Genomic DNA, 54,717 nt, shown 5'->3' with positions numbered 1-54,717 from the left:
GAATCGAACAACAAAGACCGGCTGCGCACGCCTTCGGCGAATGCGCGGCGATCACACGAATACAAAAGGGGTCGCTGCATGCAGCTGGCACTGGAGAACATCAGCAAGAAGGTGGGGGCGCAGACCTGGCTGCACGACATGGACCTGTCGCTGCACAGCGGCGCGGTCACGGTGCTGCTGGGCGCCACGCAGGCCGGCAAGACCAGCCTGATGCGCATCATGGCCGGGCTCGATACGCCCACGGCCGGGCGCGTGCGGGTGGACGGCATCGACGTGACCGGCATGCCCGTGCGCGATCGCAACGTGGCCATGGTCTATCAGCAGTTCATCAACTACCCCTCGATGACCGTGGCGGCCAACATCGCCTCGCCGCTGAAGCTGCGCAAGGAGAAGGGCATCGACGCCCGGGTGCGCGAGCTGGCCGAGCGCCTGCACATCGACATGTTCCTCGAGCGCCTGCCGGCCGAGCTCTCCGGCGGCCAGCAGCAGCGCGTGGCGCTGGCGCGGGCTCTGGCCAAGGGCGCGCCGCTCATGCTGCTGGACGAGCCCCTGGTCAACCTCGACTACAAGCTGCGCGAGGAGCTGCGCGAAGAGCTCTCGCAGCTCTTCGCCGCCGGCCAGTCCACCGTGGTCTATGCCACCACCGAGCCGGCCGAGGCGCTGCTGCTGGGCGGCTACACCGCCGTGCTGGATGAGGGCCGGCTGCTGCAGTACGGCCCCACGGCCGAGGTCTTCCACCGCCCCTGCTCGCTGGACGTGGCCCGCGCCTTCAGCGACCCGCCCATGAACCTGCTGCCCGCGCAGGCCGCGCCCGGCGGCGTGCAGCTGCAGGGCGGCCCGCTGCTGGCCGTGCACCTGCCCGCCGGGTCGGCCGCAGGCGCGCTCACCGTCGGCCTGCGCGCCAGCGCCCTGCGCGTGCAGGCCCGCCCGGGCGACCTGGCCGTGCATGGCACGGTGGAGCTGGCCGAGATCTCCGGCTCCGACACCTTCGTGCACGCCTCGACCCCCGTGGGCAGCCTGGTGGCCCAGCTCACCGGCGTGCACCACTTCGAACTCGGCGCGCCGCTGGCGCTGCACCTGGACCCGCAGCAGGTCTATGTCTTCGGCGAAGGCGGGCAGCTCGCCCGCGCCCCCGAGCGCCGCACAGGGAACTGACCGACATGGCACGCATCCACCTGGACCTGGCGCATTCGTACCGCCCCCACCCGCAGCAGGACAGCGACTACGCCCTGCTGCCGCTCAGCATGGAGTTCGAGGACGGCGGCGCCTATGCGCTGCTGGGCCCCTCGGGCTGCGGCAAGACCACCATGCTCAACATCATGTCGGGCCTGCTCGTGCCCTCGCACGGCCGGGTGCTGTTCGACGGGCGCGACGTCACCCGCGCCGGCCCCCAGGAGCGCAACATCGCCCAGGTGTTCCAGTTCCCGGTCATCTACGACACCATGACCGTGGCCCAGAACCTGGCCTTCCCGCTCAAGAACCGCAAGGTGCCCGAGGCGCGCATCCGCCAGCGCGTGGGCCAGATCGCCGAGATGCTGGAGATGAGCCACCAGCTGGACATGCGCGCGGCCGGCCTCTCGGCCGACCAGAAGCAGAAGATCTCGCTGGGCCGGGGCCTGGTGCGCGAGGACGTGGCCGCCGTGCTCTTCGACGAGCCGCTCACCGTGATCGACCCGCACCTGAAGTGGCAGCTGCGGCGCAAGTTGAAGCAGATCCACCACGAGCTCAAGCTCACGCTGATCTACGTCACCCACGACCAGGTGGAGGCGCTCACCTTCGCCGACCAGGTGGTGGTGATGACGCGCGGGCGCGCCGTGCAGATGGGCACGGCGGCCGAACTCTTCGAGCGGCCCGCGCACGTCTTCGTGGGCCACTTCATCGGCTCGCCCGGCATGAACTTCCTGCCCGCGCAGGCCGCGGGCGGCCAGCTCCAGGTGGCCGGCACCGCCCTGCAGGGCGCACCCGCCGGCCTGCCCGAAGGCCCGCTACAGGTCGGCATCCGCCCCGAGTACCTGGCGCTCGCCGACGCCCACCAGCGCGGCGCGCTCGCCGCCACCGTGGCCCAGGTGCAGGACATCGGCACCTACCAGATGCTCACCGCGCAGGTGGGCGAGCACACCCTCAAGGCCCGCTTCGCCCCCGAGGCGGCCCTGCCCGCGCCGGGCCAGACCGCCTGGCTGCAGGTGCTGGGCCCGCACACCTGCTACTACCGCAACGAGGAGCTGTTGGCATGAGCGCCGCGCCGGGCCGCCCCAAGCAAGCTCGCACCGCAGTGCGCAGCACGGAGGTTATTGAATGAGCACCACCACCAAGCCCGTGAACCAGAAGGCCTGGTTCCTGATCCTGCCCGTCATCGTCTGCGTGGCCTTCTCGGCCATCCTGCCGCTCATGACGGTGGTCAACTACTCGGTGCAGGACATCATCTCGCCCGAGCGGCGCGTGTTCGTCGGCACCGAATGGTTCGCCGCCGTGATGCGCGACGAGGAGCTGCACGGCGCGCTGCTGCGCCAGATCGGCTTCTCCCTCTCCGTGCTGCTGGTGGAGATCCCGCTGGGCATCTGCCTGGCCCTCGCCATGCCCGCGCAGGGCTGGAAGTCCTCGGCCGTGCTGGTCACCGTGGCCCTCTCGCTGCTCATCCCCTGGAACGTGGTGGGCACCATCTGGCAGATCTACGGCCGCGCCGACATCGGCCTCATGGGCCGGGCTCTGCAGGAGCTGGGCATCGACTACAGCTACACCGGCAGCGAGACCCAGGCCTGGCTCACCGTGCTGCTGATGGACGTGTGGCACTGGACGCCGCTGGTGGCGCTGCTGGCCTTCGCCGGACTGCGCTCCATTCCCGACGCCTACTACCAAGCCGCGCGCATCGACGGCGCCAGCAAGTTCGCCGTCTTCCGCTACATCCAGCTGCCCAAGATGCGCGGCGTGCTCATGATCGCCGTGCTGCTGCGCTTCATGGACAGCTTCATGATCTACACCGAGCCCTTCGTGCTCACCGGCGGCGGGCCGGGCAACGCCACCACCTTCCTCTCGCAGTACCTCACCACTAAGGCCGTGGGCCAGTTCGACCTGGGGCCGGCCGCCGCCTTCTCGCTCATCTACTTCTTCATCATCCTGCTGCTGTGCTTCGTGCTCTACAACTGGATGCAGCGCGTGGGCACCCAGCAGCCCGAGGTGGAGCATTGATGCGCCCGCACATCACGCCCTTTGGAGCCCGCAGCGCGCACGGCGCCTTCGCCTTCAGCTACGAAAGGAATAGCAGCCATGCCTGAGCGCCGCTTCCGCAAACGCACGATCTTCCTGCTGGCCTATCTGGTCTTCGCCCTGCTGCCCATCTACTGGATGGTCAACATGAGCTTCAAGACCAACGCCGAGATCCTGTCGGCCTTCACCTTCTGGCCCCAGCACTTCACCTGGGACAACTACCGGACCATCTTCACCGACGAGTCCTGGTATTCGGGCTACATCAACAGCCTGATCTACGTGGCCATGAACACGGTGATCTCGCTGGCCGTGGCGCTGCCGGCCGCCTACGCCTTCAGCCGCTACCAGTTCATGGGCGACAAGCACGTCTTCTTCTGGCTGCTGACCAACCGCATGACGCCGCCGGCCGTCTTCCTGCTGCCCTTCTTCCAGCTCTACACCACCGTGGGCCTGATGGACACGCACATCGCCGTGGCGCTGGCGCATCTGCTCTTCAACGTGCCGCTGGCCGTGTGGATCCTGGAGGGCTTCATGAGCGGCATCCCGCGCGAGATCGACGAGACCGCCTACATCGACGGCTACAGCTTCCCGCGTTTCTTCCTCACCATCTTCCTGCCCCTCATCAAGGCCGGCGTGGGTGTGGCCGCGTTCTTCTGCTTCATGTTCAGCTGGGTGGAGCTGCTGCTGGCGCGCACCCTCACCAGCGTGAACGCCAAGCCCATCGTGGCGACCATGACGCGCACGGTGAGCGCCTCGGGCATGGACTGGGCGACGCTGGCCGCCGCCGGCGTGCTCACCATCGTGCCCGGCGCCATCGTCATCTGGTTCGTGCGGCACTACATCGCAAAAGGCTTTGCGATGGGGAGAGTTTGAAATGCACCCCCTGAGTCGCTGCGCGCCTTCACCCCTCTCTCGCTTCGCGGGAGGGGGACGACGCCCTCGCTGCGGGGCGGCCCTTGCTCGGCGTCCCTGGTGTAGGGCCGCGCGCCTATCGTGCCGTCGCGACGGTGCGGTTCATCGCTCACTGCTAGGAGTCGCTCATGTTTGACTGGATGGCCTGGACCACGCCTGTGGCCGTGTTTTTTATCTGCATCGTGCTCATGCTCGCCGGCATGGCCGTGTGGGAGGCCAAGTCCCCCACCACCTTGCGCCGGGGCTTCCTGCCCATCGCCACCACGCGCGGCGACCGGCTCTTCATCGGCCTGCTCTCGGCGGCCTACATCAACCTGATCTTCGTGGGCCTGGGCGCGAAGTTCGCCGAGTGGTTCAAGCTGGAGCAGGAGCCTTCCGTCTGGATCAGCTTCGTCATCTCCATGGCCGTGCTCGCGCTCGTCATGCGCCGGGGCTGATTTTGTTTCGCAGGCCGGTGGCCCCCCGTTCCCCGGGGCCGCCGGCCGATTCGCAATGGCAGCAGGGGACGACATCCATACATCCAACGAGGAGACAACCATGAAGATGCGTTTGACCGCCCTGGCGTTCGCCGCCACGGCCTTGATGATCGGGCAGGGCGCCTGGGCCGGCGAGGCCGAGGCCAAGAAGTGGATCGACAGCGAGTTCCAGCCTTCGACCCTCAGCAAGGACCAGCAGATGGCCGAGATGAAGTGGTTCATCGAAGCCGCCAAGAAGCTGCAGGCCAAGGGCGTGAAGGACATCTCGGTCGTCTCCGAAACCCTCACCACCCACGAATACGAGTCCAAGACGCTGGCCAAGGCGTTCGAGGAGATCACCGGCATCAAGGTCAAGCACGACCTGATCCAGGAAGGCGACGTGGTCGAGAAGCTGCAGACCTCGATGCAGTCCGGCAAGTCGATCTACGACGGCTGGATCAGCGACTCCGACTTGATCGGCACCCACTACCGCTACGGCAAGATCATGTCGCTGACCGACTACATGGCCAAGGCGGGCAAGGAGTGGACCAACCCCGGCATCGACATCAAGGACTTCATCGGCACCAGCTTCACCACCGCGCCCGACGGGCAGATGTACCAGCTGCCCGACCAGCAGTTCGCCAACCTCTACTGGTTCCGCGCCGACCTGTTCGACCGCAAGGACCTCAAGGACAAGTTCAAGGCCAAGTACGGCTACGAGCTGGGCGTGCCGCAGAACTGGAGCGCCTACGAGGACATCGCCGAATTCTTCAGCAACGACGTCAAGCAGATCGACGGCAAGCCCATCTACGGCCACATGGACTACGGCAAGAAGGACCCGTCCCTGGGCTGGCGCTTCACCGATGCCTGGCTCTCCATGGCCGGCGCGGCCGACAAGGGCATTCCCAACGGCATGCCCGTCGATGAATGGGGCATCCGCGTGGCCGACGACAAGTGCACGCCCGTGGGCGCCAGCGTGTCGCGCGGCGGCGCCACCAACTCGCCGGCGGCCGTCTATGCGCTCACCAAGTACATCGACTGGATGAAGAAGTACGCGCCCAAGGAAGCCATGGGCATGACCTTTGGCGAATCCGGCCCGGTGCCCGCGCAAGGCCAGATCGCCCAGCAGATCTTCTGGTACACCGCCTTCACCGCCGACATGGTCAAGCCCGGCCTGCCCGTGGTCAACGCCGACGGCACGCCCAAGTGGCGCATGGCGCCCGGCCCCAACGGCCCGTACTGGAAGGAAGGCATGCAGAACGGCTACCAGGACGTGGGCAGCTGGACCTTCTTCAAGGACCATGACGCCAACCGCACGGCCGCCGCCTGGCTCTACGCCCAGTTCGTGACCGCCAAGACCACGTCGCTGAAGAAGACCCTGGTGGGCCTGACGCCGATCCGCGAATCCGACATCCGCTCCAAGGCCATGACCGACGCGGCTCCGAAGCTCGGCGGCCTGGTGGAGTTCTACCGCAGCCCGGCGCGCGTCGCGTGGACGCCCACCGGCAACAACGTGCCCGACTACCCCAAGCTGGCCCAGCTCTGGTGGAAGAACGTGGCCCAGGCCGTGACGGGCGAGAAGACGCCGCAGGGCGCCATGGACACGCTGGCCGACGAGATGGACCAGGTGATGGCCCGCCTGCAGCGTGCCGGCATGGCCCACTGCGCGCCCAAGCTCAACCCCAAGAGCGATCCCGCCAAGTGGCTGAGCGACAAGCAGGCTCCCTGGGCCAAGCTGGCCAATGAAAAGCCCAAGGGCCAGACCATCGCCTACGACAAGCTGCTGCAGGCCTGGAAGGACGGCAAGACCCGCTGACCGGGGCAAGGGCGGGGAGCGGGGGCGCTTGCCGCCTCCTTCTCCGCCGCTGGCCGGCTGCAGGCCCACCGCTGTCTCCCCACCTTTGCCGGCATGGCAAAGAAATTAAGGGTTTACCCTTAAATCCTCCGCGACCAATGGACAATCCCACCCCATGAACCACGTTCCCGCCACCCCGCTGCCGACTGTCCGCGCCGATCTGCTGGCCCGCCTCGCCGAGCCGGTCGCCTACGACCTGGCGGTGATCGGCGGCGGGGCGACCGGGCTGGGTGTGGCGCTGGACGCGGCCACCCGTGGCTACCGCGTGGTGCTGGTGGAGTCGCACGACTTCGCCAAGGGCACCTCGTCGCGCGCTACCAAGCTGGTCCACGGAGGGGTGCGCTATCTCGCCCAGGGCAATATCTCCCTGGTGCGCGAAGCCCTGCACGAACGCACCACGCTGCTGCACAACGCCCCGCATCTGGCGCAGCCGCTGGCCTTCGTGATGCCTTCCTACAAGTTCTGGGAGACGCCTTTCTACGGCGTCGGCCTGAAGATGTACGACGCCCTGGCCGGCAAGGCCGGCCTGGGTGCCACCGAATTCCTGGGCCGCGCGCAAGCGCTGCGCTGCCTGCCCACCGCCCGGCCCGAAGGGCTCAAGGGCGGCGTCAAATACTGGGATGGCCAGTTCGACGATGCGCGCCTGGCGCTCGCTCTGGCACGCACGGCCGCCGCCCACGGCGCGCTGCTGGTCAACTACTGCCCGGCCCGCGAACTGATCCACGAAGCCGGCAAGGTGGCCGGCCTGGTCTGCGAAGACGCCGAAACCGGCCGCCGCTTCGAGATCCGCGCCGCCTGCGTGGTCAACGCCACCGGCGTGTGGGTGGACGGCCTGCGCCAGCAGGACGGCGAAGCCACCGGAAACCCGGTGCGGCCCATGGTGGCGCCCAGCCAGGGCGTGCACATCGTGGTGGACCGCGACTTTTTGCCCTCCGACCACGCGCTGATGGTGCCCAAGACGGCCGACGGCCGCGTGCTTTTCGCCGTGCCCTGGCTGGGCAAGCTCATCCTGGGCACCACCGACAGCCCGCGCCATGACCTCGCACGCGAGCCCGTCGCCCTGCACGAAGAGGTCGCCTTCATCCTGGGCGAGTCGGCGCGCTACCTGCGCCGCGCTCCCCAGGCCGCCGACGTGCGCAGCATCTGGGTGGGCCTGCGCCCCCTGGTCAAGCCCCAGGACGACGACGGCAACACCAAGGCCATTAGCCGCGAGCACACGGTGGCCGTGGGCCGCAGCGGCCTGGTCACCGTCACCGGCGGCAAATGGACCACCTACCGCGCCATGGCCGAAGACGTGTTGCAGAAATGCGTCGAAGAGCATCTGCTCGCCCCGCGCTCCGCATCGCGCACCAGCGACCTGCCCGTGGTGGGCGCGCCGGACGGGGCGGTGCCGCAGCGCCTCTGCGACGCGCAGGGCCTGCACTCCTACGGCACCGAGGCGGCGCTGGTGGCCGCCCTGCCCGGGGCAGACGTGGAGCTGGCGCCCGGCCTCACCGAGGCCATGGTCCGCTTCGCGGCGCGCCACGAATACGCCCGCACCGTCGAGGATGTGCTGGCGCGCCGTTCGCGCCTGCTCTTCCTGGACGCCCGGCTGGCCGCCTCGCTGGCGCCCGCCGTGGCCGCCCTGCTGCAGGACGAGCTGGGCACCGACCCCCAGCTCGACGCCTTCTTGGCGCTCGCGCAACAGTACGCCCACGTGCCTGCTTGACGGGGCCTTGACTCCCCCTCCAGGTTTTGCCACAATGGAGGGCTTCGCGTTAAAAGACGCGGAGTTTCTGCCCAGACGGAAGCGCTGCAAATGGTTTGCGGTGTGGACGACGGGCCCAAGACTGACTGGCTGATTTCAGCCCTTGAGAAGTTCTCTGGGGCTGGCGATCCTCTGGTGCAAGTTGGGAATATTGAAATGATCCAGACAGAAACCCGGTTAGACGTCGCCGATAACACCGGCGCGAAGTCCGTCCTGTGCATCAAGGTGCTGGGGGGCTCCAAGCGTCGCTACGCCAGCGTGGGCGACATCATCAAGGTCAGCGTGAAAGAAGCCGCTCCCCGTGGCCGCGTCAAAAAAGGCGAGGTTTACAGCGCAGTGGTGGTTCGCACGGCGAAGGGCATTCGCCGCGGCGATGGCTCGCTCGTCAAATTCGACGGCAACGCAGCTGTGTTGCTGAATGCAAAGCTGGAGCCCATCGGCACCCGCATCTTTGGCCCCGTGACGCGTGAACTGCGTACCGAGCGGTTCATGAAGATCGTGTCCCTGGCTCCCGAAGTTCTCTGAGGACTCGCCATGAACAAGATTCGCAAGGGCGATGAAGTGATCGTGCTCACCGGGCGCGACAAGGGCAAGCGCGGCACTGTGACGCTGCGCCACGATGATTCCCATGTGGTCATCGAAGGCATCAACACGGTCAAGAAGCACGTCAAGCCGAACCCCATGAAGGGTTCCACCGGCGGCATCGTGGAAAAGTCCATGCCTATCCACCAATCGAATGTGGCCATCTTCAACGCGGCAACCGGCAAGGCCGATCGCGTTGGCATCAAGGTGCAAGCGGATGGTTCGCGCGTTCGCGTGTTCAAGTCCAGCGGCGCTGAAATCAAGGCGGCGTAAGGAGTCAACATGGCACGACTGCAACAACACTACCGCGAAAAGATCGTTCCCGAACTCACCAAGCAGTTCGGCTACACGTCGTCGATGGAAGTTCCTCGCCTGACGAAGATCACCCTGAACATGGGTGTGAGCGAAGCTGTTTCCGACAAGAAGGTCATGGACAACGCCGTGGCTGACCTGACCAAGATCGCCGGCCAAAAGCCCGTGGTCACCAAGGCCAAGAAGGCTATCGCTGGTTTCAAGATCCGCGAAGGCCAGGCCATCGGCTGCATGGTCACCCTGCGTGGCGTTCAGATGTATGAGTTCCTGGACCGTTTCGTGACCGTGGCTCTGCCCCGCGTCCGTGACTTCCGTGGTATCTCCGGCCGCGCTTTCGACGGCCGTGGCAACTACAACATCGGCGTCAAAGAACAGATCATCTTCCCTGAAATCGAGTACGACAAGGTCGATGCCTTGCGCGGTCTCAATATCAGCATCACCACGACGGCCAAGACCGACGAAGAAGCCAAGGCGCTTCTCGCTGGCTTCCGTTTCCCCTTCAAGAACTGAGGCAGCGTATGGCTAAAGTAGCTTTGATCCAGCGCGAACTGAAGCGCGAAAAACTGGCCGCCAAGTACGCCGCCAAGTATGCCGAGCTGAAGGCTATCGCCGGCGACGCCAAGCGTAGCGACGAAGAGCGTGACGCAGCCCGCCTGGGCCTGCAGAAGCTTCCCCGCAACGCGAATCCCACGCGCCAGCGCAACCGTTGCGAAATCACCGGTCGTCCCCGCGGTACGTTCCGCCAGTTCGGTCTGGCTCGCGCGAAGATCCGTGAACTGGCATTTGCCGGCGACATCCCTGGTGTCACCAAGGCCAGCTGGTAAGCAGGCAGGAGAGATACAACATGAGCATGAGTGATCCCATCGCTGACTTGCTGACCCGCATCCGTAACGCGCAGATGGTGTCCAAAGCCACCGTGCTGGTGCCTTCTTCCAAAGTGAAGATCGCCATCGCGCAAGTGCTGAAGGACGAGGGTTATATCGACGGCTTCCAGGTCAAGACCGAAGCCGGCAAGTCCGAACTTGAAATCGCACTGAAGTACTACGCCGGCCGTCCGGTGATCGAGCGCATCGAGCGCGTGAGCCGTCCTGGCCTGCGCGTGTACAAGGGCCGCGACTCCATCCCCCAGGTCATGAACGGCCTGGGCGTTGCCATCGTCACCACCCCCAAGGGCGTGATGACGGATCGCAAGGCACGTGCCACCGGCGTCGGCGGCGAAGTGCTTTGCTACGTCGCTTAACCGTGGCATCGAGGAGAAACTGAAATGTCCCGCGTAGGAAAAATGCCGGTGACCATCCCCGCTGGCGTGGATGTGTCCATCAATGGCGACCAGATCAGTGTGAAGGGTTCGGGCGGCACGCTGTCGCTGACCCAGAACGCCCTGGTCAAGGTGTCCAACAACGAAGGCAAGCTCGGCTTCGAGCCTGCCAATGATTCCCGCGAAGCCAACGCCATGAGCGGCACCATCCGTCAGTTGGTGAACAACATGGTGCTGGGCGTGAGCAAGGGCTTCGAAAAGAAGCTGAGCCTGATCGGTGTGGGTTACAAGGCGGCGGCTTCGGGCGCCAAGCTGAACCTCAACGTCGGCTACTCGCACCCCGTGAACTTCGAAATGCCTGCTGGCATCACCGTCGCCACCCCGACCCCGACCGAAATCGTGATCAAGGGTGCCGACCGCCAGCGCGTCGGCCAATTGGCTGCTGAGATCCGTGCCGTTCGTCCTCCCGAGCCCTACAAGGGCAAGGGCATCCGCTATGCGGACGAAAAAGTCACGATCAAAGAGACCAAGAAGAAATAAGGAGCTGCAACATGTTGACCAAGAAAGAGCAGCGTCTTCGTCGTGCCCGCCAGACCCGTATCCGCATTGCACAGCAAGGCGTGGCGCGTCTGACGGTGAACCGTACGAACCTCCACATCTACGCCAGCGTGATTTCCGGCGACGGCACCAAGGTGCTGGCCAGCGCTTCCACGGCCGAGGCCGATGTGCGCAAGGAACTCGGCGGCTCCGGCAAGGGTGGCAATGCCGCCGCAGCCCAGGCCATCGGCAAGCGCATCGCTGAAAAGGCGAAGGCCGCCGGCATCGAGAAGGTTGCATTCGATCGTGCAGGCTTTGCCTATCACGGCCGCGTCAAGGCTCTGGCCGACGCCGCTCGTGAAGCCGGCCTGCAGTTCTAAGCGGAGCGAAATACAAAATGGCTAAATTTCAACCCAAAGTGCAGAGCGAAGGTCAGGACGACGGTCTGCGCGAAAAAATGATCGCGGTCAACCGCGTGACCAAAGTCGTGAAGGGCGGCCGTATCCTCGGCTTCGCTGCACTGACCGTGGTCGGCGACGGTGATGGCCGCGTGGGCATGGGCAAGGGCAAGTCCAAGGAAGTGCCTGCTGCCGTGCAGAAGGCCATGGAAGAAGCCCGCCGCAACATGGTGAAGGTGTCGCTCAAGAACGGCACCATCCACCACAACGTGACGGGTCACCACGGCGCTGCCGTCGTGATGATGGCTCCGGCTCCCAAGGGTACCGGCATCATCGCTGGCGGCCCGATGCGTGCCGTGTTCGAAGTTCTGGGCGTGACGGACATCGTGGCCAAGAGCCACGGCTCGTCGAACCCCTACAACATGGTCCGCGCCACGTTCGACGCGCTGGTGAACTCCACGACCCCTTCGGAAGTGGCAGCCAAGCGCGGCAAGTCGGTCGAAGACATCTTCGCCTGAACGGAGCTTTGCAAATGACTACGCAACAAACCGTCAAGATTCAACTGGTGCGCAGCCCTATCGGCACCAAGGAATCGCACCGTGCCACCGTGCGCGGCCTGGGCCTTCGCAAGCTGAACAGCATCAGCGAGCTGAAGGACAGCCCCGAAGTGCGCGGCATGATTAACAAGATCAGCTATCTGGTCAAGGTCCTCTGAGAGGTTGATGATGGAACTCAATAGCATCAAGCCCGCAGATGGAGCGAAACATGCCAAGCGCCGCGTCGGCCGTGGTATCGGCTCCGGTCTGGGCAAGACCGCTGGCCGCGGTCACAAGGGTCAGAAGTCGCGTTCGGGTGGCTACCACAAGGTGGGCTTCGAAGGCGGTCAAATGCCTCTGCAGCGCCGTCTGCCCAAGCGTGGCTTCAAGTCGCATCTGCTGAAGTTCAACGCAGAAGTGACCCTGACCGCCCTGGACAAGCTGGAACTCGCCGAAGTGGATCTGCTGGCTCTGAAGACCGCCGGTCTGGTGGGCCAACGCGCCAAGGTCGTGAAGGTGATCAACAGCGGTTCGCTGTCCAAGGCTGTGAAGCTGACGGGCATCGGCGCGACCGCTGCTGCGAAGGCGGCTATCGAAGCTGCCGGCGGCAGCCTGGCCTGATCGGTTCTGAAGGAAAGCATCAGTGGCTACGAACGCAGCTCAAATTGCGAAAACCGGCAAGTTCGGTGATTTGCGTCGCCGTCTGGTTTTTCTGCTGCTCGCGCTGATCGTTTACCGCATCGGGGCTCATATCCCGGTGCCGGGCATCGATCCGGCGCAGCTGCAGCAGCTGTTCAGTGGCCACCAAGGCGGCATCCTGAACCTGTTCAACATGTTCTCGGGTGGGGCGCTCTCGCGCTTCACGGTGTTTGCACTGGGGATCATGCCGTACATCTCGGCATCGATCATCATGCAGCTGATGACCTACGTCATCCCGAGCTTCGAGCAGCTGAAGAAGGAAGGCGAAGCCGGTCGCCGCAAGATCACGCAGTACACGCGCTACGGCACGCTGGGCCTGGCGATCTTCCAGTCGCTGGGCATCGCCGTGGCGCTGGAAAGCTCCGCCGGCCTGGTGCTGAGCCCGGGCTTCGGCTTCCGTATGACGGCGGTCGTGAGCCTCACGGCAGGGACGATGTTCCTGATGTGGCTGGGCGAGCAGATCACCGAGCGTGGCCTGGGCAACGGGATCTCGATCCTGATCTTCGCCGGCATCGCCGCGGGGCTGCCCAGCTCGATCGGTGGATTGCTGGAGCTGGTGAGCACGGGTGCCATGAGCATCCTGGCAGCCATCTTCATCGTGATCGTGGTCGGCCTGGTGACGTACTTCGTCGTCTTCGTGGAGCGTGGTCAGCGCAAGATCCTGGTCAACTATGCGCGGCGTCAGGTCGGCAACAAGGTGTACGGCGGTCAGTCGTCGCATCTGCCCCTGAAGCTGAACATGGCTGGCGTGATCCCGCCGATCTTCGCGTCGTCGATCATCCTGCTGCCGGCAACGGTGGTGAACTGGTTCAGCGCGGGTGAGTCCATGCGCTGGCTGCGCGACATCTCTAGCGCACTGACCCCTGGTCAGCCGGTCTATGTGATGTTCTACGCTGCGGCCATCGTGTTCTTCTGCTTCTTCTACACGGCGCTCGTGTTCAACAGCCGCGAGACTGCCGACAACCTGAAGAAGAGTGGTGCGTTCATTCCCGGGATCCGTCCTGGCGAGCAGACCGCCCGCTACATCGACAAGATTCTGGTTCGCCTCACGCTGGCGGGCGCCGTGTACATCACGTTCGTCTGTCTGCTGCCGGAGTTCCTGATCCTGAAATACAACGTTCCGTTCTATTTCGGTGGCACGTCGCTTCTGATCATTGTGGTGGTGACCATGGACTTCATGGCCCAGGTCCAGAACTACATGATGTCGCAGCAGTACGAATCGCTCCTCAAAAAGGCGAACTTCAAAGCGACGCCCGGAACTTGAGTCTGGGCAGTTTCGGGTAACTGCGCTATAGTCGCGGGTTCGCCTGGGCAAGTTACGGTTTATGAATGCCTTCGATCTTCGCGGGCACGAAATTTTGTGTTCCGCGCTGTGGCCGGAACGTGGGCAAGTTTTAGGAGAATGAAATGAGAGTTTCGGCTTCGGTCAAGAAAATCTGCCGCAACTGCAAGATCATCCGCCGCAAGGGTGTGGTGCGCGTGATCTGCACGGATCTGCGTCACAAGCAGCGCCAAGGTTGACTGGAAAGTATTAGAGGACGCACATGGCACGTATCGCTGGCATCAACATCCCGCCGCATCAGCATGCTGAAATCGGCTTGACCGCCATTTATGGCATCGGTCGCACCCGTGCTCGCAAGATCTGCGAAGCATGCGACATCGCTTACTCCAAGAAGATCAAGGATCTGACGGACGGCGACCTGGAAAAAATTCGCGATCAGATCGCTCAGTTCACCATCGAAGGCGACCTGCGCCGCGAAACGACGATGAACATCAAGCGCCTGATGGACATCGGCTGCTATCGCGGTTTCCGTCATCGCCGTGGCCTGCCGATGCGCGGCCAGCGCACGCGCACCAACGCCCGCACCCGCAAGGGTCCGCGCAAGGGCGCAGCGGCACTCAAGAAGTAAAGATTGAGAGATCAAAATGGCTAAGTCCCCTGCCAATAACGCTGCACAGCGTGTTCGCAAAAAGGTTCGCAAGAACGTGTCGGACGGCATCGCCCATGTGCATGCCTCCTTCAACAACACCATCATCACGATCACCGATCGCCAGGGCAACGCACTGTCCTGGGCTTCCTCCGGTGGCCAAGGCTTCAAGGGCTCGCGCAAGTCGACGCCTTTCGCAGCCCAGGTGGCTTCCGAAGTGGCCGGTCGCGCTGCGATCGAACAAGGTATCAAGAACCTCGACGTCGAGATCAAGGGCCCCGGTCCTGGCCGCGAATCGTCGGTGCGCGCTCTGGGCGCGCTGGGTATCCGCATCACGTCCATCTCCGACGTGACCCCGGTTCCCCACAACGGCTGCCGCCCTCAGAAGCGCCGTCGTATCTAAGTTTTTTCTGAAGCCCACCGCCACCGTCTGCCTTGCGCAACGGTGGCTCCCGCAATGCTGTTGCGGAAGATGACACAAGGAAGCTCAAGTGGCACGTTACCTCGGCCCCAAGGCCAAACTCTCCCGCCGTGAAGGCACCGACCTGTTCCTGAAGAGCGCACGCCGCTCCATCGCGGACAAGGCCAAGTTCGACTCCAAGCCCGGCCAGCACGGCCGCACCTCCGGCCAGCGCACGTCCGACTACGGTCTGCAACTGCGCGAAAAGCAGAAGGTCAAGCGCATGTACGGCGTGCTGGAAAAGCAATTCCGCCGCTACTTCGAAGCCGCTGACCGCCGCAAGGGCAACACCGGCGCCAACCTGCTGTTCCTGCTGGAATCCCGCCTGGACAACGTCGTGTACCGCATGGGCTTCGGTTCCACGCGCGCCGAAGCACGCCAGCTGGTGTCGCACAAGGCCATCACGGTGAACGGCCAGTCCGTCAACATCGCGTCCTACCTGGTCAAGACCGGCGACGTCGTTGCCGTGCGCGAAAAGTCCAAGAAGCAGGCCCGCGTGGTCGAAGCCCTGCAACTGGCCCAGCAAGTCGGCATGCCGGCTTGGGTGGAAGTCAATGCCGACAAGGCCGAAGGCGTCTTCAAGAAGGTGCCTGACCGTGATGAATTCGGTGCCGACATCAACGAATCGCTGATCGTCGAACTGTATTCGCGTTAATTCGCACTGATCCACGTTTCGAGAAAACCGTTCCTGCACCGCGAGGCATCGCGGTGCAGGCGCTTCACAGCCTTACCGGTGTAACGAGCTGGGGGTATTGAGAGGAAGTCTGCATGCAAACCAATTTGCTGAAACCCAAGGCAATCAATGTCGAACAACTTGGTCACAACCGTGCCAAGGTCGCATTGGAGCCGTTCGAGCGGGGTTACGGCCACACGCTGGGCAATGCCATTCGCCGTGTGCTGCTCTCGTCCATGGTGGGTTACGCAGCAACGGAAGTCACGATCGCGGGCGTGCTGCACGAGTACTCGTCGATCGATGGCGTTCAAGAAGACGTGGTCAACATTCTTCTGAACCTCAAGGGCGTGGTGTTCAAGCTCCACAACCGCGATGAGGTCACGCTGAGCCTGCGCAAGGACGGTGAAGGCATCGTCACCGCACGCGACATCCAGACGCCGCACGACGTGGAAATCGTCAACCCGGATCACGTGATCGCCCATCTGTCTGCCGGCGGCAAGCTGGACATGCAGATCAAGGTCGAAAAGGGCCGTGGCTACGTTCCCGGCAACCTGCGCCGCTTTGCCGACGAATCGACGAAGTCGATCGGCCGCATCGTGCTGGACGCTTCGTTCTCCCCGGTCAAGCGCGTGAGCTACACCGTCGAGAGCGCCCGCGTCGAGCAGCGTACCGACCTGGACAAGCTGGTCGTCGAGATCGAGACCAACGGCGCCATCACGGCTGAAGACGCAGTGCGCGCCTCGGCCAAGATCCTGGTGGAACAGCTGGCCGTTTTCGCCCAGCTGGAAGGCGGCGAACTGGCTGCATTCGATGCACCGGCCGGCCCGCGCGGCAATGCGACGTTCGACCCGATCCTGCTGCGTCCTGTGGACGAGCTGGAACTGACGGTGCGTTCGGCCAACTGCCTGAAGGCCGAAAACATCTACTACATTGGCGACTTGATCCAACGTACCGAGAACGAACTGCTCAAGACCCCGAACCTGGGTCGCAAGTCGCTCAACGAGATCAAGGAAGTCCTGGCTTCGCGCGGCCTCACGCTGGGCATGAAGCTGGAAAACTGGCCTCCGGCTGGTTTGGACAAGCGTTAAGCTATAATTTTTGGCTCTTTCGAAAAAGAGCAGTGCAGCGGGCAGTACCTGATACGGCTGCCCGTTTTTAATTAAAGACAAGGAAACAGCACCATGCGCCACGGACACGGCCTTCGCAAACTCAACCGCACCTCTTCGCACCGCCTCGCGATGCTGCAGAACATGATGAACTCGCTCATCGAGCACGAGGCCATCAAGACCACGGTCCCCAAGGCCAAGGAACTGCGTCGCGTGATCGAGCCCATGATCACCCTGGCCAAGGAAGACACCGTGGCCAATCGCCGCCTGGCTTTCAACCGCCTGCGTGACCGCGACAGCGTCACCAAGCTGTTCAACGACCTGGGCCCCCGTTTCAAGACCCGTCCGGGCGGTTACACCCGCATCCTGAAGATGGGCTTCCGCGTGGGCGACAACGCGCCTATGGCTTTCGTCGAGCTGGTGGAGCGTGCTGAAGAAAAGAATGCAGATTCTTCCGCAGACGCTGCAAAGTAAGCTATAATTCAATCTTGCCGCGCGATGGAGCAGTCTGGTAGCTCGTTGGGCTCATAACCCAAAGGTCGGAGGTTCAAATCCTTCTCGCGCAACCAATCTCAGCAGTCAGATGCTGGAACAAAACGCCCACTATCTAGTGGGCGTTTTCGTTTCTGCGATGGATTGCCCGGTGCATTGCTTGGATGGCGCAATGTCGGCATCGCCGACGCTGCAGGGTTATGCCGTGCGATGGCGTGTGTTCGCGGCCTGGGTGCAGGCACATGCATCACCGCCGCGCCATTGATGCACGCCGGCCGGCTGGGCTTCTCGCCATCGCCAGGTCTTTCATCCGTTTCAATTCCTCTGTTCTTCCTGTCCCATGGCGTTCCTTCCCGGCTCCACCCTCGGTATCGATTTCGGCACGTCCAATTCCGCTGCGTCCTTGCTGCAGCAGACGGGCGGCACCTCGCGATTGCTGGCGCTCGATGCCAATGACGCGCCGATCATGCCGACGGCGCTGTTCTTCAATACCGAAGACCACAAGACCCATTACGGCCGCGATGCCGTCCACCAGTATCTGGAGGGCGTGGAAGGCCGGCTGATGCGCTCGCTCAAGAGCCTGCTCGGCAGCGCGCTGCTGCAGGACAAGACCTCCGTTCACGAGTCGCTGGTGAGCTACCAGGACATCATTGCGATGTTCCTGCGGCATATCGCCACGCGGGTGCGCACCGCGCTGGACGGCGCGATGCCCGAGCGCGTGGTGCTGGGCCGGCCCGTGCATTTCGTCGATGACGACCCGGCGCGCGACCGCATGGCCGAAGACGCCCTGCGGCAGGCCGCGATCGACGCGGGCTTTGCCAACATCAGCTTCCAGCTGGAGCCGATCGCCGCGGCCCTGGACTACGAGCAGCGCATGACCGAGGAGGCGCTGGTGCTGGTGGTGGACATCGGCGGCGGTACGTCGGACTTCACCGTGGTGCGGCTCGGTCCGGGCCGCACCGGCGCGGCCGCCCGCTCGTCGGACGTGCTCGCCACGACCGGCGTGCACATCGGCGGCACGGACTTCGACCGGAAGCTCAACCTGGAGCAGGTGATGAGCCTGCTGGGCTTCCGCCATGTCGGCCCCAAGGGCCGCGAGGTGCCCAGCCGCGTGTTCTTCGACCTGTCCACCTGGCACCTGATCCAGTGGCAATACGCGCAGAAGTCGATGCGCGAGGCGCAGCAGCTGCGCGGCGACTATGCCGACGTGCGCCTGCACGACCGGCTCATGACCGTGCTGAACGAGCGCTGGGGCCACCGGCTGGCGAACACCGTCGAGGCGGCGAAGATCGAGGCATCGCGCCACCACGCGCCCGCGACCATCGCGCTGGACTGGCTGGAGGGCGGGCTCTCCGCCCAGATCACGCCGGACGATCTGGCGCGGCATCTGGACGCCTCGCTGCGGCAGATCGCGGCCTGCGCGGGCGATTGCCTGGCCGCCGCCGGCCTGCAGCAGCAGGATATCGGCGCGATCTACCTGACGGGTGGCTCCTCGGCCCTGAAGCCGTTGCGCGACGTGCTCACGGCCGTGTTCCCGGGCGTTCCGCAGGTCGAGGGAGACCTGTTCGGCGGCGTGGCATCCGGGCTCGCCTACTCGCGCAGTTGAATCGCCTGGCAATATGCTATCGTTTTAATAGCTGATTGCCCAGGCAGAAAGCGCGCATGGGGCCTCCAGGCCTCTGAATTCCTCCCATCCCGAAGGCGCGTGGCCTGTGCCGCTGCGCGCCTGGCGGTTCAGCGGCTGTGGCTTGCGTCGCCGCCTTCATCGGCCGCGCCATCCGCGTCTTCGTCCTCGTCCATCTCGCGCTTCAGTTCCAGCGCCAGCGGGTAGAGCGCGTTGCGCGCATTGCCCGTGATGTCAGCGGCGATGCGGACGGCGGTCTTCAGCGGCAGCTCGGGCAGCAGCAGCTGCAGCACGCGGCGGCCCTGGGCGTCGTCATCGGCGGCGGCGGGGGGCAGCGGGTGCAGCAGCACGACGAATTCGCCGCGCGCCCGCTGCGGATTGCCGTCCAGCCAGGCGGAGAGCGCCTGCGCCGGATGGGTGCTGATCTCCTCGAACTGCTTGGTCAGCTCGCGGGCCAGGGTGACGGGGCGCTCGCCCAGCACGGCCAGCGCGCGCGCCAGCTCTTCGATGCGGTGCGGCGCCTCCAGCAGCACCACGCAGCGGGGCTCGTCGCCCAGGCGCTGCACGGCGGCAGTGCGCTCGGCGCCCCGGGTGGGCAGGAAGCCGGCGAAGAGAAACCCTCCGGCATCGGGGCCGTGGGCGACCGCGCCGGCCACGCTCAGCGCCGTGGTCACGCTGCTGGCGCCGGGCAGGGGCAGGCAGCGCAGCCCGGCAGCGGCCACGGCGCTGGCCAGCCGGGCGCCGGGGTCGCTCACGCCCGGCGTGCCGGCGTCGCTCACATAGGCCACGCGCAGGCCCTGGCGCAGGCGGTCCACCACGTTGCCGGCGGCCTCGGCCTCGTTGTGCTGGTGGACGGCCAGCAGCTGGGCGCCGCTCTTGTCGATGCCGTAGGCGCGCAGCAGGGACTGCGTGTGGCGCGTGTCTTCGCAGGCGATGACGTCGGCCAGCTGCAGCACGTGCAGGGCGCGCAGCGTGATGTCGGCCAGATTGCCGATGGGCGTGGCGACGACATAGAGCGTGCCCTGCGGATAATGCTGCGTGGCCGCCGCATCGCGCGCGGCGCTCAGGGCTGAAGCGAAAGAGGCGCTCAATGGGATTCCTTGGCAAGAACTGGGGAGGCGGCGGGGGCAAGGCCGGCACGGAGGCCGCGCCTGCCGGGCGCACGACGCGCGAGCGGGGCAATGCCGCCGAAGACCGCGCACTGGCGCATCTGCAGGCCGCCCGGCTGACGCTGGTGGAGCGCAATTATCGGACGCCCGGCCGCGGCGGCGGCGAGATCGACCTCATCATGCGCGATCGCGACGGCACGCTGGTGTTCGTCGAGGTGCGCAGCCGCGCCGGCAGCGGCTTCGGCGGGGCGGGCGGCAGCATCGGCGCGGTCAAGCAGCAGCGCATCGTGTTCGCCGCGCGCCATTACCTCATGCGCTGGCCGTCGCCGCCGGCCTGCCGGTTCGACGTGGTGCTGGTGGAGGGGCGCGGGGATGGCGGCGGCGCAGGCGCAGGCGCTTCGGTCGAATGGCTGCGCGGCGCCTTCGATGCCGGCGGCTGAGCGGATTCGAGCACCCAGCGAGGCCTTGCCAGTGGGCGGCGCTCCACCTTTTGCAACAGGCGGGTCCACCCCCTTGGGTATCATCCGGGCCCCATGCTCGAGCAACGAATCCAACAGCACTTCATCGACAGCGCCGATCTGAAGTACCAGGCGGCGCAAGCCCTCAGTCATCCCATCGGCTCTGCCATCCAGGCGATCCTGGCCTGCGTCACCAGCGGCGCGAAAGTGCTGGCCTGCGGCAGCGGCGCTTCCGTGGCCGACGCGCAATTGTTCGCCGCGCTGTGCGTGGGCGGTTTCGAGCGTGAGCGGCCCGAGCTTGCCGCCATCGCCCTGCAGCCGGGCGGTGCCTGGATGGGCGGCCTGGCCGACGAGGCCGACAGCTCCGACAGGGAGTCCCTCGCCCGCCAGGTGCGCGCGCTGGGCCAGGCCGGCGATGTGCTGGTGGCCCTGACGGTGAGCGGCAACGATGCCCAGATCCTGCAGGCCGTGCAGGCCGCCCACGAACGCGACATGACGGTGGTGGCGCTGTGCGGCCGCACCGGCGGCGCGCTGGCGCCGCAGCTGCGCGAGACCGACGTGCAGATCGCCGTACCCCACGACCGCGCCGCCCGCGTGCGCGAAGTCCATGCCCTCGTGCTGCACTGCCTGTGCGACGGCGTGGATGCCCAGTTACTTGGTGAACAGGAGATGCCGCTATGAAATTCCCGTTGTCCCGCACGATGTGCCTCGTCTGCAGCACCGCTGCGCTGGCTGCTGCGCTGTCGGCCTGCGCGCCCGTCCTGATCGGCGGCGGCGCGGTGATGGGCGCCCTGGTGGCGACCGACCGCCGCACCACCGGCACGCAGGTGGAGGATGAGGGCATCGAGCTGCGCACCGCCAACCGCATCCGCGAAGCCCTGGGCGACCGCGTCCACGTCAACGTCACCAGCTTCAACCGCCAGGTGCTGCTGACGGGCGAGGCCGAGCGCGCCGAGGACAAGCAGCGCGTCGAGCAGATCGCGCAGGGCGTGGAGAACGTGCGCTCCGTGGTCAACGAAGTGGGCGTGATGCCGCCTTCGTCCCTCAGCCAGCGCACCAACGACACCTTCATCACCGGCAAGGTGCGCGCCAGCCTGGTCGATGCCAAGGATCTGGTCGCCAATGCCTTCACGGTGGTGACCGAGCGCGACGTGGTCTATCTGATGGGCCGCGTGACCTCGCGCGAGGCCAACCGCGCCACCGACATCGCCCGCGGCGTGAGCGGCGTGCGCAAGGTGGTGCGGGTGTTCGAGATCGTCTCGGAAGAGGAGCTGGCGCGCAGCAATGCGGCCCTCAATGCCCGCCAGCCCGCACCCGTGGTGCAGGACCCGGCCGCCGCCAGCACGCCGCCGGCGGCAGCGCCTGCAATGTCCGCCCCGGCGGCCTCGGGCGTGCAGGCCACGCCGCTGGCCCCGCTGCCCACGCCGGCCGTCACGGGCGTGGTGACGCAGCCGGTGCGCTGATCCGCCGGGCAAGGTGGCCGGCGCGCCCGCCCTGGGCGCTGCCGGGCCGCCGCCCGCGTGGCCTTCAGGCCTGTGGCTTCTTCTTCACGCCCAGCCGGGTGATGAGGCTGGAGGTGTCCCAGCGGGCGCCGCCGGCCTGCTGCACGTCGGCATAGAACTGGTCCACCAGCGCCGTCACGGGCAGGCGCGCGCCGTTGCGGTGGGCCTCGTCCAGCACCAGGCCCAGGTCCTTGCGCATCCAGTCCACGGCGAAGCCGAAGTCGAAGCGGCCCTCCACCATGGACTTGCCGCGGTTGTCCATCTGCCAGCTCTGGGCCGCGCCCTTGCCGATCACGTCGAGCACCAGCGGCATGTCCAGCCCGGCATGCTGGCCGAAGGCCACGGCCTCCGACAGGCCTTGCACGATGCCGGCGATGCAGATCTGGTTGACCATCTTGGCCAGCTGGCCCGCGCCGCTGTCGCCGATGAGGGTGCAGGCGCGCGAATAGGCCATGGCCGTGGGCCGCACGGCGTCGAAGGCGGCCGCATCGCCGCCGCACATCACCGTGAGCTGGCCGTTCTGGGCGCCTGCCTGGCCGCCGGAGACGGGTGCATCGATGAACTGCAGGCCCAGCGTGCGCGCGGCCTTGTACAGCTCGCGCGCCACCTCGGCCGAGGCCGTGGTGTGGTCCACGAAGATGGCGCCCGGCTGCATGCCGGCGAAGGCGCCGTCCGCCCCCAGCACCACCGAACGCAGGTCGTCGTCGTTGCCCACGCAGCAGAAGACGATGTCGGCGCCCTGCGCCGCCTCGCGCGGCGTGGCGGCGTGTTTCACCGCGCCGGCGCCCGCGCTTGCGAATTCCTCGGCCCAGGCGATGGATTTGGCCGCGGTGCGGTTGTAGACGGTGACGGCGTTGCCGGCCAGCGCCAGGTGGCCGGCCATGGGGTAGCCCATGACGCCCAGGCCCAGGAAGGCGACCTTGGCGGGAGAGGTGGTTTCGTAGCTGCGGGGGTTCGTGCTCGGCATGGCGGGTAGGGGCTCCAGGGAAAATCCAGGGACAAGGCCGGCCGGCCCGTGCAACAGCGGGCCGGCGGCGGGAAAGGAGGACAGGCGAAAGAGCTTGGGCTCAGACGATGGCGAAGTGCTCGGTGCCCGAGGCCAGGTCGCTCGAGCGCGCACGCTGGCTGCCCAGCTTGATCTGCAGCCGCAGGTCGTTGACCGAGTCGGCATTGCGCAGCGCGTCTTCGTAGGTGATCTGATGGGCCTCGAACAAGTCGAACAGCGCCTGGTCGAAGGTCTGCATGCCCAGGTTGCGGCTCTTCTTCATGATCTCCTTGATCTCGGCCACTTCGCCCTTGAAGATCAGATCGGAGATGAGCGGCGTGTTGAGCAGGATCTCGGCCGCCGCGGCGCGGCCCTTGCCGTCCTGCTTGGGGATGAGGCGCTGCGAGATCATGCCGCGCAGGTTGAGCGACAGATCCATCAGCACCTGGGCGCGCCGGTCTTCGGGGAAGAAGTTGACGATGCGGTCCAGCGCCTGGTTGGCGCTGTTGGCGTGCAGCGTGGCCAGGCACAGGTGGCCGGTTTCGGAGAACGCGATGGCGTGCTCCATGGTCTCGCGGTCGCGGATCTCGCCCATCAGGATCACGTCGGGGGCCTGGCGCAGCGTGTTCTTGAGCGCCGCCTCCCAGCTGTCGGTGTCCAGGCCCACCTCGCGCTGCGTGACCACGCAGTTCTTGTGCGGGTGGACGAATTCGATCGGGTCTTCGACCGTGACGATGTGGCCGTAGGAGTTCTCGTTGCGCCAGTCCACCATGGCCGCCAGCGTGGTGGACTTGCCCGAGCCGGTGGCGCCCACCAGGATGCACAGGCCGCGCTTGGTCATGGCGACTTCCTTGAGCACCTGCGGCATGTTCAGCCCGTCGATGGTGGGCACCTGCAGCGGGATGGTGCGCAGCACCATGCCCACGCGGCCCTGCTGCAGGAAGGCGTTGACCCGGAAGCGGCCGATGCCCGCGGGCGAGATGGCGAAGTTCGATTCCTTGGTGCGCTCGAAGTCCGCCACCTGCTTGTCGCTCATCACCGAGCGCGCCAGCGTCATGGTGTGCGCAGGCGTCAGCGGCTGGGGCGACACCTTGGTGACCTTTCCGTCCACCTTGATGGCGGGGGGGAAGTCCGCCGTGATGAACAGGTCGCTCCCGCCCCGGCTCACCATGAGCTTGAGCAGGTCGTTGATGAATTTACTGGCCTGATCGCGTTCCATCAAACGGTCTCCACAGATTGGGTTGGCGGGTGGGGTGGGTCGGGGCGGGCATGCGCGATGGCGCGCGTGCGTGGCCCCTCATTTTGGACCCTCGCTCAGGCGTGCGCTCACCAGGCGCAGCCGCAGCGACAGTTTGCGTGCCAGCAGGGCGACCAGGCCGGCGGCGAGCTGCGGGTCTTCGGCCATCATCGCATCCAGCGCCTCGGCGCCCAGCACGGCCACCTGGCAGTCGGTGAGCGTGGTGCAGGCGGAAAAGCGGCTGCCGCCGTCGAGCAGCGACATCTCGCCCAGGATGTCGCCCGGCCGGGCCTCGGCCAGGCGCAGTTGCTCGCCCCAGGGCTGCGCACGGTCCACGGCGATGGTGCCCGAGAGCAGCACGACCATGAAGTTGCCGTATTCGTCCTGGCGGACCACGTCGCGGTGGGCGGGCAGGGCGGCGAAGTCGAAGAAGCGCTCCATGCGCTCGATGGCCTGCGGGCCCAGCAGCGCCATGTACCGGTCCTGCGCCCAGAGGGCCTGCAGCTGCCGGCCGCCCTGGCGTGCCGGCAGGCGCCGGGCGCCGACCTCGACGGCGCGGGCCTCCCAGGGCACGAGCATGGTGCTGTCCACGCCCTGGCCGGCGAAGGCGGTGGCGAAGAGCGTGGAGGGCGGGGCGGCTTCGGCCGCCTGCGGTGGTGTGCCGGCGGGGCCTGCCGCGCCGTGGCGCGCGCGGGGCTTCAGGAGGCCGAGGATGCCTTTCATGGGGCGGTGGGCGGTCTGTGCAGGGCGGTAGCTGGCGTGCAGCGGGCCGCGCAGGCGCGCCCGGGCCGGCTCAACCCAGGAAGTTCTCGGGGATCTTGGCCTTGCCGCGCGCCTCGGCCGGGCTGATGACGTTGCGGCGGACCAGGTCGGTGAGGTTCTGGTCCAGGGTCTGCATGCCCACGCCGCTGCTGGTCTGGATGGTGGAGTACATCTGCGCCACCTTGGCCTCGCGGATCAGGTTGCGGATGGCGCTGGTGCCCAGCATGATCTCGTGCGCCGCCACGCGGCCCGAGCCGTCCTTGGTCTTGCACAGGGTCTGCGAGATCACGGCCTGCAGCGATTCGGACAGCATGGCGCGGACCATCTCCTTCTCTTCGGCCGGGAACACGTCGATGATCCGGTCGATGGTCTTGGCGGCGCTGGAGGTGTGCAGCGTGCCGAAGACCAGGTGGCCCGTCTCGGCCGCCGTCATGGCCAGGCGGATGGTTTCGAGATCGCGCATTTCGCCCACCAGGATGGCGTCCGGGTCCTCGCGCAGCGCGGACTTCAGCGCGGCGGCGAAGGAGAGCGTCATCGGCCCCACTTCGCGCTGGTTGATGAGGCACTTCTTGGATTCGTGCACGAATTCGATCGGGTCTTCCACCGTCAGGATGTGGCCGTATTCGTTTTCGTTCAGGTGGTTGACCATGGCCGCCAGCGTGGTGGACTTGCCCGAGCCCGTGGGGCCGGTCACCAACACCAGGCCGCGCGGCTTCATGGCCAGGTCGGCGAAGATCTTGGGCGCGTTGAGCTGCTCCAGCGTGAGGATCTTGCTGGGGATGGTGCGGAACACGGCGGCCGCGCCCCGGTTCTGGTTGAAGGCATTGACCCGGAAGCGCGCCAGGCCCTCGATCTCGAACGAGAAGTCGATTTCGAGGAACTCTTCATACACCTTGCGCTGGGCGTCGCTCATGATGTCGTACACCATGGCGTGGACCGTCTTGTGGTCCAGCGGCTCGACGTTGATGCGCCGCACGTCGCCGTGCACGCGGATCATGGGCGGCAGGCCGGCCGAGAGATGCAGGTCGGATGCCTTGTTCTTCACACTGAAGGCGAGCAGCTGGGTGATGTCCACGAAAGGTCTCTCGGTCGTTGAGGATGACGGTGCCGCAGCGCGTTTGATACGCTCGAACAAACATTATGACGACGATCGGTAACAACCTCCAACAAGTACGCACCCGCCTCGATGCGGCGTGCGCGGCGGCCGGGCGCGATGCGGGCAGCGTGTCGCTGCTCGCCGTTTCCAAGACCTTCGGGCCCGAGGCGGTGCGCGAGGCGGCCCTGGCCGGCCAGCGCTGCTTCGGCGAGAACTACGTGCAGGAGGCCGTCGAGAAGATGGCCCTGGTGGCCGCCATGCAGCTGCCGCACGCGCTGGAGTGGCACTGCATCGGCCCGCTGCAGAGCAACAAGACGCGCCTGGTGGCCACGCATTTCGACTGGGTGCACACGGTGGACCGGCTCAAGATCGCCGAGCGCCTGTCGGACCAGCGGCCCGAAGGCCTGCCGCCGCTGCAGGTCTGCATCCAGGTCAACGTGGACGGCGGCGCCACCAAGGCCGGCGTGTCGCCGGATGACGCCGTGGCGCTGGCCCGCGCGGTGGCGCGGCTGCCGCGCCTGGCGCTGCGCGGGGTGATGAGCATTCCCGACGCCGTGGAAGGCTTCGACGCGCAGTGCGCCGTGCATGCGCGCGCCCATGCGGTGTGGGTGGCCGTGCGCGACGCGCTGGCCGCAGACGGGCTGGGCGGCGTCGATACCCTGTCGCTGGGCATGACGGCCGATCTGGACGCCGCCGTGCGCGCCGGCAGCACCCTGGTCCGCGTGGGCAGCGGCATCTTCGGCGGGCGGCAGTACCCGGCGGCCTGAGGCGCTGGCTTCAGCGCCTTCTTTCAAGCCTTTCAGGGCTGCAGCGCTTGTCGATCAAGCGCATGCAGCTATCAAAAAAGGAGCAATGGATCAGCCGGCGAAGCGCTGCACGCAGTCCAGCGCCGCCTCCACGTCGGCCGCTGACACGTCCAGGTGCGTCACCCAGCGCAGGCGCGTCTGGCCGGCATAGAGCCCGCTGGTCACGCGCACGCCGTGCGCTGCCAGCCAGGCGGTGAAGGCGGGCGCGACGTCGGCCTGCACGTCGGCAAAAAGGATGTTGGTGTGGGCCGAGGCCACCGTCAGCCGGCCGGCGAGAACCGGGTGGCTGCGGCCGGCTTGCGCCAGGCCTTCGGCCAGGCGGCGCAGCAGGGCGTGGTCTTCCGCCAGCCGTTCGACGTGATGCTCCAGCGCATGCTGGCCCGCGGCGGCCAGCATGCCGGCCTGGCGCATGCCGCCGCCCAGCATCTTGCGGGTGCGGCGGGCGCGGGCGATGAAGTCGTGCGAGCCCAGCAGCAGCGAGCCCACGGGCGCGCCCAGGCCCTTGCTGAGGCAGAGCGAGACGGTGTCGAAATGCCCGCAGAGCGCGCGTGCCTCGTCGTACACGCCGGTGCCGTTGGCCTCGGCGTTCGCCATGGCGGCGTTGAAGAGGCGGGCGCCGTCCAGGTGCATGCCCAGGCCGCGCGAGCGCGCCAGCTGCGCCACCTGGGCGACGTAGGGCGTGGGCAGCACGCGGCCGCCGGTGGTGTTCTCCAGCACCACCAGCCGGGTGCGGGCGAAGTGCGGGTCGTCCGGCTTGATGGCGGCGGCGATGTCCGCCAGGGCCAGCGTGCCGTCGGGCTGGTGTTCCACGGGCTGCGGCTGGATCGAGCCCAGCACCGCCATGCCGCCGCCTTCCCAGCGGTAGGTGTGCCAGTTCTGGCCGACGATGGCCTCGTCGCCGCGCTGGCAGTGGCCCATCAGCGCGATCAGGTTGGTCTGCGTGCCCGAGGGCGCGAACAGCGCGGCCTCGAAGCCCAGCAGCCCGGCGGCATGCGCCTGCAGCGCGTTGACGGAAGGGTCGTCGCCGAACACGTCGTCGCCCAGCGGGGCGGCAAGCATGGCGGCGCGCATGGCGGCGGTGGGCTGGGTGACGGTGTCGCTACGGAAGTCGGGCATGGTGGGGTAATTTACTGTCGAGGTGGCGCAACAAGAGGCACATCGTAAGGCGGCCGCAAGGCCCGGCCGCGGCGGCGTCGGGGGCATGGCGCCGGGCCTCCCGGGCGGCAAGAGGTGCGTGCTAAGCTGCCCCGCGACTTTTTTCGTCTGCGATTCGGAGAACCATTCCATGCCCGGCCTGCTGCCCCATATCGACCCTGACGGTCTGCTCGAATTCTCGGTGGTCTCTACCGACCGCGCGCTCAACCACATGTCCAAGCGCTTCACCGGCGTGATGCAGGACATCCTCGCCACGCTCAAGCAGGTGTACGGCGCCCACACGGCCGTGCTGGTGCCGGGCAGCGGCACCTTCGGCATGGAGGCCGTGGCGCGCCAGTTCGCCAACCGCGAGAAGGTGCTGATCGTGCGCAACGGCTGGTTCAGCTACCGCTGGAGCCAGATCTTCGACGCCGGCGGCCTGGGTGGCGGCGCGGTGGTGTGCAAGGCCCGCCAGCAGGGCGAGGGCGCACAGGCCCCGTGGGCGCCGTGCCCGGCCGACGAGGTGGCCGCCACCATCCGCGCCGAGCGGCCCAAGGTCGTCTTCGCGCCGCACGTGGAAACCGCCAGCGGCATCATCCTGCCCGACGACTACCTCCGCACCGTGGCCGACGCCGCGCACGAGGTGGGCGCGCTCTTCGTGCTCGACTGCGTGGCCTCCGGCGCCATGTGGGTGGACATGCGCGCCACCGGCGTGGACGTGCTCATCAGCGCCCCGCAGAAGGGCTGGAGCGGTTCGCCCTGCTGCGCCATGGTGATGCTGAGCGAGCGCGCCCGCGAGGCCATCGAAGGCACGCAGAGCTCCAGCTTCTCGTGCGACCTGAAGAAGTGGATGCAGATCGCCGAAGGCTACGAAAAGGGCCAGCACGCCTATCACACCACCATGCCCACCGACGCGCTGGTGCAGCTGCAGGGCGTGATGCTGGAGACCCGCGACTACGGCTTCGAGAAGGTGCGCGCCGAGCAGATCGCCCTGGGCGCCCAGGTGCGCGAGCTGCTCGAGTCGCGCGGCCTGCCCAGCGTGGCGGCCGAAGGCTTCAAGGCGCCCGGCGTGGTGGTGAGCTACACCACCGACCCGGGCATCCAGAACGGCTCCAAGTTCGCCGCCGTGGGCCTGCAGACCGCTGCCGGCGTGCCGCTGCAGTGCGGCGAGGGCGCGGACTTCCGCACCTTCCGCATCGGCCTCTTCGGGCTGGAGAAGTGGCACAACGTGGAGCGCACCGTGGGCCACCTGCGCACCGCGCTCGATCAGGTCATCCCCCGCTGACCCTGCAGGGAAAGAGGCCGCGCCTTGGCGCGGCGCCGCCCCGGCGGCTATTCTTTGGGCCATGCCGTTGCAAGCCCCCCGACAGGATCAAGAAGCGCTGCTGCAGCGCGCCAAGCGCCAGGCCACCGGCCTGCTGCTGATGGTGGTGGCGGTGTTCGCCGCCACCTATCTCTTCCCGCGCGGCCTGGCCGTGGACTGCATTCGCGCCGTGGCCGAGGCCGCCCTGGTCGGCGCGCTCGCCGACTGGTTCGCCGTCTCCGCGCTGTTCCGCCGCATCCCGCTGCCCTGGGTCGGCGGGCACACCGACATCATCGCCCGCAACAAGGACCGCATTGGCGGCAACCTGGCCGAGTTCGTGCGCGGGGAATTCCTCGACGCGCCCTCGCTGGTCAGCATGATCCGCCGGCACGACCCGGCCGACATGCTGGCGCAGTGGCTCACCGCGCCGGCCAACGCCGGCCTGCTGGGCCGGCAGGTGGCGCGCCTGGCCGCCGCCGCGCTCGACACGGTGGAAGACACCAAGATCCAGGAACTGCTGGGCCAGGCGGCGCGCGCGCTCCTCGGGCGCATCGACCTCAGCCGCTCGATGGGCGCGGCCCTGGGCGCGCTCACCCAGGGCGGGCGCCACCAGGCGCTGCTCGACGACCTGCTGCTGCGCCTGGGCGGCATGCTGCAGTCGGCCGAGACGCGCGCCTTCATCGCCGACACGCTGGTGCAGTGGATCCGGCGCGAGCATCCGCTGAAGGAAAAGGTGCTGCCCACCGACTGGCTGGGCGCCAAGGGCGCGGGCGCCATCGCCCATGCCATCGAGAGCCTGCTCGAGGAGGTCGCCAAGGACCCGCACCACCAGCTGCGCGACACGCTGGACACCGCCATGCAGCGCCTGGTGGACCGGCTGCAGACCGACCCGGACTGGGCGCGGCGCGGCGAAGAGATCCGCGCCTATCTGCAGGACGACCCCAAGCTCGGCGCCTATGTGGCGGAGCTCTGGGGCCGGGTGCGCGAGGCGCTGCGCCGCGACCTGAACGACGAGCATTCCGAAGTCTCGCGCCAGGTGGCCGCCATGGGCCAGTGGCTGGGCATGTCGCTGGCCGGCGATGCCGCGCTGCGCGTGCGCCTGAACGTGCGGCTCGAACTCTGGGCCGCCCAGTGGGCACCCGATGTATCGCGCTCGGTGGCCGACCACATCCGCGCCACCGTCGAGCGCTGGGACGCACGCGAGATGGCGCGCCTGGCGGAACTGCACATCGGCCGCGACCTGCAGTACATCCGCATCAACGGCACGGTGGTGGGCGGGCTGGTGGGGCTGCTGCTCTTCGCGCTGTCGCACGCCGGGGAGCTGATGGACGCGGCGGGCGCGGTGCTGGGCTCCTGACCCCGCTGGGCTGCGCCGGCTCCTCCGGGTGGCTTCCGTTCAGCGGCGGGACAGGCCGGCGCGGTCCGCCTCATCGGCCTCGTGGGCGCGGGCGATGGCCAGGATGACGTCGCGCGCCAGGCGGCGCTGCGCCACTGGCAGGCGCTGATAGATGTCGAACAGCTCGCGGTCCTGATAGGGCGCGCCGACGTTCCAGGGGGCGGGCGGCTCAGCCACTCGCAGCGGGGTGCCTTCGGGCGCTTCGGCACTGCCCCAGGCCAGTTCTTCCGCGGGCACCTTCAGCCATTCGGCCAGCGTCATCAGCTTGCGGTGGTCGGGCATGGTTTCACCCACCAGCCAGCGGCGCACCCCATGCAGCGTCATGGGCTTGCCCCAGTGGCGGGTGTTGAACTCCCGCTCCAGCACGGCAGGCCGAGGCTCGTAGCCGGCGGCAGACATGGCCGCACGTAACCTTTCCGCAAACCGCTGTTTGGTATCCATGGCGTCACGCTAGGGACCATGCTGTGCATCAGCGTAACTGGGAGTTATAGTTAAGCGAATGAATTGATTTTTGGTAACGTTGAGTCTGCCGTCAAAGGGCTGGCCGAGGCGTTGCCCGCCAGATACGAAACGAGGTGTGCCGTGGGCGGTATGAAGATGCGTTGGCTGGGCTGGCTGGGCGTGGCCCTGTGGGTGGCCGGCTGCACCGACGGCGACGTGCGGCTGGTCAAGGACTCGGTCTGGAATGCCATGCCCGACACCACCATCGGCAAGGCCTTGGACACCCGGCAGGCCTGCGCCAAGACCGAGTGGCGCGCGTTCGACGACGACCGGGAGCGGCGCATCGTCGAATACCGGTGCGAGTACCGAGATGCGCGGGCCCATTTCGAGAAAAGTACCCAGCAGCAGATCCAGGCCCATCAAAAGGACGGTGCGTTCCAAATCGAACAACTGCAAGCGATGCTCGCAACCGAGCGCGAAAGGCTCCAGCAGCAACAGGCGCGCGTGGATGAGCGTGCCCGCCTGGCAGAGTCTTCGCGCCAGGACGAAGGCGAGGAGTTCTTCCGCTCCTGGATGACGGCCGATCTGGAACGCCTGACTCGCATGGCCGATTGCCGCGACTTCCGCATCGAAGCGCTGCGGGGTCATGGCGATCTGGGCGACCTGCAGGCCGCCGCCGCAGCCTGCACCCGTGGAGAGGCCTGGGCCATGGCCGCCTACCCCCGTCTGCATGCCGGGCGCATCACCCAGCTCAAGCGCAACCTGGCCGAGCTGCAGGGGCGAGAACGGTCCCGCCTGGCAGACCTGCAGGCCGGTCAGGAGTGGGAGCAGCAGCAACTGGCCGAACTGCAGGCGGAAGTTCAGAAGATGGAGGCTGAACTGGGGCCGGAGCAGGAGCGTGCGCGTGCCGAAACCGCCGCGCGCGTGGCGCTCGCCACGGCCCGCCTGGAGGATTTCCAGCATGTGCACGAGATCACTCAATGGAGTGTGGTGCATGGCTCCGTCGTGCATGTCGCCTCCGTCGTGGAAATCCAGTTCCGGGGCCAGCAATACCGCGGAAATCTGGGTGAAAAGGGCGTGATCTTGCAGGCGCAAGCCAATGCCGACGGCCTCTCGCCGTGGGCGGTGCTCGTGCTCGATAGCTTGTGGCCGCAATACAAGCTGCCAGACAAGGGTGCCATCAAGCTCTGACAGCCCTCGGCCTGCCGGGGCCGGCGCGGGCCCCCGGGACACGCCGTGTCCCATGGTAGGCCGCTGCCCTGCGCTCTACCCCGCTCTACATCAACCAAGCCGCAGACGCATTCAATCAAAGCAATGGAGGGAAACGCATGACCGATACGCAGGCCGCAGCGCCTGGGCCCGAGGCCGCCGAATGGTTCTATGAAGAGAGCGGCCGGCGCCAAGGGCCCGTGCCGGAGCGGCAGATCATCGAGATGATCCGCTCGCAGCGGCTGGGCTACAGCTCTTCGGTCTGGCACAAGAGCCTGCCCGACTGGACGCGGCTGTCCGACACGCCTTTTCTCGCCCACCTCCAGAACACCGCGCCTCCGCCCCTGCTGGGCAGTAACGTGAACAACAAGGTGGTTTGGGTGCTGGCGTTCGCGCCGTTGATCGGGAGGTTCCTCGAAGCCGTGCTGGCCCTGCTGGTCCACGGCAACGAATACGCGGCCGAACGGGCCTTGAATGCCGGACATTTCTTCTACGTCAGCCTGGCTCTCAACATCGCGCTGAGCCTGCTGGACGAGCGGCTGCTCAAGCGTGCCGGGCACGACACCTCCAAGCTGCGTGCATGGCTGGTACCGGTGTATCTCTACCAGCGGGCCCAGCAGCTGCGGCAGAACCTGGCGTACTTCGTGGTCTGGCTGGTGTGCTTCGCCGCCGTGTTGGTCTTCTGAAAGCGCCGCCAGCCATGACATCCATTTCTGCTGCCAACGCGGCCAAGGAGGCGCAGCTGCGCCGCATGCAGCGCTTTGCGCTGGCGTTGCTGCTGCTCGCGGCCGCTGGTTTCGCCGTCACGGTTTCGCTGCCGCCCTCGTTCTGGGTGTCGGGCGCCAAGACGGTCTGCGAGGCCGCCATGGTCGGCGCGCTGGCCGACTGGTTCGCCGTGACGGCGCTGTTCCGCCGGCCGCTTTCCCTGCCCATTCCGCATACGGCCGTGATCCCGCGCAGCAAGGACCGCATCGGGGAGAACCTGGCCGTCTTCGTGCGCGACGAGTTCCTGGCGCCCGCCACCTTGGTGGCGCTGCTGCAGCGCCAGGAGCCCGCCCGCCGGTTGGCCGAATGGCTGAGAGAGCCCGCCAACGGCGCGCTGCTGGCCCACCAGGTCCGGCGCCTGCTGCTGGCCGTGCTGGCTGCGGTGAGCAACGCCCAGGCCGAAGGGTTGATGCAGCGGGCTGCGCGCGAGCTGATCGGCCGCATCGACCTGAACCGGTCCATGGCAACCGTGCTGGAAACGCTCACGCACAACGGACGGCACCAGGAGCTGTTGGATGCCGGCATGGAGAAGCTCGCGGCCTTCCTGCAGCAGGAGGACACCCGGGCCATGGTCGCCCAGGGCGTGGTCGAGTGGCTCAAGACCGAGCATGCCTGGAAGGAGAAGGTGTTGCCCACCGAGTGGCTGGGCAAGAAGGCGGCTGAAGTGGTGACAGAGCGCCTGAATGGATGGATCAAGAAAGCGGCTGACGACCAGGGGCACCAGTTGCGCGGCATGTTCAACAACGCCGTGGCGCAACTGATCCAGCGCCTGCGCAATGACCCCGAATGGGCGAGCAAGGCCGAGGAGATCCGCGATTACCTGCGCAACGACCCGGCCCTGGGCCGCTACCTGCAGGAGCTGTGGCTCGGCCTGCGCACCAGCCTGCAGTCCAACCTGAACGATCCGGAGTCCTCCATCGGCAAGAAGGTGCAGGTGCTTGCCGTCTGGCTGGGCCGATCGCTGGCTGACGACGAGGCGCTGCGGCGCTCCATCGACGATCAACTGACGCGATGGGTCAGCGGGCTCGCGCCCGACGTATCGCAGTTCGTGGGGCGGCACATCCAGGACACGGTGCAGCGCTGGGATGCCGAGGCGCTGTCTCGCCTCATCGAAATCAATATCGGCCGCGACCTGCAATACATCCGCATCAACGGCACGCTAGTGGGCGGCCTCATCGGGGCGGTGCTGTTCCTGCTGTCGAGCTTGCCGGCCTGGCTGCGCGGCGCCTTGTGAAGAGCGCCGGGCCGGCTGCCAATCCGGCACTCGTCCCTTTCCCTTCCTTTCTCTCCCTCTCTTTTCACCGACGTCCCCATCGACAGGAGCCCGAGCCATGACCGACGAACAGCAGAAGAAGTGCCACGCCATCATCCATACCGCTGCCGTGACGGCCGCCGCCGCGAATGCCGTGCCTGTGCCCGGGCTGGGCATCGCGACGGACATGGTCGCCATGACGTCCATGACCATGAGCCTGGCCGCCGTGTTCGGCGGCAACCTGCCGAGCGAAGCGGCCAAGGGCATGGCGATCTCGGCCATCAAGAACACCATGCTGCGCCAGCCCATCAAGACCATGGCCAAGGAGTTGTCCAAGCTGATCCCGGGGCTGGGGCAGATCGTTTCGCCCAGCATCTCCATCGTGATGCTGGAAGCGGCTGGCTGGACGCTGGCGAAGGAACTCGACCACAAGTATTCCAGCGAATCCGCCGCGTCGTCCTGAACGTCACGGGCGGCCGCCCGGTGCGCCGCGTCAGAACCGCGGCAGTTCCGGATGGGCGATCTGCCCGCCGCGCACCAGCATCTTTCCGTACTCCGCGCAGCGGTTCAGCGTCGGGATGACCTTGCCCGGGTTGAGCAGGCCGGCCGGGTCGAACGCGGCCTTGAGGGCGAACATCTGCGCGTTCTCCTCGGTGGTGAACTGGGTGCACATGCTGTTGAGCTTCTCCACGCCCACGCCGTGTTCGCCCGAGACGGTGCCGCCCATGGCCACGCTGGTTTCCAGGATGTCGGCGCCGAAGAGCTCGCAGCGGTGCAGCTCGTCGGGGTCGTTGGCGTCGAACAGCACCAGCGGGTGCAGGTTGCCGTCGCCGGCGTGGAAGACGTTGCAGCAGCGCAGGCGGTATTTCTTCTCCATCTCGGCGATGGCCAGGAGGATGTCGGCCAGGCGCTTGCGCGGGATGGTCGAATCCAGGCACATGTAGTCGGGGCTGATGCGGCCGCTTGCCGGGAAGGCGTTCTTGCGGCCGCTCCAGAAGCGCAGGCGCTCGGCCTCGTTCTCGCTCACGGTGATGGCGGTGGCGCCGGCCGCGCGCAGCACCTCGCTCATGCGGCCGATCTCTTCCTCGACCTCTTCGGGCGTGCCGTCGCTCTCGCACAGCAGGATGGCTTCGGCCGTCAGGTCGTAGCCGGCCTTGACGAAGTCTTCCACGGCGGCGGTCATGGGCTTGTCCATCATCTCCAGCCCGGCCGGGATGATGCCGGCCGCGATGACGGCGGCCACCGCGTCGCCGGCTTTGCGCACGTCGTCGAAGCTGGCCATGATGCAGCGCGCCAGCTGGGGCTTGGGGATGAGGCGCACCGTGGCCTCGGTGGTCACGGCCAGCATGCCTTCGCTGCCGATCACGGCGGCCAGCAGGTCGTAGCCGGGGGTGTCGAGCGCCTCGCTGCCGAACTCGACCGGCTCGCCTTCCACGGTGAAGCCGCGCACGCGCAGCACGTTGTGCACGGTGAGGCCGTATTTCAGGCAGTGCACGCCGCCGGAGTTCTCGGCGATGTTGCCGCCGATGGTGCAGGCGATCTGGCTGGACGGGTCGGGCGCGTAGTAGAGCTGCCAGGGCGCGGCCGCCTCGCTGATGGCCAGGTTGCGCACGCCGCACTGCACGCGGGCCGTGCGGCTCACCGGATCGACGGAGAGGATGCGGTTGAAGCGCGCCAGCGACAGCGTGACGCCCAGGGCATGCGGCATGGCGCCGCCCGACAGGCCAGTGCCCGCGCCGCGCGCCACCACCGGCACCTGCAGCGCATGGCAGGTGCGCAGCACGGCCTGCACCTGGGACTCGGTCTCGGGCAGGCAGACCACCAGCGGGCGCTGGCGGTAGGCGGTGAGGCCGTCGCATTCGTAGGGCGTGGTGTCTTCCGCATGCCAGAGCAGCATGTGCGCGGGCAGGTGGGCCGAGAGGGCCTGCACCACCTGGGCCTGCCGGGCGGCGCGTTCGGCGGCGCTGGGGGCGGAGTCAGGGGCGGAAGCGGAGGGAAGGGATACGGCGGCGCTCATGCCCGCCACTGTAGAGGATGGGCGCGCGCCGGCGCGTGAGTTTTCTTTCAGCGCCGCGTGAATGGGCGGCATCGGGTGCGCAAGCGGGGCCGGATCAGGGCTGTGGCTCGTTTTTTGCTATGGATAAAGGAGCGCGGTGCCCAGGCGGATGAAGGGCTGCAGCCTGTTTTTTCAGTGATTGCGTCGGGCGCTCACACCGGCCCGGGGCTGACCGGCCGCTCGCGGCCTTCCAGCAGCCACAGGCGGCGGGTGGAGCGCGTCAGGGCCACGTAGAGCATGTTGCGCTCGCGGTAGGCCTCCTGCGGGGCGGCGGCGCGCGGAAAGCGGCCGCGCTCGACCAGCGGCACGGCGACGTGCTCGTATTCCTGGCCCTTGCAGCGCTCCACGGTCAGCAGCTGCAGGCTGGGCGCCTCGTTCTGGCGGTGCTGGCGGATGCTGGACTGCACCATGAGCGCGAGCTGGCCCAGGAATTCATCCACGCTCAGGCCCGCGCAGATGCGCGAGAGCGCCTGCAGGCTGTCCAGGCACTGGCGCAGTTCCTCGGGGCTGATGGGCGCTTCGGCGAAGAAGCGGCGCAGCAGCGGGTGGCGGCAGAGCCGGCCGGCGTCGGCGCAGACCTCGGGGGGCAGGGCCAGCCAGGCCTCGCAGGCGGCCGAAGCCACGGGCGCGTTCGGGTCGAAGCTGGCGCGCAGCAGGAAGCCGCGCATGCGTTCCTGCTGGGACAGCAGCTCGGCGGCCACGGCGCGGGTGTCCACCTCGGCGGCGGAGGTCTGCGCCAGCGCCTGCAGGTCGAAGAGGCCGTTGGCCAGCCGGTCGGCGTCGGGCCGGCTGGCGCGGCGCACGTAGCGCAGCAGGCCTTCGATGGCGCTGCTGAGAATGCCCTGCGTGAGCCGCACCTGGCTGCCGCAGCCCGGCAGCGCCCAGAAGAGGGCCAGCACCAGCGCGATCTCGCGGCGCTGGTAGAAGCGCTTGAGGCCCTTGCAGGCGTAGTGCACGCCCTCGTGGGCGAAGCGCCATTCCAGCAGCACCGAATCCTCGGGCGAGCGCAGCACCACGTTCAGGCAGGGCGCGGCGCCGTTCGCGGCGGGCGGCTCGCGCCGCACGGCCTGGTGGATGGCCAGCAGCTGCCGGGCGCAGTCTTCGTCGCTTTCGTACGAGAGCCGCTCGAAGCGCGCCGGCTTGGTGGCGTAGTGCGCGGCGAAGTCCACGCCGAAGAGCGGGTTCAGCCCGTCGCAGATGGCCGGGCCGAAGCGGTAGGTGGTGTTGAGCGTCAGCACCTCGGGCGGCTCGGGCAGCTGCTGGCGGATGCGCTCGAGCCCGTCGCCGAAGACGGAGAAGGCGCCGGGCAGGATGTGCTGGTTGAAGTCGCCCGCGCCCACGAACACGCCGTTGCCACCGGTCACCAGGTGGCGCAGCACCAGCATGGCGGCCTCGTCCAGATCCTGCAGCTCGTCGAACAGCACTGCGTCGTAGCGGCCCTGCAGCGGGGCGTAGGCGTCGCCGAAGTCCAGCTCCCAGAGCTGCCGGGCGATCTCGTAGGTGCAGTCGCCCGGGGCGTAGAAGAGCGGCTCGTCGTCCGGGCCCCGGCGCAGGCGCTCGTACTGGCGCAGCAGCAGGTAGAGGCCGTAGTCCAGCGCCTGCTCGCGGCAGTAGGCGGTGGCGCTGAGGCCCTCGCGGGCGATGTCGCGCTGCAGCAGCCGCTGCTTGGCCAAGGCCTCGAAGTCGGTGAAGGCCTGCACGTCGAGTTCGCGGGCCAGGAAGTCCGCCGCCTCGGGCGGCGCGTCGCCCTGCTGCTGCAGCGCGGCATGGGCCTGGCGGATCAGCAGGTTGCGCTCCAGCGGCTCGGTCAGGCGCTGCAAGGGCAGGCCCTGCGCCTCCAGCAGGCCGGCGCAGAGCTGGTCCACCGTCATGATCTGCACCTCGCGCGCGTCGGACGGCATGAAGCGCGCCAGCCGGTCGTGGATGGCGGCGAGGCCGGCGTCGGAATAGGCCAGCATCAGCACGCGGCGCGCGCCCCGGGTCTGCACCAGGTCGGCGGCCTTGATCGCCAGCGTGGTGGTCTTGCCCGTGCCCGCCAGGGCGCTGATGAGCACCGTGCGCGCCGTGGCGTTGAGCACGGCGTTCTGCTCCAGCGTGGGGTAGCGCTTCTTGAAGGCGGCGGCTGCGGCAGGGGCGTCGTGGGGGGGCTGGGCCATGGTGCGGTGAGGGATTGGAGGTGTGCCGCTATTGATTCAATAGCGGCTGGCGCAGGCGGGGTGGGCGCTGGCGGCAGGAATGGCCGCTTCGGGCGGCCAGGGGGCGCAGCGGCAGGTGGGGCGGGGCCGTGGCGCGGTCAGTTCATCGCCCGCTGCAGCCATTCGGCGAAGGCCGCGCATTCCCAGCGGTCCATGGTGCCGGTGCGCCAGCACAGGTAGTGCGCATGCGGGCTGGGCGCCTGGATGTCGAAGAGCCGCACCAGCGTGCCCTGGTCCAGCCAGGGCGCGCCCAGCTTCAGGCGCACCAGCGCCACGCCCATGCCGGCGGCGGCGGCATCGCACATCAGGCCGATGTCGTTGAACTGCGAGCCCTCGCTGGGCGCGGGCCAGTCCAGGCCGCAGGCGGCGAACCAGGTGCGCCAGGGCTCCAGCGGGCTGCGCAGCAGCGGGATGCCTTCCAGGTCCCCGGGCCGCTCGAAGGGGCCGTGCTCGCGCAGGAAGGCGGGCGAGGCCAGCGGCGTGACCATGTCGCGCGCGATCTCCACATGCTCCATGTCGGCGTAGTGGCCGGGGCCGAAGCGCACGACCAGATCGGCGTCTTCCGCCACCACGTCCAGCAGCGGGATGGAGACCTGCAGCGCCAGGTCGATCTCGGGATAGACCTCGGTGAACTGCCGCAGCCGCGGGATCAGGATGGCGCGCGCGAACGTGGGCGTGACGGCCAGTTTCAGCCGGCGCTTGCCCGGCGTGGCGTCGCTGCCCGGGAAGCGCTGCAGCGCGCTCAGGCCTTCGCGCACCTGGGCCAGGTAGGCGCTGCCTTCGGTGGTGAGGGAGAAATCCGCCCGCCCGAAGAGCCGCGTGCCCAGGATCTGTTCGAGCTGCTTGACGCGGTGGCTCACGGCGCTGGGCGTCACGCACAGCTCCTCGGCTGACTGCGTCACGCTGCGCAGGCGGGCCAGCGCCTCGAAGGTGACCAGGCACTGGATGGGCGGGATGCGCCGCGCCCCGCTGGCCCAGTTGGCGGCGCCGCCGTCCTGGCCGCGTGTGGAAAAGGCGTCCTTCGGGGTGCTGCTGCCGGTGGCCATGGCGGAGGCTTCAGCGGAAGACGACGGTCTTGTGGCCGTTGAGCAGCACGCGGCGCTCGGTGTGCCACTTGACGGCGCGGGCCAGCACCTGGCTTTCGGTGTCGCGGCCGCGGGCCGTGAGGTCTTCCACCGTGTCGGTGTGGTCGGCGCGGGCCACGTCCTGCTCGATGATCGGGCCTTCGTCCAGGTCGGCCGTCACGTAGTGGGCGGTGGCGCCGATCAGCTTCACGCCGCGGTCGTGCGCCTGGTAGTAGGGCTTGGCGCCCTTGAAGCTGGGCAGGAAGCTGTGGTGGATGTTGATGGCCCGGCCTTCGAGCTTGCGGCACATGTCGTCCGACAGCACCTGCATGTAGCGCGCCAGCACCACCAGCTCCGCGCCTTCCTGTTCGATGATCTCGAACTGCCGCGCCTCGGCCTGGGCCTTGTTGTCCTTGGTGACCGGGATGTGGTGGAAGGGCACGTTGTAGCTGGCCGCCAGCTGATAGAAGTCGCGGTGGTTGCTGATGATGGCCGCGATGTGCACCGGCAGCAGGCCCGACTTCCAGCGGAACAGCAGGTCGTTCAGGCAGTGGCCTTCGCGGCTGACCATGATGACGGTGCGCACCGGCTCGCTGGCCGCGTGCAGGTGCCAGCGCATCTGGTGCGGCGCGGCGAAGGCGGCCAGGCGCTCACGCAGCGTGGCCTGGTCGTGCGTGGCGCAGGCGAACTGCAGCCGCATGAAGAACAGGCCGGTGTCGTGGTCGTTGTATTGCGCGGCCTCTTCGATGTTGCCGTCCTGTTCCAGCAAAAAACCGGAAACGGCATGCACCAGCCCCAGTCGATCGGGGCAGGACAGGGTGAGAATGTAGGCTTGGGTCATAGCCGGGCGATTGTCGCAGCACCGCAGCGCGGGCGCCGCGCAGCCTGGTCCACGCAGCGAGGAAATCGATGGACAGCAAGGGCCCTGGCCCGAAGGGCTCCGCATGGCGCGGGGCCTTCCTATCTTTGGCCGCCGGCATCCTGGGGGTGCTGGCTGGCGACGCGGCGCTCCATGCCTGGACGGCCGACGCGGAGCGGCTCGCGTTCCTGCACCGTGTCGGCAGCCTGCTGTGCGTGGGGCTTTGCGCTGCGCTGTCGGGCTGGCTGCTGCTGCGCATGCAGCGCGCCGAGGCCCGCCGCAACGCCACCCTGCGCGAGCGCGACCAGCTCGCCCGGCAGCTGCCTGTCGGCATGGCTCGCATCGCGCTCGACGGGCGCCTGCTGTGGATGAACGCCTGCCTGCGCCAGTGGCTCGGCCTGCCCCGCGACGGCGCCGTGCCGGAGGGCTTCGATTTCCACGCGCTGGTGCGGCCGGTCGATCCGCAGGCCGTGGCGGGGCTGGCCGAACGCCTGCGCTCGGGCGCCGCCGAGAACGACGTGGCCCAGTACCGCCTGTGCCGCGCGCCGGGCGCGCAAGGCGCGGGCAGCGATGACGATGAATATGACGACGACGCCGCCGGCATGCCCCTGCTGGGCACCACCTGCCTGATCCCCGCCACCGACGACGCGCCCGAACACCTGCTCTGCGTGCTGCAGGACCTGACCGACACCCGCGCCACCCGCCGAGCCCTGGAGCGCAGCGAGGCGCGGCTGCAGCAGGCGCTCGACGGCGGCGGCATCGGCGTGTGGGACTGGGACCTGCGCCGGCACCGGCTCGATTTCGCCGGTGGCGTGGAGCGGCTGCTGCGCTACCAGGGCGAAGACTTCGCGCACGACTTCCGCCTGCTGCCCCGCGTGCTGCGGGCGGACCGGCAGCGCCTGCTGGCCGCGGCCCGCCATGCGCTGGCCTCGGACGAGCCCTTCGCCGAAAGCCTGCGGCTGCGCTGCTTCGACGGCGAGTACCGCTGGTTCCGCGCCCACGGCCGGCGCCAGCTCGACGCCCAGGGCCGGCCCCGCCGCCTGCTCGGCACCCTGGCCGACGAGGACGAGCAGCGCCGCGACGAGGAGCGCCATCGCCTCGCCATCGCCGTGGTGGACAACACCGTCGAGGGCGTGGTCGTGACCGATGCGCAGAGCCGCATCCTCTGGGTCAACTCCGCCTTCACCCGGCTGCTGGGCTACACCGAGGACGAGCTGCTGGGCCAGACGCCGCGCATCTTCAAGTCCGGCCGGCACGACAGCGCCTTCTACGCCGCGATGTGGGAGCGCCTGGGCCGCTCCGGCCACTGGCAGGGCGAGATCTGGAACCGGCGCAAGAACGGCGAGGTGTTCCCCGAGCACATGTCGCTCTCGGCCGTGCGCAATGCCGCGGGCGAGACCACGCACTACGTCTGCGTGTTCACCGACATCACCGAGGAAAAGGCCCAGTACCAGCGGCTGGAATTCCTCGCGCACAACGACCCGCTCACCACCCTGGTCAATCGCAGCCACTTCGCCGAGCGCCTGGACGAAGCCGTGAAGGCCGCGCGGCCCGGCGGCGAGCAGATGGCCGTGCTGCTGCTCAACCTCGACCGCTTCAAGGACGTGAACGACAGCTACGGCCACGGGGTGGGCGACCAGGTGCTGCAGCACATCGCCCGGCAGGTCCAGTCCGCCATGGGGGCCGACGTGCTGGTCGGCCGGCTGGGCGGCGACGAGCTCGGCGTGCTGGCGCGCCGCCTGGGACAGCCCGAGGACGCCGGCACCATCGCCCAGACCATGATCGCCGCCGCCGCCGACCCCTGGCGCTCGCCCGAGGGCTTCGAGGTGGTGGCCGGCGCCAGCGTGGGCATCTCCCTCTTTCCCGCGCACGGCACCACCGCGCAGGCGCTGCTGCAGGGCGCGCACGCTGCGGTGCACGGCGCCAAGGCGCACGGCCGCGGCGCCTGGTGCTTCTTCGACGAGGGGCTGACGGCCGCCGCGCGCGAGCGGCTGGCGCTCGAAGCCCGGCTGCGTCTGGCCATGGCCGAGGGCCACCTGCAGATGCACTACCAGCCGCAGGTGGACATCGCCAGCGGCCGCATCGTCGGCGCCGAGGCGCTGGTGCGCTGGACCGACCCGGTCGAAGGCCCCATCGCGCCGACGCGCTTCATTCCCGTGGCCGAAAGCACCGGCCTCATCGGCCCGCTGGGCGACTGGGTGACGGCAGAGGTCTGCCGGCAGGGGCGGATCTGGCTGGACGCGGGCCTGCTCTCGGCCACGCTGGCGCTCAACCTCTCGCCCCGGCAGTTCCACCTGAGCGACCTGGTCGCGGGCCTGGCCGGCGCGCTGCACGCCAGCGGCTTTCCGGCCCACCAGCTGGAGCTGGAGATCACCGAAGGCGCGCTGGCCGAGCGCCCCGAAGAAGCGCGCCAGGTGCTGCTGCGCCTGCGCGAAATCGGCGTGCGGCTGGCGGTGGACGACTTCGGCACCGGCTATTCGTCGCTGGCGCACCTCAAGCGCTTCCCCATCGACGTGCTCAAGATCGACCGCAGCTTCATCCGCGACCTGCCCCAGAACACCGACGACATGGCCATCTGCACGGCCATCATCGCCATGGGCCACAGCCTGGGGCTGTCGGTGCTGGCCGAGGGGGTGGAAACCGAAGAGCAGCGCGCCTTTTTGCATGCGCGCGGCTGCGACAGCTTCCAGGGGTATCTGTGCTCCCGGCCGCTGCCGGCCGAGGAGTTCACCGAGCTGCTGCGCCGGCAGGCATCGGTGCGCTGAGCCCCGCAGCCCGCGGGGCTGCAAGGTCGTTTGCTATTAATTAAATAGCTGATTGCGCAGGCGGATCAAGGGCTGGGGCCGGTTCTGGCTCCCGGCCCTGATTCCGGGGCGCTCAGACTTCGGTGACGAAGCGCTCGCGCGGACGGCGCACCTTGGGCAGGTTCACCAGCCAGTCCTGCTCGGCCAGGCGATAGCCCAGCGGCAGCACGGCCACGCTGCGCAGGTGGCGTGCGCGCAGGCCCAGGATCTCGTCCAGCGCGTTCGGGTCGAACCCTTCCATGGGCGTGCTGTCCACGCCTTCGTAGGCGGCGGCCATCAGGGCGGCCGACAGGGCGATGTAGGCCTGGCGCGCGGCGTGCTCGAAGTTCACTTGCGGATCGCGCTGCGGGTAGGCGTTGAGCAGCTGCTGGCGGTAGTTTTCCCAGCCCTCGTTCGTGAAGCCGCGCACCTCGTTCGTGTAGTCGAACATGGTGTTGATGCGCTCGGCCGTGTAGTTGTCCCAGGCGGCGAAGACCAGCAGGTGCGAGCTGTCCACGATCTGGCCCTGGTTCCAGGCGATGGGCTGGATGCGGGCGCGCACGGCCGGGTCGGTCACCACCAGCAGCTCGAACGGCTGCAGGCCGCTGGAGGTGGGGGCCAGGCGGGCGGCCTCGATGATGCGTTCCAGCTTGTCGGCCGGCACCTTGCGGGCCGGGTCCATCTTCTTGGTGGCGTAGCGCCAGTTCAGGCGCTCTATGAGCGAAGAGGCATCGGTGGCTTGCGTATCGGACATGCAGAGAGCTTTCTCAATCTTGTAAGGGCCTGAGAATGTAGGGGCTCTGCGCCGTCTTGCCAGGGGCGCCTGGAACAACACTGCGTTGCATGGGGAGAACCAATGCACCGCTTGCGCTGCCGCAAGCACTCTGCTGCGCCAGCCCTGCCGGATGGATGGGCTTGGACTTGCGGGCTACCCGCCGCGCGGCCCCGGGTGTAAAAAGGGCGCCCGCTGCCCTGCCGGGCAGCCTTGCGCAAGAGGGCCTCCCGACATGCAACGCGACCTCCACCCCGACCTTCACCTCCCGGCGCAGCCCACCGATACGCCCCAGCCCATCAGCCTGGACGTGCTGCGCGAGAAGTACCTGAAGAACGGCGAGCCCGACGCCGAAGCGCTCTTCGCCCGCGTGGCGCGCGCGCTGGCCAGCGTCGAGCCGGCGGAGCAGCGCGCCCGCCACGAGGCGCTGTTCCTCGCCAACCTGCGCGCCGGCGCCATCGGCGCGGGCCGCATCATGAGCGCCGCCGGCACCGACATCCAGGCCACGCTCATCAACTGCTTCGTGCAGCCCGTGGGCGACTGCATCCAGGGCGTGGACGACGGCGGCTACCCCGGCATCTACGAGGCGCTGCGCGAGGCCGCCGAGACCATGCGCCGCGGCGGCGGCGTGGGCTACGACTTCTCGCGCATCCGCCCGCGCGGCGCCATCGTCAAGGGCACGGCCTCGCAGGCCTCGGGCCCGTGCAGCTACATCAACGTGTTCGACCAGTCCTGCTCCACGGTCGAGAGCGCGGGCGCGCGGCGCGGCGCGCAGATGGGCGTGCTGCGCATCGACCACCCCGACGTGCTGGACTTCATCACCGCCAAGCGCACGCCGGGCCGCTGGAACAACTTCAACGTCTCCGTCGGCGTGCCCGGCGCCTTCATGGCCGCCGTGGAGGCGGGCGCCGACTGGGAACTCGTCCACCGCGCCGAACCCGGCGCCGCGCTGCAGGCCCAGGGCGCCCACCGCCGCGCCGACGGCCTCTGGGTGTACCGCACCGTGCCCGCCCGCGCGCTGTGGGACACCATCATGCAGTCGGCCTACGACTTCGCCGAGCCGGGCATTTTGTTCCTGGACCACATCAACGAAGACAACAACCTGCGCTATTGCGAAGACATCGCGGCGACCAATCCTTGTGGCGAACAGCCCCTGCCATCCTACGGCTGCTGCGACCTCGGCCCCATCATCCTCACGCGCTTCGTGCGCCAGCCCTTCGGCCTGCAGGGCGGCGAGCCGGCCTTCGACTTCGGCGCCTTCGAGGCCGCCGTCGCCACGCAGGTGCGGGCGCTGGACAACGTGCTGGACCTCACCTTCTGGCCGCTGCCGCAGCAGCGCGAGGAATCCAGCGCCAAGCGGCGCATCGGCGTGGGCTTCACCGGCATGGGCAACACGCTCGCCATGCTGCGGCTGCGCTACGACCGGCCCGAGGGCCGCGCCATGGCCGTGCGCATCGCCCGCCATCTGCGCGATGCGGCCTATCGCGCGTCGGTGGCGCTGGCGCAGGAAAAGGGCGCCTTCCCGAAGTTCGACGCCGATGGCTACCTGGCCGAAGGCACCTTCGCCAGCCGGCTGCCGGCCGACATCCAGGCGCTGATCCGCCGGCACGGCATCCGCAACAGCCATTTGCTGTCCATCGCGCCCACCGGCACGGTGAGCCTGGCCTTCGCCGACAACGCCTCCAACGGCATCGAGCCGCCGTTCTCCTGGAGCTACACCCGCCGCAAGCGCGAGGCGGATGGCAGCACCAGCGAATACGCGGTGGAAGACCACGCCTGGCGGCTCTACCGCCTGCTGGGCGGCGACGTGAGCCGGCTGCCGGACTACTTCGTCTCGGCCCTGGCGATGCCGGCGGCCGACCACATCGCGATGATGCAGGCCGTGCAGCCCTATGTGGACACGGCCATCTCCAAGACGGTGAACGTGGCGGCGGACTACCCCTACGAAGACTTCAAGAGTCTCTACCGCCAGGCCTGGCAGGCGGGCCTGAAGGGGCTGGCCACCTACCGGCCCAACACCATTCTGGGATCGGTGCTGGAGGTCACGGCGCCCACCGTACCTGCTGCCGTGCCCGCGCCGCCGCCACCCGCCGAACCCGCGGCGGCACCCGTGGACCCGATGCGGGCCGTGATCGAAAGCCGGCCCAAGGGCGGCCTCTCCGCCGTGGCCGAAAAGCTCGAATACTGGACGCAGGAAGGCCACAAGACGCTCTACCTCGTCGTCTCCTTCCTGCCCGTTCCCGACGGGCGCGGCGGCACGGTGGACCGGGCCATCGAGTTCTTCATGCCCGTGGGGCAGAGCGGCGAATCGCAGCAGTGGATCACCTCCAGCATGCGCCTGCTGTCGCTGGCCGCGCGCGGCGGCTTCCTGGAACGGGCACTGTCCGACATGCGCAAGGTGGCCTGGGACCGCGGCCCTGTGCGCCTGGGCACCCACCGCAAGGACGACGGCACGCCCGTGCCGCTCTGGCACGAATCCGAAGTCGCCGCCATGGCCTACGCCATCCAGAGCATCCTGGCGCGGCGCGCCGAGCAGCCCATGCAGCAGCAGGTGCTGCCGCTGGACGAGCCGCCCCTGCCCAGCGGCATGCCGCCCGCCATGGCCGGCAAGAAATGCAGCGAATGCGGCGCGCACGCCGTGATCCGCAAGGACGGCTGCGACTACTGCACGCAGTGCGGCCACCTGGGGAGCTGCGGCTGATGGATCGGAAGGTGATGGATTCAAGCGAGGCGCCAGCGGCTGCGCTGAACGGCGTGCCCGGCGACGGCGCTGGCCTGATGGCCCTGCTGCAAAAGCGCCAGACCCTGCTGCCCAAGCGCCTGGGCCCGCCCGGGCCCGATGCCGCGCAGCTCGCGGCCATCGTCGCCGCCGCCGGGCAGTCGCCCGACCATGGCCGCCTGCAGCCCTGGCGACTGGTGCTGGTGCCCGAGGCCGCCCGCCCGGCGCTGGCCGAGGCCTTCGCGCAGGCGCTGATCGAACGCGATGCCGCCGCGCTGCCCGAGCAGATCGAACAGGCGCGCGACAAGGCCTACCGCTCGCCGGTGCTGCTGCTGGCCGTAGTGGATGTGCTGCGCGGCGACGCGGCCATTCCCGCGGCCGAGCGCATCGTGGCGGCCGGCTGCGCGCTGCAGAACATGCTGCTGATGGCGACGGCGCTGGGGTTCGGCTCGGCGCTCACCAGCGGCAAGGCGCTGCATTCCGATGCGCTGCGGCGATTGTTCGCGCTCGCCGATGGCGAGCAGCCGCTGTGTTTCCTGAGCGTGGGCAGTGCGGCCGCCCCGAAGGCGGCGCGCCAGCGCCCTGGGCCCGAGGCCTATCTTTCGACGCTGGCCGTGCCGGGGGCGAAGACGGGGGCCTGATGCGCCGCTGCGTGCCGGCGCATCAGATGCATGCGGTTCAGTGGATGACGACCGGGTTCTGCGCCAGGCCCACGTAGCCGTCGAGCGTGTCGTCCACCTCTTCCTGGGTGGGCGTGTCGCGCTGCCAGGCGAGGATCTGCTCCTGGAACATCTCGGCCCAGGAGCCGTCCAGATAGACCTCCTTGCCCGAGCGCTTGTCCACGATCTCGAAACCGTGGCGGGCCAGCTGGGGCACGAGGGGAGAGGCAGCGGGGGCATCTGCCGGGGCGTCGGCGGCGTCCGGTTGCATGTGGACCACCACGAAGGATTCAGAGTCGTAGAGCATGTGCATGGCGTTCCCCCTGTCAGTGCATTGCATTCACGAGGGCCGTTCGCTCCGAAGGCTTCGGACGGCGGCTCTCGCACCACTCAGATGGCAGCCCCTGTGCGGACTTCAAGACGCCTGCACGGGGAGTGCTGCTGGAACACAGTATTTCACGGATTGGCGCGGGTTTCGGGCTCGCGGGGGATTGGCCTTGCACGAATCGGCGCAGCGTCCCACGGCTTTGTGAGCGCAGACGCACAAAGGGCCGTTCTCGGCGCGGTCACCGGCAGGACTTTGAACGGGGGCTCAGGGCGTCTCGTGCCCGCTCAGCGCCAGGTCGGCGAAGTCGCCATTGGCCTGGGTGATGCGGATGCGCACCGGCAGATAGCCCAGCCCGGTGCCCAGCCACAGGTCGGCCTGCTGGTCGCGGTCCTTGTCGGCGCGGGGCAGGCGCTGCAGCTTCAGCGCGGGCGTGGGGCCGGCGGGCAGGTCCAGCGTCTCGGTGCCTTCGACGGTGAAGCTCCAGCGGTCGGCCGAGCGCGCGCCCACCGTGGTCAGCGTGATGCGGGTGCCGGGCGGATAGCGCTCGGGCGCGGCGGCCAGCAGCGCGCCCAGCTGGATGAACACGCTCAGCCGGTCCTGCGCTCCGGGGCCGATGGGGCTGTCGGGCGTGTTGGCGCTGAAGGTGGCCAGATGCCGGTCGTAGTCGAAATGCGCGGCCTGCTCGGCCCGGGCGCGGTCGCCGAAGCGCACCGGCTGCAGGCCTTGTTCTGTGATGCGGCCGGTGCTGGTCTGCGAGCGCGAGCCCAGCAGGAAGGCCTTGATCTCCTGCCGCGCCTCGTAGGTGGCGCCCAGGTTGCGCCAGAGCAGTTCGGCGCTGGCGCTGTAGTGGAAGCGCTTGGCCTGGCCGGTCACGTCGAAGCTCAGGCGCGTCGAAGGCGGCAGCCGCACCGGGGCTGCCGAGGCATCGACCGGCGGCGCGCCGCTGCCCGGCGACTGGATGGTGACGCCGGCCTGGGTGTCGGTGGTGGCAGGGGCCGTGGGCGCAGGGGCATTGGCAGCCGGGGCGCTGGATGCCGCCGTGGGCCGGGCGGAAGCGGGTGCGCTGGCGGGGCTGGCCGGAGCCGGGGCCTGGGCGATGGCGGCGGAGGCATCCTGCTGCGGTGCGGTGGCTGCTGCTGCTGCCGAATCCGCTGGCGCGGCGGCATCGTCCGGCGCGGGCGGGGCCGATGCTGCATCGGCCGTGGTGGCCGGCTCCAGCGCTGGCATCGCAGCGGGCGCGGTGGGTGCGGTGGAGGCGTCGGTCGGCGTGGGCTCCGGTTCCGGCGCGGGGGCTTCGGCCGGCGGGGGTGCGGGTGCCGGCTTGGGGGCAGGGCGGTGGCGCGGCTTGGGCTTGGGGGGCGGCGCGGGTGGCGGTGGGGCTTGCGCTGGCTCGGCCACGGCGGCAGGTTCCGGCGCGGGCGGCTCCACCATGCGCGTCTGGAATGCCAGCTGCTGCTGGGGCTTGTCGCTGGCCGCAGTGCCGCCCAGCGGCAGGTGCCTGATCATCAGCAGGTGCAGCGCCAGCACGGCGCAGGCGAGGACGAGCAGCACGCGGCGCGGCATCGGCGGCGGTCCTGGCCGGGCCGCTCAGCGCGCCGCCGCCGCTGCGGGGGCCCGGGCGGCGGTGTCGTCGGCCTGGCCCAGGTCGCGCGAGAGGCGCTCTGCGGCCTCGCGCAGCGGCGCTTCCACGGCGCCGCCCCAGGCGGGATCGAAGGTGGCGATGGAGCCCAGCGTGGTGATGCCCAGCGCCAGATGGCCGTCGGCATCGAACACCGGCGCGCAGAAGGCGACGATGCCGGGCAGCAGCGTGTCCACCACCCGGGCGCAGCCGCGCTCGCGCACTTCGCGCAGCAGGGCGTCCACGCCGGCGGCGTCGGCCGGCAGGTCGGTGCGGCGCAGGCGGGCGGCGTGCTGCAGCTCTTCCTGCACCAGCGTGGCGGTGATCTCGCGCGGCAGATAGGCGGCAAAGCAGCGGCCGGTGGCGGAGGCCAGCAGCGGCATCACGTCGCCCAGCCGCAGGTTGGCGGTGACGGCCTGGGGCGATTCCTCCCAGTGCACGATGGTCGGCCCGCGGTTGCCCCACACGGCCAGCGCCAGGGTGTGGCCCACGGCCTCCATCAGCGCGGGCATGCGTTCGCGCGCCAGCTTCATGGCGTCCAGCCGCGCCAGCGAGGCCAGGCCCAGCTTGAGCGCGGCGGGGCCCAGGTCGTAGCGGGCGGTGCGCGCGTCCTGCACCACCAGGCCCAGGCGCTGGAAGCTCACCAGATAGCGGTGCGCCTTGGCCGCGCTCATGCCGGCGGCGGCGGCCAGGTCTTTGAGCATCAGCGGCCCGCGCGAACGGGTCAGCCCGTCCAGCAGCGCGAACCCCACTTCCACCGACTGGATGCCGGCCCGTTCCTTGTCCATCTGCACTAGAATTTGTGAGTTCTGTTTAGGTAAATCAATTCACCCATTCGTAATTCGCGTAGGGCGGGCTGCCCGAACGAAGATCGGAGACAAGGAGCACGCAGCGATGAAACTCGCCACCTACAAGGATGGTTCCCGCGACGGCCAGTTGGTGGTCGTCTCCCGCGATCTGGGTTCGGCCCATTATGCGACCGGCATCGCCAGCCGCCTGCAGCAGGTGCTGGACGACTGGAACTTCCTCGCGCCGCAGCTGCAGGACCTGTACGACCAGCTCAACGCCGGCCGCGCCCGCCACGCCTTTCCGTTCGACCCAGCCCAGTGCATGGCGCCGCTGCCGCGCGCCTACCAGTGGGCCGACGGCTCGGCCTACCTCAACCATGTGGAGCTGGTGCGCAAGGCGCGCAACTCCGAGGTGCCCGAGAGCTTCTACACCGACCCGCTCATGTACCAGGGCGGCAGCGACGACTTCCTGGGCCCCTGCGACGACGTGGTCGTGCCCAGCGAGGCCATGGGCATCGACTTCGAGGCCGAGATCGCCGTCATCACCGGCGACGTGAAGATGGGCACGAGCCCCGAGCAGGCGCTGGACGGCATCCGCCTGGTGACCATCGCCAACGATGTCTCCCTGCGCAACCTGATCCCTGCCGAGCTCGCCAAGGGCTTCGGCTTCTTCCAGTCCAAGCCGGCCACGGCCTTCGCGCCGGTCGCCATCACGCCCGACGAGCTGGGCGCGGCCTGGCAGGGCGGACGCCTGCATCTCACGCTCGAATCCACCTGGAACGGCCGCAAGGTCGGCATGTGCGACGCGGGGCCGGAGATGACCTTCCACTTCGGCCAGCTCATCGCGCACATCGCCAAGACGCGCAACGTGCGCGCCGGCTCCATTGTGGGCAGCGGCACCGTCAGCAACCAGGGCGTGGAGAAGAACGGCCGCATGGAATGGCCCAAGGGCTACAGCTGCATCGCCGAAAAGCGCTGCATCGAGACCATCCAGAACGGCCAGCCCGCCACCGAATTCATGAAGTTCGGCGACACCATCCGCATCGAGATGAAGAACGCCGCCGGCCAGAGCCTGTTCGGCGCCATCGACCAGACCATCGCCAGCCTGACGGAGTGACTCCCATGACATCGCCGCTGCCCGCCGCCCTGCGCCGGATCTTCGCCGCCGGGCTGCTGGCCCTGGCATGGCCCGCGCTGGTGCCGGCCCAGGTGGCGGCGCCATCGCCGTCTTCCCCCGCCGAACCTCCCGCCGCCACTGCGCAGGCGCCTGCGCCCCGCAGCGCGGACTGCCCGCCGCTGCCCCGGCCGCTCGATCCGCCCACCGTGCCCCAGGGGCTGCGCCGCGCCCACGACCGGGGCCTGCTCTGGCGCGTGGAGCAGGGTGGCCACACCAGCTGGCTCTACGGCACCGTGCATGCGGCCCGGCGCGACTGGATGCTGCCCGGCTCCACCGTGCTCGCGGCCGTCAGGGCCAGCGACAGCGTCGCGCTGGAGCTGGACCTGATGGACCCGGCCGTGATGCAGGCGCTGCAGGCCGCCATGCGCAACCCTGCCGATGCGCCGCCGCTGCCGCCCGATCTGGCCCGGCGCCTGGCCGCGCAGCGCGAAGCCGCCTGTGTCGATCCCTCGATGGCGCAGCTGCGGCCGGAGGTGCAGGTGAGCTCGCTGCTGGCCCTCTCGGCCCGGCGCGAGGGGTTCGACCCGGCCTACGGCATCGACCTGGTACTGGACGGCCTGGCCCGCGGCCTGCGCAAGCCCGTGCTATCGCTGGAGTCGCCCGAGCAGCAAATGCGCCTGCTCGCCTCCGACGACCCACAGGAAACGGCGGCCGACGTCGCAGCCGGGCTGGCCCAGCTGGAAAGCCACGCAGCGGGCGATGCCCTCGCCACCCTGGCCACGGCCTGGTCCGACGGCCGAGCCGCCCTGCTGGAGACCTACCCTGACTGGTGCGGCTGCATGAAGACGCCCGCCGAACGCAAGGCCTTCGACCAGGTGGTGGCCGGCCGCAATCCGGCCATGGCCAGTGCCATCGAGGCCCAGCACCGCGCCGGCCACAGCGTGTTCGCCGCCGTGGGCGCGCTGCACCTGGTCGGCCCGCAGGGGCTGCCGGCGCTGCTGGCCGCCCAGGGCTTCAAGGTGGAGCGCGTGCCATTCCCGTCCGCCACATCGGCCGATTGATTTCTTGCCCGAAGTGCCTATGGCCCTTTAAAGATAAGCGCCAGCAGCTATCAAAGAAATAGCGCGGCGCGTCTTCCCCTCCAGCCTGCAACCCAGGAGACAAACACCATGCAGCGCAGACAGCTCCTCCAGAACGCCATCGCCCTCGCGGGCGCCGCCGCGGCCACGCCCGCCGCCTTCGCCCAGCCCGGCTATCCCAGCCAGCAGCCCATCCGCTGGATCGTGCCGTACCCCGCTGGCGGCGGCACCGACGTGCTGGCCCGCACCATGGCCGAGGCGCTGCGCGTGCCGCTGGGCCAGCAGATCGTGGTGGACAACCGCCCCGGCGCCTCCACCAACATCGGCGCGCAGCTGGTCGCCACCGCCAAACCCGACGGCTACACGCTCATGTCGGCCGACAACGCCCTGCTGGCCTTCAACGAGCACCTCTTCAGCAAGCTGCCCTTCAGCCCGGAAAAGGACTTCACCTACGTGGGCGGGCTCAGCCGCTTTCCGCTCGCCTTGGTGGTCAACCCGGCCTTTGAGGCGCGCAACTTCGCGCAGTTCCTGGCCTACGCCCGCGCCAACCCGGGCAAGCTCAACTACGCCTCGCCCGGCAACGGCTCGCCCCACCACCTGGCGATGGAGATGTTCAAGAACCGCACCAAGACCTTCCTCACCCACATCCCCTACCGCGGCGCGGCCCCGGCGCTGCAGGACGTGATGGGCGGGCAGGTGCCGTGCATGTTCCTGGACCTGGCGGCCGGCCTGCCGGTGATCCAGTCGGGCAAGGTGCGGGTGCTCGCCATCGGCTCCAGCCGCCGCGCCGCCAGCCTGCCCGACGTGCCCACGCTCGCCGAGGTGGGCGTGGCCGATGCCGAGGTCTATGCCTTCCAGGGCGTGCTCGGCCCGGCCGGCCTGCCGCCGGCCATCGTCGGCCAGCTCAATGCCGAGATTAACAAGGCCCTGGCCACGCCCACCGTGGCCCAGCGCCTGCAAGGCTTCGGCATGGAGGCGCTGCCCGGCACGCCCGAGCAGTTCCGCGCCATGGCGCGCGCCGAGGCGAAACGTTGGGGCCCCATCATCCAGGCCGCCGGCGTCAAGCTGGACTGACGCATGCCGCCGCCGGAGGGGAAGGGCGTTAGCGGCTGCGTCCTACCGGGTGCCGGGCGCCAGGTGGCGACACTGCAGGGCTCGGGGACTTTCGTCCCCGCTTTTGCCTGGAGCGCCACCGCATGAACACCCCCAACACCTCCTCTTCGTCGTCTTCTTCTTCCGCACCCCGCATCCTCATGGTGCTCACCTCGCACGACCGCCTGGGTGACACCGGCAAGAAGACCGGCTTCTGGCTCGAAGAATTCGCCGCCCCGTACTACGTCTTCAAGGACGCGGGCGCCACCATCACCCTGGCATCCCCCCACGGCGGCCAGCCGCCGCTGGACCCCAAGAGCGACGACGAAAGCGCCCAGACCGACGCCACCCGCCGCTTCAAGGCCGATGCCGACGCGCAGAGGCAGCTGGCCTCCACCGTGCCGCTCGCCAGCGTCGATCCCGAAGAATTCGACGCCGTGTTCTACCCCGGCGGCCACGGCCCGCTGTGGGACCTGGCCGAAGACGCCCGCTCCATCACCCTGATCGAAAAGACCTTCGCCGCCCAGAAACCCCTGGCCCTGGTCTGCCACGCCCCCGGCGTGCTGCGCCACACCAAGGCCCCCGGCGGCGAACCCCTCGTCAAGGGCCGCAAGGTCACTGGCTTCACCAACAGCGAAGAAGAGGGCGTGCAACTCACGAAGGTGGTGCCCTTCCTGGTCGAAGACATGCTCAAGGCGAATGGCGGCGAATACGCCAAGGGCGCTGATTGGGCGCCGTTCGTGCTGACCGATGGGAAGTTGGTGACGGGGCAGAACCCGGCTTCGTCGGAGCCGGCGGCTGAGGCGCTGCTGCAGTTGTTGAAGTGAGGCTGCCGCTGGGTTGTGTTTGAAATGGGCGTCAGCGCTTCAGGGGGAAGCGCTGGCGCTATTGTTGGATCGCAGTGCGTAGCGCACCGACTTTGGGAAGGTCGAACTGGGGCTTGAAGGTGTGTCAGTCGAGTCGCTGCGGGCTGACCTTAGTCCTGCTGTTCATGCGTGCAGAGGTCGGCTTTGCAGCGAGGCTGTGTGAAAACCCTCTCGCGGCCTGCCGAGTGCGCCAGTAAAGTCTGGCGACATATTGAACACCGAGATCAATATGCCCAGATACATCGAGGGACAGAACCGGCATCAGGTCATATTGCTGCCAGAGAGCCTGGATGACTTCATTGCACAGGACAACACGGTTCGAATCGTTGATGCCTTCATCAACGAGCTGGACCTGGTGGCTCTGGGGTTCCATGGTGCAACACCGGCTGCAACCGGCAGGCCCTCGTACCATCCCGCAGTGCTCCTGAAGCTGTATCTCTACGGCTACCTCAACCGCATCCAGTCCAGTCGCCGGCTGGAGCGTGAGTG

58 protein-coding genes and 1 tRNA gene are annotated in these 54,717 nt (G+C 68.3%); 44 read left to right on the top strand and 15 right to left on the bottom strand.

What is annotated here, in order from left to right; all coding sequences use genetic code 11:
• Positions 1-78: 78 nt before the first annotated feature.
• From BM070_RS21375 to BM070_RS21250, 26 genes are all read left to right on the top strand, one after another.
• Entirely contained in the window at positions 79-1,155 is a 1,077-nt protein-coding gene (locus tag BM070_RS21375) for an ABC transporter ATP-binding protein (RefSeq protein ID WP_092941701.1), read from the top strand.
• 5 nt (positions 1,156-1,160) lie between these two features.
• Positions 1,161-2,234, top strand: coding sequence for an ABC transporter ATP-binding protein (locus tag BM070_RS21370; RefSeq protein ID WP_092941699.1), 1,074 nt, complete (start codon positions 1,161-1,163; stop codon positions 2,232-2,234).
• Between the two features lie 61 nt (positions 2,235-2,295).
• Positions 2,296-3,186, top strand: a complete 891-nt coding sequence (locus tag BM070_RS21365; protein WP_092941697.1) for a carbohydrate ABC transporter permease — start codon at positions 2,296-2,298, stop codon at positions 3,184-3,186.
• Positions 3,187-3,264: 78 nt separating this feature from the next.
• Entirely contained in the window at positions 3,265-4,077 is an 813-nt protein-coding gene (locus tag BM070_RS21360; RefSeq protein ID WP_092941695.1) for a carbohydrate ABC transporter permease, read from the top strand.
• Between the two features lie 167 nt (positions 4,078-4,244).
• Positions 4,245-4,553 (top strand): DUF2160 domain-containing protein, encoded by a 309-nt coding sequence (locus BM070_RS21355; protein WP_092941693.1) that lies wholly within the window; start codon positions 4,245-4,247, stop codon positions 4,551-4,553.
• 100 nt (positions 4,554-4,653) lie between these two features.
• Complete coding sequence (locus BM070_RS21350) at positions 4,654-6,387, top strand: ABC transporter substrate-binding protein (protein ID WP_092941691.1); 1,734 nt, start codon at positions 4,654-4,656, stop codon at positions 6,385-6,387.
• Positions 6,388-6,541: 154 nt separating this feature from the next.
• Positions 6,542-8,134, top strand: coding sequence for a glycerol-3-phosphate dehydrogenase/oxidase (locus tag BM070_RS21345; protein WP_092941689.1), 1,593 nt, complete (start codon positions 6,542-6,544; stop codon positions 8,132-8,134).
• 195 nt (positions 8,135-8,329) lie between these two features.
• Positions 8,330-8,698, top strand: a complete 369-nt coding sequence (gene rplN, locus BM070_RS21340; protein ID WP_092941747.1) for a 50S ribosomal protein L14 — start codon at positions 8,330-8,332, stop codon at positions 8,696-8,698.
• Between the two features lie 9 nt (positions 8,699-8,707).
• A complete protein-coding gene (rplX, locus tag BM070_RS21335) occupies positions 8,708-9,028 on the top strand; it encodes a 50S ribosomal protein L24 (RefSeq protein ID WP_092941687.1) in 321 nt (106 codons plus the stop codon).
• Between the two features lie 9 nt (positions 9,029-9,037).
• Positions 9,038-9,577: a 50S ribosomal protein L5 gene (gene rplE, locus BM070_RS21330; protein ID WP_092941685.1), complete on the top strand. Its 540-nt coding sequence runs from the start codon at positions 9,038-9,040 to the stop codon at positions 9,575-9,577.
• A gap of 8 nt (positions 9,578-9,585) precedes the next feature.
• Positions 9,586-9,891, top strand: a complete 306-nt coding sequence (gene rpsN / locus BM070_RS21325) for a 30S ribosomal protein S14 (RefSeq protein WP_005793633.1) — start codon at positions 9,586-9,588, stop codon at positions 9,889-9,891.
• 20 nt (positions 9,892-9,911) lie between these two features.
• Positions 9,912-10,307 (top strand): 30S ribosomal protein S8, encoded by a 396-nt coding sequence (gene rpsH / locus BM070_RS21320; protein ID WP_005793636.1) that lies wholly within the window; start codon positions 9,912-9,914, stop codon positions 10,305-10,307.
• A 24-nt stretch (positions 10,308-10,331) separates the two neighbouring features.
• A complete protein-coding gene (rplF, locus tag BM070_RS21315; protein ID WP_092941683.1) occupies positions 10,332-10,865 on the top strand; it encodes a 50S ribosomal protein L6 in 534 nt (177 codons plus the stop codon).
• An 11-nt stretch (positions 10,866-10,876) separates the two neighbouring features.
• The gene (gene rplR / locus BM070_RS21310; protein ID WP_092941682.1) at positions 10,877-11,242 is read left to right on the top strand and encodes a 50S ribosomal protein L18; all 366 of its coding nucleotides are present in this window, start codon (positions 10,877-10,879) and stop codon (positions 11,240-11,242) included.
• A gap of 17 nt (positions 11,243-11,259) precedes the next feature.
• The gene (gene rpsE, locus BM070_RS21305; RefSeq protein ID WP_092941680.1) at positions 11,260-11,778 is read left to right on the top strand and encodes a 30S ribosomal protein S5; all 519 of its coding nucleotides are present in this window, start codon (positions 11,260-11,262) and stop codon (positions 11,776-11,778) included.
• A 14-nt stretch (positions 11,779-11,792) separates the two neighbouring features.
• Complete coding sequence (gene rpmD / locus BM070_RS21300) at positions 11,793-11,975, top strand: 50S ribosomal protein L30 (RefSeq protein ID WP_013593076.1); 183 nt, start codon at positions 11,793-11,795, stop codon at positions 11,973-11,975.
• 10 nt (positions 11,976-11,985) lie between these two features.
• A complete protein-coding gene (gene rplO, locus BM070_RS21295) occupies positions 11,986-12,417 on the top strand; it encodes a 50S ribosomal protein L15 (RefSeq protein WP_092941745.1) in 432 nt (143 codons plus the stop codon).
• 22 nt (positions 12,418-12,439) lie between these two features.
• A complete protein-coding gene (gene secY, locus BM070_RS21290; protein WP_092941678.1) occupies positions 12,440-13,759 on the top strand; it encodes a preprotein translocase subunit SecY in 1,320 nt (439 codons plus the stop codon).
• Positions 13,760-13,902: 143 nt separating this feature from the next.
• Complete coding sequence (rpmJ, locus tag BM070_RS21285; RefSeq protein WP_005793651.1) at positions 13,903-14,016, top strand: 50S ribosomal protein L36; 114 nt, start codon at positions 13,903-13,905, stop codon at positions 14,014-14,016.
• A 23-nt stretch (positions 14,017-14,039) separates the two neighbouring features.
• Positions 14,040-14,405 (top strand): 30S ribosomal protein S13, encoded by a 366-nt coding sequence (gene rpsM, locus BM070_RS21280; protein WP_091457140.1) that lies wholly within the window; start codon positions 14,040-14,042, stop codon positions 14,403-14,405.
• 16 nt (positions 14,406-14,421) lie between these two features.
• On the top strand, positions 14,422-14,826 hold the full coding sequence (rpsK, locus tag BM070_RS21275; RefSeq protein ID WP_011793799.1) for a 30S ribosomal protein S11: 405 nt from the start codon (positions 14,422-14,424) through the stop codon (positions 14,824-14,826).
• 88 nt (positions 14,827-14,914) lie between these two features.
• On the top strand, positions 14,915-15,538 hold the full coding sequence (gene rpsD, locus BM070_RS21270) for a 30S ribosomal protein S4 (RefSeq protein ID WP_092941676.1): 624 nt from the start codon (positions 14,915-14,917) through the stop codon (positions 15,536-15,538).
• Positions 15,539-15,651: 113 nt separating this feature from the next.
• On the top strand, positions 15,652-16,644 hold the full coding sequence (locus BM070_RS21265; RefSeq protein ID WP_092941674.1) for a DNA-directed RNA polymerase subunit alpha: 993 nt from the start codon (positions 15,652-15,654) through the stop codon (positions 16,642-16,644).
• 93 nt (positions 16,645-16,737) lie between these two features.
• Positions 16,738-17,136, top strand: coding sequence for a 50S ribosomal protein L17 (gene rplQ / locus BM070_RS21260; RefSeq protein ID WP_092941672.1), 399 nt, complete (start codon positions 16,738-16,740; stop codon positions 17,134-17,136).
• 18 nt (positions 17,137-17,154) lie between these two features.
• Positions 17,155-17,231, top strand: a tRNA-Met gene (locus BM070_RS21255).
• Between the two features lie 263 nt (positions 17,232-17,494).
• The gene (locus BM070_RS21250) at positions 17,495-18,760 is read left to right on the top strand and encodes an Hsp70 family protein (protein WP_092941670.1); all 1,266 of its coding nucleotides are present in this window, start codon (positions 17,495-17,497) and stop codon (positions 18,758-18,760) included.
• Positions 18,761-18,888: 128 nt separating this feature from the next.
• On the opposite strand, the gene rsmI is transcribed toward BM070_RS21250, so the two are convergent.
• Positions 18,889-19,869, bottom strand: coding sequence for a 16S rRNA (cytidine(1402)-2'-O)-methyltransferase (gene rsmI, locus BM070_RS21245; protein WP_175518574.1), 981 nt, complete (start codon positions 19,867-19,869; stop codon positions 18,889-18,891).
• Here rsmI and BM070_RS21240 point away from each other — a divergent pair.
• From BM070_RS21240 to BM070_RS21230, 3 genes are all read left to right on the top strand, one after another.
• Positions 19,869-20,327, top strand: coding sequence for a YraN family protein (locus BM070_RS21240; RefSeq protein ID WP_092941668.1), 459 nt, complete (start codon positions 19,869-19,871; stop codon positions 20,325-20,327). The genes rsmI and BM070_RS21240 overlap by 1 nt on opposite strands.
• Positions 20,328-20,420: 93 nt before the next feature.
• Positions 20,421-21,026: an SIS domain-containing protein gene (locus BM070_RS21235; protein WP_092941666.1), complete on the top strand. Its 606-nt coding sequence runs from the start codon at positions 20,421-20,423 to the stop codon at positions 21,024-21,026.
• On the top strand, positions 21,023-21,808 hold the full coding sequence (locus BM070_RS21230) for a BON domain-containing protein (protein ID WP_092941664.1): 786 nt from the start codon (positions 21,023-21,025) through the stop codon (positions 21,806-21,808). Before BM070_RS21235 ends, BM070_RS21230 begins: the two co-directional genes overlap by 4 nt.
• 64 nt (positions 21,809-21,872) lie before the next feature.
• Here BM070_RS21230 and BM070_RS21225 read toward each other — a convergent pair whose 3' ends face one another.
• The 4 genes from BM070_RS21225 to BM070_RS21210 form a co-directional block, all read right to left on the bottom strand.
• Positions 21,873-22,814 carry an NAD(P)-dependent oxidoreductase gene (locus BM070_RS21225; RefSeq protein ID WP_092941662.1) on the bottom strand — a complete coding sequence of 314 codons (942 nt, stop codon included), beginning with the start codon at positions 22,812-22,814 and terminating at the stop codon, positions 21,873-21,875.
• 100 nt (positions 22,815-22,914) lie between these two features.
• Positions 22,915-24,051, bottom strand: coding sequence for a PilT/PilU family type 4a pilus ATPase (locus tag BM070_RS21220; protein ID WP_092941660.1), 1,137 nt, complete (start codon positions 24,049-24,051; stop codon positions 22,915-22,917).
• 78 nt (positions 24,052-24,129) lie between these two features.
• The gene (locus tag BM070_RS21215) at positions 24,130-24,792 is read right to left on the bottom strand and encodes a cyclic nucleotide-binding domain-containing protein (protein WP_092941658.1); all 663 of its coding nucleotides are present in this window, start codon (positions 24,790-24,792) and stop codon (positions 24,130-24,132) included.
• Positions 24,793-24,862: 70 nt separating this feature from the next.
• Positions 24,863-25,906, bottom strand: a complete 1,044-nt coding sequence (locus tag BM070_RS21210; protein WP_092941656.1) for a type IV pilus twitching motility protein PilT — start codon at positions 25,904-25,906, stop codon at positions 24,863-24,865.
• 65 nt (positions 25,907-25,971) lie between these two features.
• Here BM070_RS21210 and BM070_RS21205 point away from each other — a divergent pair, with 65 nt between their 5' ends.
• Complete coding sequence (locus tag BM070_RS21205) at positions 25,972-26,694, top strand: YggS family pyridoxal phosphate-dependent enzyme (protein WP_092941654.1); 723 nt, start codon at positions 25,972-25,974, stop codon at positions 26,692-26,694.
• Between the two features lie 90 nt (positions 26,695-26,784).
• On the opposite strand, the gene ltaE is transcribed toward BM070_RS21205, so the two are convergent.
• Entirely contained in the window at positions 26,785-27,849 is a 1,065-nt protein-coding gene (ltaE, locus tag BM070_RS21200; RefSeq protein ID WP_092941652.1) for a low-specificity L-threonine aldolase, read from the bottom strand.
• Positions 27,850-28,018: 169 nt separating this feature from the next.
• On the opposite strand from ltaE, the gene BM070_RS21195 reads away from it, so the two are divergent.
• Together BM070_RS21195 and BM070_RS21190 are read left to right on the top strand one after the other, a co-directional pair.
• Positions 28,019-29,152 (top strand): aminotransferase class V-fold PLP-dependent enzyme, encoded by a 1,134-nt coding sequence (locus BM070_RS21195; protein ID WP_092941650.1) that lies wholly within the window; start codon positions 28,019-28,021, stop codon positions 29,150-29,152.
• A gap of 61 nt (positions 29,153-29,213) precedes the next feature.
• Positions 29,214-30,527 carry a DUF445 domain-containing protein gene (locus tag BM070_RS21190; RefSeq protein ID WP_092941648.1) on the top strand — a complete coding sequence of 438 codons (1,314 nt, stop codon included), beginning with the start codon at positions 29,214-29,216 and terminating at the stop codon, positions 30,525-30,527.
• Positions 30,528-30,566: 39 nt separating this feature from the next.
• Here the strand turns inward: BM070_RS21190 and BM070_RS21185 are convergent, their stop codons facing one another.
• Positions 30,567-31,007 carry a DNA-binding protein gene (locus BM070_RS21185; RefSeq protein WP_092941646.1) on the bottom strand — a complete coding sequence of 147 codons (441 nt, stop codon included), beginning with the start codon at positions 31,005-31,007 and terminating at the stop codon, positions 30,567-30,569.
• A 141-nt stretch (positions 31,008-31,148) separates the two neighbouring features.
• On the opposite strand from BM070_RS21185, the gene BM070_RS21180 reads away from it, so the two are divergent.
• The 4 genes from BM070_RS21180 (at position 31,149) to BM070_RS21165 (ending at position 34,696) form a co-directional block, all read left to right on the top strand.
• Complete coding sequence (locus BM070_RS21180) at positions 31,149-32,198, top strand: coiled-coil domain-containing protein (protein ID WP_139222901.1); 1,050 nt, start codon at positions 31,149-31,151, stop codon at positions 32,196-32,198.
• Positions 32,199-32,335: 137 nt separating this feature from the next.
• Complete coding sequence (locus BM070_RS21175; RefSeq protein ID WP_092941642.1) at positions 32,336-32,902, top strand: DUF4339 domain-containing protein; 567 nt, start codon at positions 32,336-32,338, stop codon at positions 32,900-32,902.
• A gap of 14 nt (positions 32,903-32,916) precedes the next feature.
• Positions 32,917-34,215 carry a DUF445 domain-containing protein gene (locus BM070_RS21170; protein ID WP_092941640.1) on the top strand — a complete coding sequence of 433 codons (1,299 nt, stop codon included), beginning with the start codon at positions 32,917-32,919 and terminating at the stop codon, positions 34,213-34,215.
• Positions 34,216-34,312: 97 nt separating this feature from the next.
• Positions 34,313-34,696 carry a hypothetical protein gene (locus BM070_RS21165; protein WP_092941638.1) on the top strand — a complete coding sequence of 128 codons (384 nt, stop codon included), beginning with the start codon at positions 34,313-34,315 and terminating at the stop codon, positions 34,694-34,696.
• Between the two features lie 30 nt (positions 34,697-34,726).
• Here BM070_RS21165 and BM070_RS21160 read toward each other — a convergent pair whose 3' ends face one another.
• The 4 genes from BM070_RS21160 to purU form a co-directional block, all read right to left on the bottom strand.
• A complete protein-coding gene (locus BM070_RS21160; protein ID WP_092941636.1) occupies positions 34,727-36,250 on the bottom strand; it encodes an FAD-linked oxidase C-terminal domain-containing protein in 1,524 nt (507 codons plus the stop codon).
• A 191-nt stretch (positions 36,251-36,441) separates the two neighbouring features.
• Complete coding sequence (locus BM070_RS21155) at positions 36,442-38,445, bottom strand: UvrD-helicase domain-containing protein (RefSeq protein WP_092941634.1); 2,004 nt, start codon at positions 38,443-38,445, stop codon at positions 36,442-36,444.
• Positions 38,446-38,582: 137 nt separating this feature from the next.
• Positions 38,583-39,530, bottom strand: a complete 948-nt coding sequence (locus BM070_RS21150) for a LysR substrate-binding domain-containing protein (protein WP_245785325.1) — start codon at positions 39,528-39,530, stop codon at positions 38,583-38,585.
• Positions 39,531-39,540: 10 nt separating this feature from the next.
• On the bottom strand, positions 39,541-40,389 hold the full coding sequence (purU, locus tag BM070_RS21145; RefSeq protein WP_092941632.1) for a formyltetrahydrofolate deformylase: 849 nt from the start codon (positions 40,387-40,389) through the stop codon (positions 39,541-39,543).
• Between the two features lie 125 nt (positions 40,390-40,514).
• On the opposite strand from purU, the gene BM070_RS21140 reads away from it, so the two are divergent.
• Positions 40,515-43,172 (top strand): sensor domain-containing protein, encoded by a 2,658-nt coding sequence (locus BM070_RS21140; RefSeq protein WP_434803207.1) that lies wholly within the window; start codon positions 40,515-40,517, stop codon positions 43,170-43,172.
• A gap of 112 nt (positions 43,173-43,284) precedes the next feature.
• On the opposite strand, the gene BM070_RS21135 is transcribed toward BM070_RS21140, so the two are convergent.
• The gene (locus BM070_RS21135; protein WP_092941630.1) at positions 43,285-43,944 is read right to left on the bottom strand and encodes an NAD(P)H-dependent oxidoreductase; all 660 of its coding nucleotides are present in this window, start codon (positions 43,942-43,944) and stop codon (positions 43,285-43,287) included.
• A gap of 253 nt (positions 43,945-44,197) precedes the next feature.
• Between BM070_RS21135 and BM070_RS21130 the strand changes: the two genes are divergently transcribed.
• Positions 44,198-46,663: an adenosylcobalamin-dependent ribonucleoside-diphosphate reductase gene (locus BM070_RS21130; RefSeq protein ID WP_092941628.1), complete on the top strand. Its 2,466-nt coding sequence runs from the start codon at positions 44,198-44,200 to the stop codon at positions 46,661-46,663.
• 14 nt (positions 46,664-46,677) lie between these two features.
• A complete protein-coding gene (locus BM070_RS21125; protein WP_175518573.1) occupies positions 46,678-47,322 on the top strand; it encodes a nitroreductase family protein in 645 nt (214 codons plus the stop codon).
• A gap of 37 nt (positions 47,323-47,359) precedes the next feature.
• Here the strand turns inward: BM070_RS21125 and BM070_RS21120 are convergent, their stop codons facing one another.
• The 3 genes from BM070_RS21120 to BM070_RS21110 form a co-directional block, all read right to left on the bottom strand.
• On the bottom strand, positions 47,360-47,653 hold the full coding sequence (locus BM070_RS21120) for a BTH_I0359 family protein (RefSeq protein WP_092941626.1): 294 nt from the start codon (positions 47,651-47,653) through the stop codon (positions 47,360-47,362).
• A 279-nt stretch (positions 47,654-47,932) separates the two neighbouring features.
• Positions 47,933-49,231, bottom strand: a complete 1,299-nt coding sequence (locus BM070_RS21115; protein WP_092941624.1) for a DUF3108 domain-containing protein — start codon at positions 49,229-49,231, stop codon at positions 47,933-47,935.
• Positions 49,232-49,255: 24 nt separating this feature from the next.
• Entirely contained in the window at positions 49,256-50,074 is an 819-nt protein-coding gene (locus tag BM070_RS21110; protein ID WP_092941622.1) for an IclR family transcriptional regulator, read from the bottom strand.
• A 106-nt stretch (positions 50,075-50,180) separates the two neighbouring features.
• Here BM070_RS21110 and BM070_RS21105 point away from each other — a divergent pair, with 106 nt between their 5' ends.
• The 5 genes from BM070_RS21105 to BM070_RS21085 form a co-directional block, all read left to right on the top strand.
• Complete coding sequence (locus tag BM070_RS21105; protein ID WP_092941620.1) at positions 50,181-51,191, top strand: fumarylacetoacetate hydrolase family protein; 1,011 nt, start codon at positions 50,181-50,183, stop codon at positions 51,189-51,191.
• Positions 51,192-51,196: 5 nt separating this feature from the next.
• Positions 51,197-52,252, top strand: coding sequence for a TraB/GumN family protein (locus BM070_RS21100; RefSeq protein WP_092941618.1), 1,056 nt, complete (start codon positions 51,197-51,199; stop codon positions 52,250-52,252).
• Positions 52,253-52,360: 108 nt separating this feature from the next.
• The gene (locus BM070_RS21095) at positions 52,361-53,344 is read left to right on the top strand and encodes a Bug family tripartite tricarboxylate transporter substrate binding protein (protein ID WP_092941616.1); all 984 of its coding nucleotides are present in this window, start codon (positions 52,361-52,363) and stop codon (positions 53,342-53,344) included.
• Between the two features lie 122 nt (positions 53,345-53,466).
• Positions 53,467-54,189: a type 1 glutamine amidotransferase domain-containing protein gene (locus tag BM070_RS21090; RefSeq protein WP_092941614.1), complete on the top strand. Its 723-nt coding sequence runs from the start codon at positions 53,467-53,469 to the stop codon at positions 54,187-54,189.
• 268 nt (positions 54,190-54,457) lie between these two features.
• Positions 54,458-54,717, top strand: a 260-nt coding sequence (locus BM070_RS21085; protein ID WP_139222904.1) for a transposase, incomplete at its 3' end; no start/stop codon positions are given.

Source organism: Paracidovorax wautersii (genome assembly GCF_900113035.1).
In the GTDB taxonomy this organism is placed as follows: domain Bacteria; phylum Pseudomonadota; class Gammaproteobacteria; order Burkholderiales; family Burkholderiaceae_C; genus Paracidovorax; species Paracidovorax wautersii.
This window is presented reverse-complemented; position numbering and strand designations above follow the sequence as displayed.

Bases quoted from the DNA above. Each gene is read 5' to 3' on its own strand.
- BM070_RS21205 (WP_092941654.1), top strand. From the start codon at position 25,972: ATGACGACGATCGGTAACAACCTCCAACAAGTACGCACCCGCCTCGAT.
- rpsK (WP_011793799.1), top strand. From the start codon at position 14,422: ATGGCTAAGTCCCCTGCCAATAACGCTGCACAGCGTGTTCGCAAAAAG.
- rpmD (WP_013593076.1), top strand. From the start codon at position 11,793: ATGACTACGCAACAAACCGTCAAGATTCAACTGGTGCGCAGCCCTATC.
- BM070_RS21135 (WP_092941630.1), bottom strand. From the start codon at position 43,944: ATGTCCGATACGCAAGCCACCGATGCCTCTTCGCTCATAGAGCGCCTG.
- purU (WP_092941632.1), bottom strand. From the start codon at position 40,389: ATGACCCAAGCCTACATTCTCACCCTGTCCTGCCCCGATCGACTGGGG.
- BM070_RS21155 (WP_092941634.1), bottom strand. From the start codon at position 38,445: ATGGCCCAGCCCCCCCACGACGCCCCTGCCGCAGCCGCCGCCTTCAAG.
- rplQ (WP_092941672.1), top strand. From the start codon at position 16,738: ATGCGCCACGGACACGGCCTTCGCAAACTCAACCGCACCTCTTCGCAC.
- BM070_RS21090 (WP_092941614.1), top strand. From the start codon at position 53,467: ATGAACACCCCCAACACCTCCTCTTCGTCGTCTTCTTCTTCCGCACCC.
- BM070_RS21120 (WP_092941626.1), bottom strand. From the start codon at position 47,653: ATGCACATGCTCTACGACTCTGAATCCTTCGTGGTGGTCCACATGCAA.
- rpsM (WP_091457140.1), top strand. From the start codon at position 14,040: ATGGCACGTATCGCTGGCATCAACATCCCGCCGCATCAGCATGCTGAA.
- BM070_RS21115 (WP_092941624.1), bottom strand. From the start codon at position 49,231: ATGCCGCGCCGCGTGCTGCTCGTCCTCGCCTGCGCCGTGCTGGCGCTG.
- rplR (WP_092941682.1), top strand. From the start codon at position 10,877: ATGTTGACCAAGAAAGAGCAGCGTCTTCGTCGTGCCCGCCAGACCCGT.
- BM070_RS21345 (WP_092941689.1), top strand. From the start codon at position 6,542: ATGAACCACGTTCCCGCCACCCCGCTGCCGACTGTCCGCGCCGATCTG.
- BM070_RS21235 (WP_092941666.1), top strand. From the start codon at position 20,421: ATGCTCGAGCAACGAATCCAACAGCACTTCATCGACAGCGCCGATCTG.
- BM070_RS21240 (WP_092941668.1), top strand. From the start codon at position 19,869: ATGGGATTCCTTGGCAAGAACTGGGGAGGCGGCGGGGGCAAGGCCGGC.
- rpsH (WP_005793636.1), top strand. From the start codon at position 9,912: ATGAGCATGAGTGATCCCATCGCTGACTTGCTGACCCGCATCCGTAAC.
- BM070_RS21165 (WP_092941638.1), top strand. From the start codon at position 34,313: ATGACCGACGAACAGCAGAAGAAGTGCCACGCCATCATCCATACCGCT.
- rpmJ (WP_005793651.1), top strand. From the start codon at position 13,903: ATGAGAGTTTCGGCTTCGGTCAAGAAAATCTGCCGCAACTGCAAGATC.
- BM070_RS21130 (WP_092941628.1), top strand. From the start codon at position 44,198: ATGCAACGCGACCTCCACCCCGACCTTCACCTCCCGGCGCAGCCCACC.
- BM070_RS21370 (WP_092941699.1), top strand. From the start codon at position 1,161: ATGGCACGCATCCACCTGGACCTGGCGCATTCGTACCGCCCCCACCCG.
- BM070_RS21225 (WP_092941662.1), bottom strand. From the start codon at position 22,814: ATGCCGAGCACGAACCCCCGCAGCTACGAAACCACCTCTCCCGCCAAG.
- BM070_RS21125 (WP_175518573.1), top strand. From the start codon at position 46,678: ATGGATTCAAGCGAGGCGCCAGCGGCTGCGCTGAACGGCGTGCCCGGC.
- BM070_RS21160 (WP_092941636.1), bottom strand. From the start codon at position 36,250: ATGAGCGCCGCCGTATCCCTTCCCTCCGCTTCCGCCCCTGACTCCGCC.
- BM070_RS21175 (WP_092941642.1), top strand. From the start codon at position 32,336: ATGACCGATACGCAGGCCGCAGCGCCTGGGCCCGAGGCCGCCGAATGG.
- rpsN (WP_005793633.1), top strand. From the start codon at position 9,586: ATGGCTAAAGTAGCTTTGATCCAGCGCGAACTGAAGCGCGAAAAACTG.
- rplF (WP_092941683.1), top strand. From the start codon at position 10,332: ATGTCCCGCGTAGGAAAAATGCCGGTGACCATCCCCGCTGGCGTGGAT.
- rpsE (WP_092941680.1), top strand. From the start codon at position 11,260: ATGGCTAAATTTCAACCCAAAGTGCAGAGCGAAGGTCAGGACGACGGT.
- BM070_RS21375 (WP_092941701.1), top strand. From the start codon at position 79: ATGCAGCTGGCACTGGAGAACATCAGCAAGAAGGTGGGGGCGCAGACC.
- BM070_RS21230 (WP_092941664.1), top strand. From the start codon at position 21,023: ATGAAATTCCCGTTGTCCCGCACGATGTGCCTCGTCTGCAGCACCGCT.
- rplN (WP_092941747.1), top strand. From the start codon at position 8,330: ATGATCCAGACAGAAACCCGGTTAGACGTCGCCGATAACACCGGCGCG.
- BM070_RS21185 (WP_092941646.1), bottom strand. From the start codon at position 31,007: ATGGATACCAAACAGCGGTTTGCGGAAAGGTTACGTGCGGCCATGTCT.
- BM070_RS21350 (WP_092941691.1), top strand. From the start codon at position 4,654: ATGAAGATGCGTTTGACCGCCCTGGCGTTCGCCGCCACGGCCTTGATG.
- BM070_RS21170 (WP_092941640.1), top strand. From the start codon at position 32,917: ATGACATCCATTTCTGCTGCCAACGCGGCCAAGGAGGCGCAGCTGCGC.
- rplO (WP_092941745.1), top strand. From the start codon at position 11,986: ATGGAACTCAATAGCATCAAGCCCGCAGATGGAGCGAAACATGCCAAG.
- BM070_RS21250 (WP_092941670.1), top strand. From the start codon at position 17,495: ATGGCGTTCCTTCCCGGCTCCACCCTCGGTATCGATTTCGGCACGTCC.
- BM070_RS21215 (WP_092941658.1), bottom strand. From the start codon at position 24,792: ATGAAAGGCATCCTCGGCCTCCTGAAGCCCCGCGCGCGCCACGGCGCG.
- BM070_RS21360 (WP_092941695.1), top strand. From the start codon at position 3,265: ATGCCTGAGCGCCGCTTCCGCAAACGCACGATCTTCCTGCTGGCCTAT.
- rplE (WP_092941685.1), top strand. From the start codon at position 9,038: ATGGCACGACTGCAACAACACTACCGCGAAAAGATCGTTCCCGAACTC.
- BM070_RS21095 (WP_092941616.1), top strand. From the start codon at position 52,361: ATGCAGCGCAGACAGCTCCTCCAGAACGCCATCGCCCTCGCGGGCGCC.
- BM070_RS21365 (WP_092941697.1), top strand. From the start codon at position 2,296: ATGAGCACCACCACCAAGCCCGTGAACCAGAAGGCCTGGTTCCTGATC.
- BM070_RS21355 (WP_092941693.1), top strand. From the start codon at position 4,245: ATGTTTGACTGGATGGCCTGGACCACGCCTGTGGCCGTGTTTTTTATC.
- BM070_RS21220 (WP_092941660.1), bottom strand. From the start codon at position 24,051: ATGGAACGCGATCAGGCCAGTAAATTCATCAACGACCTGCTCAAGCTC.
- BM070_RS21100 (WP_092941618.1), top strand. From the start codon at position 51,197: ATGACATCGCCGCTGCCCGCCGCCCTGCGCCGGATCTTCGCCGCCGGG.
- BM070_RS21265 (WP_092941674.1), top strand. From the start codon at position 15,652: ATGCAAACCAATTTGCTGAAACCCAAGGCAATCAATGTCGAACAACTT.
- BM070_RS21150 (WP_245785325.1), bottom strand. From the start codon at position 39,530: ATGGCCACCGGCAGCAGCACCCCGAAGGACGCCTTTTCCACACGCGGC.
- BM070_RS21195 (WP_092941650.1), top strand. From the start codon at position 28,019: ATGCCCGGCCTGCTGCCCCATATCGACCCTGACGGTCTGCTCGAATTC.
- BM070_RS21190 (WP_092941648.1), top strand. From the start codon at position 29,214: ATGCCGTTGCAAGCCCCCCGACAGGATCAAGAAGCGCTGCTGCAGCGC.
- BM070_RS21105 (WP_092941620.1), top strand. From the start codon at position 50,181: ATGAAACTCGCCACCTACAAGGATGGTTCCCGCGACGGCCAGTTGGTG.
- rplX (WP_092941687.1), top strand. From the start codon at position 8,708: ATGAACAAGATTCGCAAGGGCGATGAAGTGATCGTGCTCACCGGGCGC.
- ltaE (WP_092941652.1), bottom strand. From the start codon at position 27,849: ATGCCCGACTTCCGTAGCGACACCGTCACCCAGCCCACCGCCGCCATG.
- BM070_RS21110 (WP_092941622.1), bottom strand. From the start codon at position 50,074: ATGGACAAGGAACGGGCCGGCATCCAGTCGGTGGAAGTGGGGTTCGCG.